This is a genomic window from Caulobacter sp. 602-2 (assembly GCF_011043625.1).
In the GTDB taxonomy this organism is placed as follows: Bacteria; Pseudomonadota; Alphaproteobacteria; order Caulobacterales; family Caulobacteraceae; genus Caulobacter.
In genome coordinates this window covers 1-54281 of sequence record NZ_JAAKGT010000018.1, presented here as the reverse complement: position 1 = coordinate 54281, position 54281 = coordinate 1, and the positions used below count along the sequence as shown (strand labels likewise).

At 67.8% G+C, this 54281-nt stretch carries 60 protein-coding genes and 2 pseudogenes (1 of these 62 running past the window's edge); 13 read left to right on the top strand and 49 right to left on the bottom strand.

The annotated features are described in order from the left end of the window. On the top strand, window positions 1-821 hold the 3' portion of the coding sequence (locus tag G5B46_RS23170; RefSeq protein ID WP_165262886.1) for a hypothetical protein. It extends 412 nt beyond the left edge of the window; only the last 821 of its 1233 coding nucleotides appear in the window; its start codon lies off the left edge, out of view; the stop codon is at window positions 819-821. 27 nt (window positions 822-848) lie between these two features. Here G5B46_RS23170 and G5B46_RS23165 read toward each other — a convergent pair whose 3' ends face one another. From G5B46_RS23165 to G5B46_RS23145, 5 genes are all read right to left on the bottom strand, one after another. Next, a complete protein-coding gene (locus tag G5B46_RS23165; protein WP_165262884.1) occupies window positions 849-1346 on the bottom strand; it encodes a hypothetical protein in 498 nt (165 codons plus the stop codon). Window positions 1347-1384: 38 nt separating this feature from the next. Further along, window positions 1385-2170: an RluA family pseudouridine synthase gene (locus G5B46_RS23160; RefSeq protein ID WP_165262882.1), complete on the bottom strand. Its 786-nt coding sequence runs from the start codon at window positions 2168-2170 to the stop codon at window positions 1385-1387. A gap of 5 nt (window positions 2171-2175) precedes the next feature. Then, window positions 2176-3477 (bottom strand): replication-associated recombination protein A, encoded by a 1302-nt coding sequence (locus G5B46_RS23155; RefSeq protein ID WP_165262880.1) that lies wholly within the window; start codon window positions 3475-3477, stop codon window positions 2176-2178. 68 nt (window positions 3478-3545) lie between these two features. Next, a complete protein-coding gene (locus tag G5B46_RS23150; RefSeq protein ID WP_165262878.1) occupies window positions 3546-4982 on the bottom strand; it encodes a Do family serine endopeptidase in 1437 nt (478 codons plus the stop codon). A 102-nt stretch (window positions 4983-5084) separates the two neighbouring features. Continuing rightward, the gene (locus G5B46_RS23145) at window positions 5085-6350 is read right to left on the bottom strand and encodes a TCR/Tet family MFS transporter (protein WP_165262876.1); all 1266 of its coding nucleotides are present in this window, start codon (window positions 6348-6350) and stop codon (window positions 5085-5087) included. A gap of 41 nt (window positions 6351-6391) precedes the next feature. Between G5B46_RS23145 and G5B46_RS24625 the strand changes: the two are divergent. Continuing rightward, window positions 6392-6518 (top strand): annotated as a pseudogene (locus G5B46_RS24625) (hypothetical protein); the annotation flags it as partial. Here the strand turns inward: G5B46_RS24625 and G5B46_RS23135 are convergent. The 5 genes from G5B46_RS23135 to G5B46_RS23115 all read right to left on the bottom strand — a co-directional run bounded on the left by G5B46_RS23135 (window position 6517) and on the right by G5B46_RS23115 (window position 9459). Further along, entirely contained in the window at window positions 6517-6987 is a 471-nt protein-coding gene (locus G5B46_RS23135) for an SRPBCC domain-containing protein (RefSeq protein ID WP_165262874.1), read from the bottom strand. The pseudogene G5B46_RS24625 and the gene G5B46_RS23135 sit on opposite strands and share 2 nt — an antisense overlap. After that, the gene (locus G5B46_RS23130) at window positions 6984-7307 is read right to left on the bottom strand and encodes a metalloregulator ArsR/SmtB family transcription factor (protein ID WP_165262872.1); all 324 of its coding nucleotides are present in this window, start codon (window positions 7305-7307) and stop codon (window positions 6984-6986) included. The genes G5B46_RS23135 and G5B46_RS23130 overlap by 4 nt, the downstream gene beginning before the upstream one ends. Beyond that, window positions 7304-7645, bottom strand: coding sequence for an MmcQ/YjbR family DNA-binding protein (locus G5B46_RS23125; RefSeq protein ID WP_165262870.1), 342 nt, complete (start codon window positions 7643-7645; stop codon window positions 7304-7306). The genes G5B46_RS23130 and G5B46_RS23125 overlap by 4 nt, the downstream gene beginning before the upstream one ends. After that, window positions 7642-8085, bottom strand: coding sequence for a VOC family protein (locus tag G5B46_RS23120; protein ID WP_165262868.1), 444 nt, complete (start codon window positions 8083-8085; stop codon window positions 7642-7644). The genes G5B46_RS23125 and G5B46_RS23120 overlap by 4 nt, the downstream gene beginning before the upstream one ends. Before the next feature lie 99 nt (window positions 8086-8184). Beyond that, window positions 8185-9459: an ectonucleotide pyrophosphatase/phosphodiesterase gene (locus G5B46_RS23115; RefSeq protein WP_165262866.1), complete on the bottom strand. Its 1275-nt coding sequence runs from the start codon at window positions 9457-9459 to the stop codon at window positions 8185-8187. Between the two features lie 160 nt (window positions 9460-9619). Here G5B46_RS23115 and G5B46_RS23110 point away from each other — a divergent pair, with 160 nt between their 5' ends. Genes G5B46_RS23110 through G5B46_RS23100 form a run of 3 tightly spaced genes read left to right on the top strand, consistent with a single transcriptional unit; the run spans window position 9620 to window position 11986 of the window. Continuing rightward, entirely contained in the window at window positions 9620-10522 is a 903-nt protein-coding gene (locus G5B46_RS23110; protein WP_165262864.1) for an ABC transporter ATP-binding protein, read from the top strand. After that, entirely contained in the window at window positions 10512-11321 is an 810-nt protein-coding gene (locus G5B46_RS23105; RefSeq protein WP_165262862.1) for an ABC transporter permease subunit, read from the top strand. The genes G5B46_RS23110 and G5B46_RS23105 overlap by 11 nt, the downstream gene beginning before the upstream one ends. Further along, window positions 11318-11986, top strand: a complete 669-nt coding sequence (locus G5B46_RS23100; RefSeq protein WP_165262860.1) for a hypothetical protein — start codon at window positions 11318-11320, stop codon at window positions 11984-11986. The genes G5B46_RS23105 and G5B46_RS23100 overlap by 4 nt, the downstream gene beginning before the upstream one ends. Before the next feature lie 26 nt (window positions 11987-12012). Here G5B46_RS23100 and G5B46_RS24620 read toward each other — a convergent pair. The 28 genes and pseudogenes from G5B46_RS24620 to rpsJ all read right to left on the bottom strand — a co-directional run. Next, window positions 12013-12097 (bottom strand): annotated as a pseudogene (locus tag G5B46_RS24620) (hypothetical protein); the annotation flags it as partial. 84 nt (window positions 12098-12181) lie between these two features. Beyond that, window positions 12182-12595, bottom strand: a complete 414-nt coding sequence (rplQ, locus tag G5B46_RS23095; protein ID WP_101715823.1) for a 50S ribosomal protein L17 — start codon at window positions 12593-12595, stop codon at window positions 12182-12184. 195 nt (window positions 12596-12790) lie between these two features. After that, window positions 12791-13807: a DNA-directed RNA polymerase subunit alpha gene (locus G5B46_RS23090; protein ID WP_058348454.1), complete on the bottom strand. Its 1017-nt coding sequence runs from the start codon at window positions 13805-13807 to the stop codon at window positions 12791-12793. Between the two features lie 73 nt (window positions 13808-13880). Then, window positions 13881-14270: a 30S ribosomal protein S11 gene (gene rpsK, locus G5B46_RS23085; RefSeq protein WP_058348453.1), complete on the bottom strand. Its 390-nt coding sequence runs from the start codon at window positions 14268-14270 to the stop codon at window positions 13881-13883. A gap of 13 nt (window positions 14271-14283) precedes the next feature. Next, window positions 14284-14652, bottom strand: coding sequence for a 30S ribosomal protein S13 (rpsM, locus tag G5B46_RS23080; protein ID WP_165262858.1), 369 nt, complete (start codon window positions 14650-14652; stop codon window positions 14284-14286). Window positions 14653-14824: 172 nt separating this feature from the next. Beyond that, window positions 14825-15394, bottom strand: a complete 570-nt coding sequence (locus tag G5B46_RS23075; RefSeq protein WP_058348451.1) for an adenylate kinase — start codon at window positions 15392-15394, stop codon at window positions 14825-14827. Window positions 15395-15517: 123 nt separating this feature from the next. Further along, window positions 15518-16876 carry a preprotein translocase subunit SecY gene (secY, locus tag G5B46_RS23070; protein WP_165262856.1) on the bottom strand — a complete coding sequence of 453 codons (1359 nt, stop codon included), beginning with the start codon at window positions 16874-16876 and terminating at the stop codon, window positions 15518-15520. A gap of 297 nt (window positions 16877-17173) precedes the next feature. Continuing rightward, complete coding sequence (gene rplO / locus G5B46_RS23065; RefSeq protein ID WP_165262854.1) at window positions 17174-17659, bottom strand: 50S ribosomal protein L15; 486 nt, start codon at window positions 17657-17659, stop codon at window positions 17174-17176. A 152-nt stretch (window positions 17660-17811) separates the two neighbouring features. Next, on the bottom strand, window positions 17812-17997 hold the full coding sequence (gene rpmD / locus G5B46_RS23060) for a 50S ribosomal protein L30 (protein WP_165262852.1): 186 nt from the start codon (window positions 17995-17997) through the stop codon (window positions 17812-17814). Window positions 17998-18000: 3 nt separating this feature from the next. After that, on the bottom strand, window positions 18001-18606 hold the full coding sequence (gene rpsE / locus G5B46_RS23055) for a 30S ribosomal protein S5 (RefSeq protein ID WP_058348447.1): 606 nt from the start codon (window positions 18604-18606) through the stop codon (window positions 18001-18003). A gap of 10 nt (window positions 18607-18616) precedes the next feature. Continuing rightward, a complete protein-coding gene (rplR, locus tag G5B46_RS23050) occupies window positions 18617-18967 on the bottom strand; it encodes a 50S ribosomal protein L18 (RefSeq protein WP_101715818.1) in 351 nt (116 codons plus the stop codon). Window positions 18968-18970: 3 nt separating this feature from the next. After that, complete coding sequence (gene rplF, locus G5B46_RS23045) at window positions 18971-19504, bottom strand: 50S ribosomal protein L6 (protein ID WP_165262850.1); 534 nt, start codon at window positions 19502-19504, stop codon at window positions 18971-18973. An 18-nt stretch (window positions 19505-19522) separates the two neighbouring features. After that, the gene (rpsH, locus tag G5B46_RS23040; protein ID WP_058348444.1) at window positions 19523-19921 is read right to left on the bottom strand and encodes a 30S ribosomal protein S8; all 399 of its coding nucleotides are present in this window, start codon (window positions 19919-19921) and stop codon (window positions 19523-19525) included. A 10-nt stretch (window positions 19922-19931) separates the two neighbouring features. Then, window positions 19932-20237 (bottom strand): 30S ribosomal protein S14, encoded by a 306-nt coding sequence (rpsN, locus tag G5B46_RS23035; RefSeq protein WP_058348443.1) that lies wholly within the window; start codon window positions 20235-20237, stop codon window positions 19932-19934. A 23-nt stretch (window positions 20238-20260) separates the two neighbouring features. Then, window positions 20261-20818 (bottom strand): 50S ribosomal protein L5, encoded by a 558-nt coding sequence (gene rplE / locus G5B46_RS23030; RefSeq protein ID WP_109455089.1) that lies wholly within the window; start codon window positions 20816-20818, stop codon window positions 20261-20263. Next, window positions 20811-21125 carry a 50S ribosomal protein L24 gene (gene rplX, locus G5B46_RS23025; protein WP_101719241.1) on the bottom strand — a complete coding sequence of 105 codons (315 nt, stop codon included), beginning with the start codon at window positions 21123-21125 and terminating at the stop codon, window positions 20811-20813. The genes rplE and rplX overlap by 8 nt, the downstream gene beginning before the upstream one ends. Next, window positions 21125-21493, bottom strand: coding sequence for a 50S ribosomal protein L14 (gene rplN, locus G5B46_RS23020; protein WP_058348440.1), 369 nt, complete (start codon window positions 21491-21493; stop codon window positions 21125-21127). The genes rplX and rplN overlap by 1 nt, the downstream gene beginning before the upstream one ends. An 18-nt stretch (window positions 21494-21511) precedes the next feature. Continuing rightward, complete coding sequence (gene rpsQ / locus G5B46_RS23015) at window positions 21512-21751, bottom strand: 30S ribosomal protein S17 (protein ID WP_101715813.1); 240 nt, start codon at window positions 21749-21751, stop codon at window positions 21512-21514. A 10-nt stretch (window positions 21752-21761) separates the two neighbouring features. Further along, window positions 21762-21953, bottom strand: a complete 192-nt coding sequence (gene rpmC / locus G5B46_RS23010) for a 50S ribosomal protein L29 (protein ID WP_165262848.1) — start codon at window positions 21951-21953, stop codon at window positions 21762-21764. Between the two features lie 5 nt (window positions 21954-21958). Then, on the bottom strand, window positions 21959-22390 hold the full coding sequence (gene rplP, locus G5B46_RS23005; RefSeq protein WP_058348437.1) for a 50S ribosomal protein L16: 432 nt from the start codon (window positions 22388-22390) through the stop codon (window positions 21959-21961). A gap of 12 nt (window positions 22391-22402) precedes the next feature. Continuing rightward, a complete protein-coding gene (rpsC, locus tag G5B46_RS23000; protein ID WP_058348436.1) occupies window positions 22403-23152 on the bottom strand; it encodes a 30S ribosomal protein S3 in 750 nt (249 codons plus the stop codon). Continuing rightward, window positions 23152-23532, bottom strand: coding sequence for a 50S ribosomal protein L22 (gene rplV, locus G5B46_RS22995; RefSeq protein WP_116489696.1), 381 nt, complete (start codon window positions 23530-23532; stop codon window positions 23152-23154). The genes rpsC and rplV overlap by 1 nt, the downstream gene beginning before the upstream one ends. A 2-nt stretch (window positions 23533-23534) precedes the next feature. Beyond that, entirely contained in the window at window positions 23535-23813 is a 279-nt protein-coding gene (rpsS, locus tag G5B46_RS22990; RefSeq protein WP_029912294.1) for a 30S ribosomal protein S19, read from the bottom strand. Between the two features lie 3 nt (window positions 23814-23816). Beyond that, window positions 23817-24653, bottom strand: coding sequence for a 50S ribosomal protein L2 (gene rplB / locus G5B46_RS22985; RefSeq protein ID WP_058348434.1), 837 nt, complete (start codon window positions 24651-24653; stop codon window positions 23817-23819). A gap of 3 nt (window positions 24654-24656) precedes the next feature. Then, the gene (locus G5B46_RS22980; RefSeq protein ID WP_058348433.1) at window positions 24657-24953 is read right to left on the bottom strand and encodes a 50S ribosomal protein L23; all 297 of its coding nucleotides are present in this window, start codon (window positions 24951-24953) and stop codon (window positions 24657-24659) included. Then, entirely contained in the window at window positions 24953-25591 is a 639-nt protein-coding gene (rplD, locus tag G5B46_RS22975; RefSeq protein WP_165262846.1) for a 50S ribosomal protein L4, read from the bottom strand. Before rplD ends, G5B46_RS22980 begins: the two co-directional genes overlap by 1 nt. Next, window positions 25591-26355: a 50S ribosomal protein L3 gene (rplC, locus tag G5B46_RS22970; RefSeq protein ID WP_165262844.1), complete on the bottom strand. Its 765-nt coding sequence runs from the start codon at window positions 26353-26355 to the stop codon at window positions 25591-25593. Before rplC ends, rplD begins: the two co-directional genes overlap by 1 nt. Before the next feature lie 14 nt (window positions 26356-26369). Beyond that, entirely contained in the window at window positions 26370-26678 is a 309-nt protein-coding gene (gene rpsJ / locus G5B46_RS22965; RefSeq protein WP_004616952.1) for a 30S ribosomal protein S10, read from the bottom strand. Window positions 26679-27303: 625 nt separating this feature from the next. Between rpsJ and G5B46_RS22960 the strand changes: the two genes are divergently transcribed. Then, complete coding sequence (locus G5B46_RS22960) at window positions 27304-28059, top strand: hypothetical protein (protein ID WP_165262842.1); 756 nt, start codon at window positions 27304-27306, stop codon at window positions 28057-28059. Window positions 28060-28227: 168 nt separating this feature from the next. Here the strand turns inward: G5B46_RS22960 and G5B46_RS22955 are convergent, their stop codons facing one another. From G5B46_RS22955 to fdhD, 5 genes are all read right to left on the bottom strand, one after another. Then, entirely contained in the window at window positions 28228-29070 is an 843-nt protein-coding gene (locus G5B46_RS22955; protein ID WP_165262840.1) for a DUF2807 domain-containing protein, read from the bottom strand. A 103-nt stretch (window positions 29071-29173) separates the two neighbouring features. After that, a complete protein-coding gene (locus tag G5B46_RS22950) occupies window positions 29174-30079 on the bottom strand; it encodes a transcriptional regulator (RefSeq protein WP_205691836.1) in 906 nt (301 codons plus the stop codon). 16 nt (window positions 30080-30095) lie between these two features. After that, window positions 30096-31259 carry a GNAT family N-acetyltransferase gene (locus G5B46_RS22945; protein WP_165262838.1) on the bottom strand — a complete coding sequence of 388 codons (1164 nt, stop codon included), beginning with the start codon at window positions 31257-31259 and terminating at the stop codon, window positions 30096-30098. A 51-nt stretch (window positions 31260-31310) separates the two neighbouring features. Next, on the bottom strand, window positions 31311-33620 hold the full coding sequence (locus tag G5B46_RS22940; protein WP_165262836.1) for an FdhF/YdeP family oxidoreductase: 2310 nt from the start codon (window positions 33618-33620) through the stop codon (window positions 31311-31313). Further along, the gene (fdhD, locus tag G5B46_RS22935) at window positions 33620-34435 is read right to left on the bottom strand and encodes a formate dehydrogenase accessory sulfurtransferase FdhD (protein ID WP_165262834.1); all 816 of its coding nucleotides are present in this window, start codon (window positions 34433-34435) and stop codon (window positions 33620-33622) included. The genes G5B46_RS22940 and fdhD overlap by 1 nt, the downstream gene beginning before the upstream one ends. A gap of 346 nt (window positions 34436-34781) precedes the next feature. On the opposite strand from fdhD, the gene G5B46_RS22930 reads away from it, so the two are divergent. Continuing rightward, window positions 34782-37640 (top strand): TonB-dependent receptor, encoded by a 2859-nt coding sequence (locus G5B46_RS22930; protein WP_165262832.1) that lies wholly within the window; start codon window positions 34782-34784, stop codon window positions 37638-37640. Between the two features lie 168 nt (window positions 37641-37808). Here G5B46_RS22930 and G5B46_RS22925 read toward each other — a convergent pair whose 3' ends face one another. From G5B46_RS22925 to G5B46_RS22905, 5 genes are all read right to left on the bottom strand, one after another. Further along, a complete protein-coding gene (locus G5B46_RS22925) occupies window positions 37809-39884 on the bottom strand; it encodes a S9 family peptidase (RefSeq protein WP_165262830.1) in 2076 nt (691 codons plus the stop codon). A 241-nt stretch (window positions 39885-40125) separates the two neighbouring features. Further along, window positions 40126-42639 carry a beta-galactosidase GalA gene (gene galA / locus G5B46_RS22920; RefSeq protein ID WP_165262828.1) on the bottom strand — a complete coding sequence of 838 codons (2514 nt, stop codon included), beginning with the start codon at window positions 42637-42639 and terminating at the stop codon, window positions 40126-40128. 133 nt (window positions 42640-42772) lie between these two features. Further along, complete coding sequence (locus tag G5B46_RS22915) at window positions 42773-45481, bottom strand: TonB-dependent receptor (RefSeq protein WP_165262826.1); 2709 nt, start codon at window positions 45479-45481, stop codon at window positions 42773-42775. 207 nt (window positions 45482-45688) lie between these two features. Beyond that, window positions 45689-47062, bottom strand: a complete 1374-nt coding sequence (locus tag G5B46_RS22910; RefSeq protein ID WP_240903623.1) for an arabinogalactan endo-1,4-beta-galactosidase — start codon at window positions 47060-47062, stop codon at window positions 45689-45691. A gap of 88 nt (window positions 47063-47150) precedes the next feature. Continuing rightward, the gene (locus G5B46_RS22905) at window positions 47151-48035 is read right to left on the bottom strand and encodes a LysR family transcriptional regulator (RefSeq protein WP_165262824.1); all 885 of its coding nucleotides are present in this window, start codon (window positions 48033-48035) and stop codon (window positions 47151-47153) included. A 75-nt stretch (window positions 48036-48110) separates the two neighbouring features. On the opposite strand from G5B46_RS22905, the gene G5B46_RS22900 reads away from it, so the two are divergent. From G5B46_RS22900 to G5B46_RS22880, 5 genes are all read left to right on the top strand, one after another. Next, a complete protein-coding gene (locus tag G5B46_RS22900; RefSeq protein WP_165262822.1) occupies window positions 48111-49319 on the top strand; it encodes an MFS transporter in 1209 nt (402 codons plus the stop codon). Then, entirely contained in the window at window positions 49316-50017 is a 702-nt protein-coding gene (locus G5B46_RS22895) for an alpha/beta fold hydrolase (RefSeq protein WP_165262820.1), read from the top strand. Before G5B46_RS22900 ends, G5B46_RS22895 begins: the two co-directional genes overlap by 4 nt. 1 nt (window position 50018) lies before the next feature. After that, window positions 50019-50345, top strand: a complete 327-nt coding sequence (locus tag G5B46_RS22890) for a gamma-glutamylcyclotransferase (protein ID WP_165262818.1) — start codon at window positions 50019-50021, stop codon at window positions 50343-50345. Between the two features lie 180 nt (window positions 50346-50525). Continuing rightward, on the top strand, window positions 50526-52196 hold the full coding sequence (locus tag G5B46_RS22885; RefSeq protein WP_165262816.1) for an MFS transporter: 1671 nt from the start codon (window positions 50526-50528) through the stop codon (window positions 52194-52196). Window positions 52197-52236: 40 nt separating this feature from the next. After that, window positions 52237-52446 carry a hypothetical protein gene (locus G5B46_RS22880; RefSeq protein ID WP_165262814.1) on the top strand — a complete coding sequence of 70 codons (210 nt, stop codon included), beginning with the start codon at window positions 52237-52239 and terminating at the stop codon, window positions 52444-52446. A gap of 6 nt (window positions 52447-52452) precedes the next feature. Here G5B46_RS22880 and G5B46_RS22875 read toward each other — a convergent pair whose 3' ends face one another. Beyond that, window positions 52453-53853, bottom strand: a complete 1401-nt coding sequence (locus tag G5B46_RS22875) for a short-chain fatty acyl-CoA regulator family protein (protein WP_165262812.1) — start codon at window positions 53851-53853, stop codon at window positions 52453-52455. A gap of 131 nt (window positions 53854-53984) precedes the next feature. Between G5B46_RS22875 and G5B46_RS22870 the strand changes: the two genes are divergently transcribed. Beyond that, on the top strand, window positions 53985-54281 hold a 297-nt coding region (locus tag G5B46_RS22870; protein ID WP_276611627.1), incomplete at its 3' end, for a carboxyl transferase domain-containing protein.

Below are 54281 nucleotides of genomic sequence, written 5' to 3'. Positions count from 1 at the left end.
CGATCGATCCGTCCGTGGTGCTGGCCGCCCGAGCCCGCCGCGACTCTGAACGCTCGCCGTTCCGCGCCGACATCGACGTCAGCGACGAGATGCGCCGCACCCCGGTGGCCTTCACCACCAGCGGCGGCGCGGCCCTGCGCGTCGACTTCGCGCTGGAGCACGTCATCGGCCTGCGCCGCAACGTCACCACGGCCATCCGCGTCGAGCCGATCGTCACCCACCTGGGCACCGGCCGCTCGATCAGCGGCCGCGCGATCACCAAGCTGGCCGACAAGGACATCGCCTTCATCGACGAGGCGACGCTGCGCTACGGCGCGGCCTTCGCCAAGGCCGCCCAGGGCAACGAGCGCCCCGACCTGGTGCTGCCGGCCTCGTTCCGCACGCTGGGCACCCAGCGCGGCCGCGACCTGCTCACCGGCACCTCGGGCCTGTCGCTGGCCCTGCTGCGCGGCGGGGTGATGATCGAGCTGGTGGACGTCACCCGCGGCACGCCCGCCGGCCGCCTGCTGGAAGTGGTGGGCCTGCTGAAGGCCCTTACCCGCGGCGTCATCGCCCGCGTGCCGCCCGACAAGGAAGCCTTCAAGCACCTGCGCGACGCCCGCCTGGCCGGCCTGACGCTGGACGCCTGCGACCTTGGCGGCCCGGCCGAGAAGATCGCCATGGACATCATGGCCTTCGGCCGCGAGGCCCGCGGCCTGGCGCCGATGGTCAGCCTGCAGGGCCTGCCGGCCGAGGGCTATTTCGCCGCCGCCGAGACCGCCGGCCTCAGCCACGCTTCGCTGCGGGCGGCCCACCCCTACGCGGCGCGCAACGCGGCTTAACAGACGCGCTGAGACCGACCAGCGGTCTCAGACCCGGCCCATGCCCTTGCCGATGGTGTTGACGACGCTCTGGGCGTCGTAGGCCTCGCCCGGCGGGCGGGGACCCTTGCCGAACACGACCTCCAGCGTGGTGCTGAGCGCCGGCCCAGGGCCAAGGTTGAAGCTCGTGCCCACGCCCAGGCCCACCGACGAGCGGCGACCGTAGCTGCCCGAGCCGCCGCCGACCGAGAAGGTGGGACCGCCCCCTCCCCCGGTCGACTGGGTGACGCGGTCGGCGACGCGGAACCAGGGATAGCCGTCGGCCAGGGCCAGTTCGGCCGCGCGCAGCAGCGCGTAGTCGGTCACCTGGCCCACCGGCGCGCCGGGGCCGCCTCGGAAGGTCACGCGATAGCGGCCGTCCTCCATCTTGTACTGGGCGAAACCGACGTCGGTGGCGCTGGCCTGCGGCCGATAGACGGTGGGCTGGGCGGTGGCGCAGGCGCCGAGGATGAGGGCGCTGGCGACGAGAGCGAGCGGGGTCTTCATGGCGTTTCTCCCTTGCCTCTCAAACGGCTCGGCCAAGTTCAGCGTTCCGGCAGCGCCAAGTCCAGTCTTTCCAGCACGGCCTTGAAGTCGTCCGGCAGCGGGGCCTCGATGCGCCGCTCGCCGCCCTCGGGATGGGGGAACACCAGCCGGGCGGCGTGCAGCATCAGCCGCGGCACCGGCGCGCCGGCCAGCATCAGCGTCCCGCCATAGCGACTGTCGCCGGCGATCGGCCGGCCGATCGAGGCCATGTGGACGCGCAGCTGGTGCATGCGGCCGGTGTCGGGCGACAGCTCGACCAGCGCCGCCTGGGCGTTGGCGGCCAGGGTGCGATAGCGGCTGCGGGCGGTCTCGGCGTCGGGATGATCGGGCTCGCAGACCCGCATGTAGGCCTCGCGGCCGATCGACTCGCGGCGCAGGGGGCTGTCGATCTGGCCGCCGCGCGGCTCGGGCGCGCCGGGCGCGACGATGGCCAGGTAGGTCTTGCGGAAGCGCTTGCCCATCAGGGCCTTGCCCAGGAAGGTCGCCGCCGGCTTGGTGCGCGCGGTGAGGATCACGCCCGAGGTGTCGCGATCCAGGCGATGGATCAGGCGAGGCCGCGGCCGGTCGCGCCGGGCCAGGGCCCAGAGCAGGTCGTCCAGCGTATGGGCCTTGATCCGGCCGCCCTGGCTGGACAGGCCCGCGGGCTTGTTCAGCACGAAGACGCTGTCGTCCTCGTGGATCACCAGCGAGCGCGTGAAGGCGACCTCGTCGGGCGTCAGCTCGATCGGGGTGTCGGAGGCTTTCGGCTTGGGCTGGGCGGGGGGGCGGCGGGGCGGCTTGGACATCGCGGTCACTTACCGCCTCGGCGCAGCTGGCTCCAGTGGTCCAGGCGCTCCTTGACCTTGGCCTCGGCGCCGATCGGCTTGGGCTCGTAGAACTTCGGACGGGCCATGCCGTCGGGGAAGTAGTTCTGGCCCGAAACACCACCTTCGACGTCGTGGTCGTAGGCATAGCCGTCGCCATAGCCGAGGGTCTTCATCAGCTTGGTCGGGGCGTTGAGGATATGGGCCGGCGGCGTCAGGCTGCCGGTCTCCTTCGCCGCGCGGCGGGCGGCCTTGTAGGCGGTGTAGACGGCGTTGGACTTGGGCGCGCTGGCCATGTGCACGACGGCCTGGGCCAGGGCCAACTCGCCTTCCGGGCTGCCCAGGAAGTCGTAGGCGTCCTTGGCCGCCGTGGTCAGCAGCAGGCTCAGCGGATCGGCCGCGCCGATGTCCTCGCTGGCCATGCGCACCAGGCGGCGGGCGATGAACAGCGGGTCCTCGCCGCCCTCCAGCATCCGCGCCAGCCAATAGAGGGCCGCGTCGGGATCGGAGCCCCGCACCGACTTATGCAGGGCCGAGATGAGGTTGTAGTGCTCTTCGCGATCCTTGTCGTAGGCGGGGCGGCGCTTCTGCAGCAGCTGGCCCAGCTGGGTCGGGTTCAGCGGCGTGTCCGTGCCGATCGACAGCAGGGTCTCGGTCAGGGTCAGCAGGTAACGGCCGTCGCCGTCGGCCATGGCGACCAGCACCTGGCGGGCCTCGGCGTCGACCGGCAGCTTGCGGTTCTCGGCCGCCTCGGCCTTGGCCAGCAGGGCCTCCAGCGACGCCTCGTCCAGGCGCTTGAGCACGAACACTTGGCAGCGCGACAGCAAGGCGCCGTTGAGCTCGAACGAGGGGTTCTCGGTGGTGGCGCCGACGAGGGTGACGATCCCCTCCTCCACGAACGGCAGGAAGCCGTCCTGCTGGGCGCGGTTGAAGCGATGGATCTCGTCGACGAACAGCAGCGTCGACTGCCCCGACTGGCGGCGCATGCGGGCCTGCTCGAAGGCCTTCTTCAGGTCGGCGACGCCCGAGAACACGGCCGAGATCTGCATGAACTCGTAGCCGCCGGCCTTGGCCAGCAGGCGGGCGATGGTGGTCTTGCCGGTGCCGGGCGGCCCCCAAAGGATCATCGAGGCCAGGCGATGGGCGGCCGCCATCCGGCCGATGGGACCGTCGGGGCCCAGCAGGTGCTCCTGACCCACGACCTCGTCGAGGCTTTGCGGACGCAGGCGGTCGGCCAGCGGCGCGGGCGCATGGGGCGCGATGCCGGCGGCTTGGAAGAGATCGGACATGGAAAGCAGATTTAGGGGGTTCCGCGGTCAGCGGAAACCCTCTCCCCGAAGGGAGAGGGTTCAAGGCCTCAGGTGCGGAAGCGGGCCGCGATGCGCTGGCCGTTGCGCTCGATGACGATGTTCCAGGTCGCCGCGTCGCCGCGGGTGGCGGCGGCCAGATCGGCCGTGGTGTTGATCGCCCGGCCGTTGACCTCGCGCACGAAGTCGCCCGGGCGCAGGCCAGCGTTCAAGGCGAAGCCCTGGCCGACCTTGGTGACGAGAACGCCCTTGCCGGCGAAGGCGTCGGCGCCGATGTCCTGGGCGGCGGCGGGCGACAGGTTCATCACCGTCGCGCCGTCGAAGGGATTGCGGCCGCTGATCGTGCGCTCGTCCTTGGCCGGAACTTCCGGCGCGGCCTCGGCGCGGATGGTCAGGGTCTGCTCGCGGTCGCCACGACGGATCAGCACCGGCACGCGATCGCCGACCTTGTGGGTGCCGATGGCGAAGGCGCCGCCGCCCTCGTCGTTCACCGCCTGGCCGTCGATCGACAGGATGACGTCGCCTTCCTTGATGCCGCCCTTGTCGGCCGAGGCGCCGGCATAGACGTCGGAAACCAGCACGCCGCGCGGGGTGGTCATGCCTAGGCTCTTAGCCAGGTCGCCGGTCACCGGCTGGCCGCGCACGCCAAGCCACGGCCGCACGACGCTATGAGCGCCGCCCAGGGCCGTCTGCACCACCTGGCGCACCACGGCCGCCGGAATGGCGAAGCCGACGCCGCTGGACGAGCCCGAGCGCGAGATGATGAAGGTGTTCACCCCGATCAGATCACCGTCCATGTCGACCAGCGGACCGCCGGAATTGCCCGGGTTGATGGCCGCGTCGGTCTGGATGTAGCTGCCGAACTCAGCCGCGCCGACGTCGGTGCGGGCCAGGGCCGAGACGATGCCGTTGGTGACGGTCTGGCCGACGCCGAACGGGTTGCCCATGGCCAGCACCAGGTCGCCGACCTCGAGCTGTTCCTGGTCGTCGATGGCGATGGTGGGCAGGCGCTCGCCCTTGGTGTCGATCTTCAGCACCGCCAGGTCCGAGCGCGGGTCGTCGAGCAGCACCGTGGCCGGGAACTCGCGGCGGTCGGCGAGCTGCACGGTGATGTCGCTCATGTTCTCGATGTTGTGGTGATTGGTGATGATCACCCCGTCGGCGCGGACGATGGCGCCCGAACCGAGCGAGCCTTGCACCTGGGCGCGCGGCGTGCCGCCCGCCCCGCCCATGAAGAAGTCCCAGAACGGGTCGCGCGACTGCTGGCGCTGCACGACGCGACGGCTGGCGACGTTGACGATGGCGGGGGCGGTCTTCTTCACCACCGGGGCGAAGGACGCCTTCATCGAGCCGGGATCAGTGGGCGCCTTGCGGGTGGGCTGGGCGAGTTCCGGGATGGACTGGGCCTGGCTGCGCGAGGCCGGATCCGAGCAGGCGGCCAGGAGGGCCAGGGTCGGAAGCAGGACGCGAAGGGCGGGCTTGGACAAGTCGATGGCTCCGTCAGATCTTGCGGCGCGCCCGGTCTCCGAGAGCCCAGACGCGCGCTCTCGCCCCTTAAACAGCGAAGTTTTCAGGCGCAATCAAGGCGTTCAGCGCGCGGGATCAAGGCCCGGTTCCGCGACCGCCAGCGGACGGGCCCTGCGGGTGCCCAGGATGACCAGTAGGCCGCCCAGGGCCAGGAGGCCGGCGATGAGCAGCGGCAGGCCGGGCAGGTGCAGGGTCTGCTCGTGGCGCACGGCGAAGGCCAGCGACAGGCCGTAGAGCGCCGGGCCGATGATCGCCGTCAGGCCCATGATCGCCGAGTTGGCGCCCTGCAGCTGGCCCTGCTCGCTGGGGCCGACGCGCTTGGTCATCATGCCCATCAGGCCGGGCTGGATCAGGGCGGCGAAGGCGCTGACGAACAGGCCCGAGGCGAAGATCCAGCCGTTGGGCGCGAAGGCGAAGACCGCGAACGACACGAAGAAGCAGACAAGACCCAAGATCACCGCGCCGCGCTCCTTCAGGCGATCGACGATCGGCCCGATCAGCAGGGCCTGGACGATCACCCCCAGCACGCCCGACAGCATCATCAGAAGGCCGATCTGGGCGGTGTCCCAGCCATAGCGATAGCCGGTGTAGAGCACGAAGACGCTGGGATAGGCGTTATGGGCCAGCTGCATCAGGAAGCTGACGACGCCTAGGCGCGGCAGGTCCGGGTGCGAGCCCAGGAGCTTCAGCGAACCGACGGGATTGGCCTTCGTCCAGTCGAAGCGCCTGATGCGCTTTTCCGGCGGCAGGGATTCGGGCAGCACCAGCAGGCCGTACAGCCAGTTCAGCAGGGCCATGGCCGCGGCCACCCAGAACGGCAGGTGCAGGTCGATCTTGCCCAGCAGGCCGCCCAGGGCGGGACCGGCGATGAAGCCCACGCTCCAGGCCGCGCCGATCAGGCCGAAGGCCTTGGCCCGGCCCTTCTCGGGCGTGACGTCGGCGATGTAGGCGCCCGCCGCCGAGAAGCTGGCCGCCGTGGCCCCGTGGATGATCCGCCCGACGAACAGCCACCACAGGGTCGGGGCCAGGGCCATGAAGATGTAGTCCACGCCCAGGCCGAAGATCGAGATCAGGATCACCGGCCGCCGCCCGAAGCGGTCGGACATCATGCCCAGGATCGGCGAGCAGAAGAACTGCATCGCGCCCCACACCATGCCGAAGGCGGCCGTCCACTGGGCGGCGGCGTCGGTGTGGCCGCCGGCCATCTCCTTCACCAGGCTGGGCAGCACGGGGATCATCAGGCCGAGCGACAGCACGTCCATCAGGGCGGTGACGAAGATGAAGCCCAGCGCCGCCTTGCGGGCCGGATGGACGATGGGTTCGGACATGCAACCTCCCGGGGGCGGGATGTTTGACCGCCTGTCGGATAATCGGCAAGGGCGTTGCGTCCTTCGAGGCTCGCCTTCAGCTCGCACCTCAGGATGAGGAGTTCAGTGCAAGGACGACCTCATCCTGAGGCGCCCGCGCAGCGGGCCTCGAAGGACGCAGGATCCGTCAGCGGACATACGCGGCCAGCCCCTCCAGCAGTCCCGTCCACCACTGGCCGTGGCGCAGCAGGAACAGCTGGTCGGGAAAGCCGTGGCGGGCCACGTGGTCGGCCGGCACGGTCTCCCAGCCGCGATGCTGCACGGTCACGCGCGTCTCCTCGCCGACGGCCTCGAAGGTCACCTCGACCTCGGTGTCCATGCCGGGCGCGAAGGCCGCCTGCCGCCAGCCGAACACCAGCCGCTCGCCGCGCGCCCAGGTCCGCACGTGACCGATCTCGAACACCTTGCCCGAGGCCAGGCGCTCGACGAGGCGCGCGCCCTCCCCCTCGCCTTCGAAAGCCAGCACGCCCGGCGAGCGCGGGGTGAACGAGAACAGCGGATTGGGCCGCCACCAGGCGCCGATCTCGCCGACGAAGGCGTCGAACACCCGCGCCGGCGACGCCTTGATCCGCAGGGCCGCCAGGATGCGGGCGCTCATGCCTGCTCAGCCTCGATGTGGGCCTTCAGCGCCAGAAGCTGGTCGCTCCACAACGCTTCGGCCGCGGCGGCCCAGGCCTTCAGCTCGGTCATCGGCTCGGGCCGCAGGGCGTAGACCCGCACCCGGGCGTCGAACGGCGGATGGCTTTCCTCGACCAGCCGCGCCTCGCGCAGCGCCCGCAGGTGGCGGCTCATGGCCGGCGCCGAAAGGCCCAGCGCCTGCGCCAGTTCGCCCGCCCGGCGCGGACCATCGGCCAGCAGCTCGACCGTGCGCCGGCGATGCGGCTCGGCCAGGGCCGCCAGGGTGCGGTCGACGCTCACGCCCGGGCATCCAGTTCGGCGAGCAGCCGCTTGCCGGCCTTCAGCCGCCAGGCCTGTTCCAGGGCGCTTTTCAAGGTCGGCTCGTCGACGGCGTCGAGGACGACGTTGGTCGCGCCCTTCAAGCCCCAGCCGCCCTTGACCGGAACAAAGGCGGCCGGCTCGGCGGCGACCAGCATCTCCTGCAAGTCGCGGGTCAGCTGCACCATGCCGAAGCGGGCGTCGGGATAGCCCAGGGTGGCGAAGATCCGCCCGACGCGGAAGTCGGCCGTGCCCATGTGCGCGCCCTCGACGACGCCCGGCAGGGCCAGCGCCAGCCGGCGGAAGTCGTCCGGGCTCACGCCCAGCCCTGGATCTTCAGGCCGGTGGCGGCTTCGGCCTCTTCGCGGGTGACGACCTTGACCGTCTGGCCGACCGTCCAGATGTGGCCCTCCAGGTCGCGACAGCGATAGCTGCGGTCGCCGTAGAACTGGGTGGTCGGCTCCTGCAGGATCTCGGCCCCGGCTGCGCGGGCGCGCTGGCAATGGGCGTCGACGTCGTCCTCGATATGGATGTGCACGGTCTGGGTGTTCTTGCCGCCCAGCGAGGCGGGACTGGCGTGATCGGCGCTCCATTCGTTGCCGACCATCACGTGGGCCTCGCCCAGCGCCATCTGCGAGTGGGCCAGATTGCCCTCTCCGTCCTCGATCAGCAGCACCAGTTCGAAGCCGAAAGCCGCTTCCAGCCACTTCAGGGCGGCCTTGGGGTCCTTGTAGCAAAGCGCGGAAGTCAGGCGAGCCATGCGCCTCTCTCCTATTGCGTTGGAACGCAATATTTAACGCATAACGCAATTATCTGGGCAAGCAAAAAGGGCGAGCCTTGCGACCCGCCCTTTCCTGGTTCAGCGCAGAGCGGCCTTCACCGGCGCCAGTTCGCCATCGACCTTTTCCGGCTTCACGCCGATCACCTTGGCCAGCAGCGGATAGACGTCGACATTGTCGAACACCGGCAGGGTCTTGCCCGACTTGAAGGCCGGACCGTGGGCCACGAACACCGCCTGCATCAGCGGATCTGCGTTGTCGAAACCATGGGCGCCGCCGTCGCGCATCTCCCCGCCCTCGCCTTCACGCTTCTTCTGCGAGGCGGCGGTGGTGATGTACCAGCCGGTCTGGGCCGAGCAGACGATCGGACCGATGCGGCGGTTGGTTCCGTAGTGCAGGCGAGCCGGGATCTTGGCCTTCTCCCAGCAGGTCATGTGCGGGTGCGGACGGACCAGGGCGGCGGTCACGGCCTTCTCCTCGCCGGGCTTGGGATAGAGGCTGGCGATGGCGCCCAGACCCACATAGCGCAGCTTGGAAAGGTCGACGCTGTCGTCGAGCACCACGCGCTGGCTGGCCGGCAGCGGGGCCATGCCGTGGTCGGCGACGATGATCAGGTTGGTGCGGTCATAGAGGCCGCGAGCCTTCAGCCCCTCGACCAGACGGGCGATCGCCACGTCGACGTCGGCCGAGGCCTTGCGCACCTCGGGCGAGTCCGGTCCGTACTTGTGGCCGGCGCTGTCGACGATGTCGAAATAGAGGGTGGCCAGGCCAAGCGGCGCGTCCCTGGTCTCGTCCAGCCACGACAGCAGGGTGTCGACGCGGTCGTTGGACGGCTTCTTCTGGTCGAACACCGCCCATTTGGTGGGCCGCACGCCGGCGATCTCGGCTTCCGAGCCCGGCCAGAACATGGTGCCGGCGCGCACGCCCTGCTTCTCGGCCGTGGACCAGATCGGCGTGGCCATGCTCCACCAGCGGGTGTCGGTGACGGCGTCGCGGTTGGAGAGGGTGAAGGTCACGCCCGGGATCTGCGGGTCCTCCATCGTGTTGCTGACGATGCCGTTGTGGTCGGGGCGCATGCCGGTGACCAGGGCGTAGTGATTGGGGAAGGTCAGCGACGGGAACGACGGGCGCATGGCCGCGCGCACGCCGTCGTCGGCCAGGGCCTTCATGGCCGGGGTGTCGCCGCGGTCGAGGTAGTCGGCGCGGAAACCGTCGATCGAGATCAGGATGGTCAGCGGCGCCTTGACCTTGGCGGCTTGTACGGGCGGTCCCTCGGCGACGGGACGCGGCGCCGTGGCGCAGCCGGAAAGGACGGCGATCGCCAGGAATGCGGCGAAGCGGGAAAGAACGGTCATGGCCGGGCCCTGAAGCAAAGAGTTCCGCCCCTATAGGACAGCTCGGCGACAATTCGTATTGCAGCCGCCAAACAACTTGGCCGACCTGCGTTCCATCGCCCATAGTCGCGACAAGTTCATAAGGGAGTCGTCCGATGTCGCCGAGCCGGGCCCGCGCCGCATGAGTTACGCGCTCGAGGCCGAAGGGCTGACCAAGACCTATGGTGCCGTGCGGGCGCTGGACGACCTGACCCTGAGGATCCCCGCCGGCGGGGTGTTCGGCGTGCTGGGCCCCAACGGCGCGGGCAAGAGCACCCTGTTCCGCATCGCCATGGGCCTGGTGCGGCCCTCGTCCGGCGTCGCGCGACTGTCGGGATCGCCCGCAGGCCACGCCTCGTCGCTGCGCCGGGTGGGCGCGATGATCGAGACGCCGCGCTATCCGCCCTACCTGACCGCCCGCGACGCGCTGAAGATGCTGGCCCTGCAGAGCGGCGCCCATGACGTCGACATCGACGGCTGGCTGGACCGGGTGGGCCTGACGGGCGCGGCCGACCGCAAGACCTCGACCTATTCGGTGGGCATGAAGCAGCGGCTGGGACTGGCGGCGGTGTTCTTCACCCGCCCGACCCTGGCCATCCTGGACGAGCCGACCAGCGGCATGGACCCGGCCGGCATCCAGGAGATTCGCGAACTGATCCGCCGCCTGGCCGCCGAGGAAGGCGCGACCATCATCCTGGCCAGCCATCAGCTGGACGAAGTGCGGCGCGTCTGCGACCGCGTGGCGATCCTGGCCAAGGGCAAGCTGGTGGCCGAAGGGCCGGTCGAGACCCTGGCCGGTCGCAAGCCCGCCCTGCGCATCGTCGCCAGCCCCCTCCCCCAGGTTCTGCAGATCCTCGGCGAGCAGGGCGCGGCTGACGGCCCCGACGCGGCGCTGGCGCAGATCGAGCGCCACGAGGCCCCCGCCCTGATCCGCGCCCTGGTGGGCGCCGGCGTCGACATCCACGAGGCCCGCTGGCGCGAGGCCGACCTGGAGAGCGCCTATCTCGACATCCTGCAAGCCAAGGAGCCGGCCGATGCTCGCTGACGCCATCTCCGCCGAACGCTTTCGTCTGCTCAAGGACCGCGGGACGCTGTTCTGGGGCGTGCTTTTCGCCCCGATCGCGGGCCTCGTCCTCAACATCGGCGGCGAGCTTTTCGCGCGCAGCCTGATGAAGGGCGCCCCGCCGATCCCCGTCGACATCGTCGGGCGCATGGTCAAGGCCCTGGCCGGCGGCGCTTCGCCGGTCGTGGGGCTGTTCGTGCTGATCCTGTCGACCGCGGTGCTGGCCGGCGACTATCGCTGGGAGACCTGGCGGCTGCTGACCCCGCGCAACGGCCGCGTGAACCTGCTGCTGGCCAAGCTGGCGACGGTGGCGGCCGCGGTGGCGATCAGCCTCGTGCTCTACACCCTGGCCGCGGCCGTGGGCGGCCTGTTCAGCGCCGCCACCAGCGGCGGACCGCTCGTCGGCTACCCGGGCGGCTCGCCCCTCGTCGACCTGGCCGGGACCTTCGCGATCAGCTGGCTGCAGTTGATGGTGCTGGTCGCCCTGTCGGCCCTGGTGGGCGTCGTCACGCGCTCGACCATGGGCGCGCTGATCGTCGGGCTGGCGTTCGCCGCCGTCCAGTCGATCGTCGCCAGCCAGATGCACGAGCCCAGCCTCAAGGCCCTGGCCATCCCGGCCTTCTCCGGCGACTTGCTCAAGACCGTCCTGCTCATGCCGCGCAGCGTCACCGACGAGCCCGCGCCCTGGGCCCTGGCGCTCGGCTTCCTGCTGGCCTGGCTGGCCGGCCTGTCGGCCGCGGCTCTGGCGCTCTTCCAGCGGCAGGACCTGACGCGCGAATGACGAGGTTGTTTCCGCTGCGCGCCGCCTGCTTTTCCGGGGCGGCCGCCTTGCTGGCCGCCGCCGGCGGCGCCTGCGCCGCCCAGCCGGACTTCACGCTGTCGCCGGAGCTGCAGGCCAGCATCGAGAAGGCGGCCATCGCGCGCGAGGCGGCGCTGGCCGAGGCGCGCAGGCTGCCGGCCCCGACGCCGCCGCCCTCGCCCACCCAGCGCAAGCCCGCGACCTGCCGCATGACCTCGATCCCCGACGTCGCGCTGTGTCACGAGACGGTGCGCCTGCAGGGCAAGTGGACCGAACGCGACGTCCGCTACGTGCGCGGCGCCGGCGGCGCGGGCTGGCTCGACTTCCAGGGAACCTACGAGGTCGTCGCCGGCCGCTACCGCCTGGCCTCCGACGCCCAGGGCGAGGCCCTGCGCCTGTGCTGGGAGCGCGACGCCCTGACCTGCGAGACGGTGCTCGGACCGCGCATCGACCAGTACGGCGGCGACGAGCGCCATGTCGTCATCGCCCGCCGCGACGCGCCCGACGACACCGTCCGCTACTACTACGTCCAGGCGGCCAAGGACGGCCCTGGGACGGTGCACGGCCCCCTGACGGCCGGCGCCTTCGCGCGCGAAAAGCTGAAACTGGCCCTGCCCGAGTTCGACGGCATCATCGTCAGCCGCTGAACCGCCGTCATGGGCGACTTAGATCGTGCGTCCTTCGAGGCCCGCTGCGCGGGCGCCTCAGGATGAGGAATGCAGTGCAAAGACGTCCTCATCCTGAGGTGCGAGCCACAGGCGAGCCTCGAAGGACGCACAGCCAAAACAGCAAAAAGGCCCCGGATCGCTCCGGGGCCTTCTCGTTTCAGCCTGGGCTGAAGATTAGTCTTCGGCTTCGTTGGCGTAGACCGGACCCGAGTCCTTGCCCTTTTCCGAGACGTCGCGGTCGACGAACTCGATCACGGCCATCGGGGCGTTGTCGCCGTAGCGGAAGCCGGCCTTCAGGACGCGGATGTAGCCGCCCTGACGGTCCTTGTAGCGCGGGCCGAGCACGGCGAAGAGCTTGCCGACTTGCTCGACGTCGCGGACCGAGCTGATGGCCTGACGACGAGCGTGCAGGTCGCCGCGCTTGGCCAGGGTGACCAGCTTTTCGACGATCGGGCGCAGTTCCTTGGCCTTCGGCAGGGTGGTGACGATCTGCTCGTGCTTGATCAGCGAAGCCGACATGTTGGCGAACATGGCGGTGCGGTGAGCCGAGGTGCGGCCGAGTTTGCGGTGGGCGTAGCCGTGACGCATTTCTTTATCTCCTGGGCTCTAAGCCCGAGCGGCGCGAATGAGGCGCCTGTTGGTCACCAATCCCAGCCTCGTCCCGGCCGAGTTCAGAGCGATGCGCCGGGGCCCTCCACCGCATGGCGGCTTCAAAAGGCCCAGGCCGCCTTACGGTCCCGAGGGATCGAAAGGCGGCCCGGATTCAGCGCGAAAGTCTCGATCTTAGATCTGGTCGTCGAACTTCTTGGCCAGGTCTTCGATGTTTTCCGGCGGCCAGTTCGGCACGTCCATGCCGAGGTGCAGACCCATGCCGGCGAGCACTTCCTTGATTTCGTTCAGCGACTTGCGACCGAAGTTCGGGGTGCGGAGCATCTCGGCTTCGGTCTTCTGGATCAGGTCGCCGATGTAGACGATGTTGTCGTTCTTCAGGCAGTTGGCCGAACGGACCGACAGTTCCAGCTCGTCGACCTTCTTGAGCAGAGCCGGGTTGAACGGCAGCTCGGGCTTCGTTTCGTCCGCGGCCTTGGCCTTGGGCTCTTCGAAGGTGATGAAGATCTGCAGCTGGTCTTGCAGGATGCGAGCGGCGTAAGCCACGGCGTCCACCGGGGTGACGGCGCCGTTGGTCTCGACTTCCAGGGTCAGCTTGTCACGGTCCAGGCGCTGGCCTTCGCGGGTCGGCTCGACCTTGTAGGCCACGCGCTTCACCGGCGAGTACAGGGCGTCGACGGCGATCAGGCCGATCGGCGCGTCTTCCGGACGGTTCTGGTCGGCCGGGACGTAGCCCTTGCCGGTGTTGACCGTGAATTCCATGCGCACCGAACCGCCCTCGTCCAGCGTGCAGAGCACGTGGTCGGGGTTGAGGATCTCGATGTCGGCCGGGGTTTCGATCTGGCCAGCGGTGACCGGACCGGCGCCCGAGGCGCGCAGGGTCATGCGCTTGGGGCCCTCGGCGTGCATGCGCACGGCGAGTTGCTTGATATTCAGAACGATGTCGACGACGTCTTCACGAACGCCCTCGAGCGAGGAGAACTCGTGCACCACGCCATCGATCTGGATGGCGGTGACGGCGGCGCCTTGCAGCGACGAGAGGAGAACGCGACGCAGGGCGTTGCCGAGCGTCACACCGAAACCACGCTCGAGCGGCTCAGCAACGATGCGAGCCTTGCGGCTGGCGTCGGCGCCGGTTTCGATCTGCGGCTTCTCAGGACGGATCAGCTCGTTCCAGTTTCTTTCGATCACGTGGTGTCCCTTGAACGCGACTCGCCGGCCGCGTTTGACGCAGCCGGCGAAGGAGAATTGGATCTAAAAAATACTAGACGCGACGGCGCTTGGGCGGACGGCAGCCGTTGTGCGGGATCGGCGTGACGTCGCGGATCGTCGTGATGGTCATGCCGACGGCCTGCAGAGCGCGCAGAGCCGATTCACGACCCGAGCCCGGACCCGAAACGTTGACTTCCAGGGTCTTCACGCCGTGTTCCGCAGCCTTCTTGCCCGCGTCTTCGGCGGCCATCTGAGCGGCGTACGGGGTCGACTTGCGCGAGCCCTTGAAGCCCATCATGCCGGCGCTCGACCAGGAGATGGTGTTCCCCTGAGCGTCCGTGATGGTGATCATGGTGTTGTTGAACGAGGCGTTCACGTGCGCCACGCCCGAGGTGATGTTCTTGCGTTCGCGCTTTTTAACGCGACCCGGTTCCTTGGCCATCGGTCAGGCTACCTTACTTCTTCTTGCCGGCGATCGGCTTGGCCGGACCCTTGCGGGTACGAGCGTTCGTGTGGGTGCGCTGGCCGCGGACCGGCAGGCCCTTGCGGTGACGCAGGCCGCGGTAGCAGGCCAGGTCCATCAGACGCTTGATGTTCATCGAGTTTTCGCGACGCAGGTCGCCTTCCACGGTGAAATCACGGTCGATCGTTTCACGGATCTGAAGGACTTCCGCGTCGGTCAGTTGATTGACGCGACGGGCGTCCTCGATGCCCACCTTCGTGACGATGTCACGAGCGGACTTCGGGCCGATGCCGTGAATGTACTGAAGCGCGATGACAACGCGCTTGTTCGTCGGGATGTTGACGCCTGCGATACGGGCCACGTCTAATGTTCTCCTAGTCACGCACCAAAGACGCGAACGGCGCGCTCGGCCCGATCCGAAGACCCAGACCGACGCGCACAGATCGCGCCCTTTCGCGGAAGCGCCCCGTTATAGGGATCGTTGCGCATCCGTCAATGGCGGAATCCGTTCTGGGAACGGATTCCATTAAAACTTACGCCACGACCGTGAGGGTCGCGTCGATCGAAGCGGCGACGGCTTCCACCGCCCCCATGCCGTCCACTTCCACCAGCTTGCCCTGCTCGCGGTAGTACGGGAGCAGCGGCGCGGTGTCGGCGTTGTAGCGGGCCAGACGGTTCACGAAGGTCTCGGGGTTGTCGTCCGACCGCCCCTGCTCCGCGTATCGCTTGGTGATCCGCTCGATCAAGGCGGGCTCGTCTACTTCGAGTCGCACGACGGAGTCGATCTTCTGGCCGCGCTTGGCCAGCATGACGTCCAGCGCCTGCGCCTGCGCCACGGTGCGCGGGAAGCCGTCGAAGATCGCGCCGCCGGCCGCTTCGGCCTCGGGCAGGCGTTCCTCGATGAGAGCGATGACGATTTCGTCGGTGACCAGGTCGCCGCGATCCAGCACGCCCTTGACCTTCTGCCCGAGCTCCGAGCCCGAGGCGATCGCGGCGCGCAGCATGTCGCCGGTCGACAGCTGGACCATGCCGCGCTGCTCGACCAGTCGCTTGGCCTGGGTGCCCTTGCCCGCCCCGGGAGGGCCAAACAGGATCAAGTTCATAAAAGCCCCTTCACGCGTTTCCCAGGGTCTGACGCCCCTCACCGAGGGCAGACCTAGAATGCGTTCAAAGAAAACGGAAGCCGGATTGTGACAATCCGGCTTCCGGGTGGTTTCACGCTTGCGTCAGCGGCCGCCGCGGCCGCCGCGCAACTTCGACTTCTTGATCAGGCCCTCGTACTGGTGCGCCAGCAGGTGGGACTGGATCTGCGCCACGGTGTCCATGGTCACCGTCACCACGATCAGGATCGAGGTGCCGCCCAGAGCGAAGTTCTTGTTGCCAAGAGCGCCCATCAGCAGTTCGGGGAACAGGCAGACGGCGGTGATGTAGGCCGCGCCGATCACGGTCAGGCGGGTCAGCACGTAGTCGAGGTACTCGGCGGTGCGCTTGCCCGGACGGATGCCCGGCAGGAAGCCGCCGTACTTGCGCAGGTTCTCGGCCGTCTCGTCCGGATTGAACACCACCGAGGTGTAGAAGAACGAGAAGAAGATGATCAGGCCCGCGTAGCTGAGCATGAACAGCGGCTGGCCGTGCTGCATGGCGCCAACCACGGTCGGCAGCCACTGGCCCCAGCTCGGCAGGTTGGCCGGGTTGAGGAACTGCATGGCGGTCGTCGGCAGAAGCAGCAGCGACGAGGCGAAGATCGGCGGGATGACGCCCGCGGTGTTGATCTTCAGCGGCAGGAACGAGCTGTCGCCGCCGACCATGCGGTTGCCTTGCTGGCGCTTGGGATAGTGCACCAGCAGGCGGCGCTGCGAGCGCTCCATGAACACGATGGCGAAGATCACCGCCACGGCGAGCACGAAGATCACCATCAGCGGGAAGTAGTTGCCGGTGTTCTGGGCGGTGACGAACAGCTGGCCAAGACCGCGCGGCAGGGCCGCGACGATGCCGGCGAAGATGATCAGGGACACGCCGTTGCCCACGCCGCGGCTGGTGATCTGCTCGCCCAGCCACATCAGGAACAGGGTGCCGCCGGTCAGCGAGACCACGGTCGACAGGACGAAGAACCAGCCCGGCAGTTCCGAATAGACCAGGTTCGGCTGGCTCTGCAGGCCGACGGCGATCGAGAACGACTGCACCAGGGCCAGGATGACGGCCAGGTAGCGGGTGTACTGGTTGAGGGTCTTGCGGCCGGCTTCGCCGCCTTCCTTCTTCAGCTTTTCCCACGGCGGATACACCGAGCCCATCAGCTGCACGATGATCGAGGCGCTGATGTAGGGCATCACGTTCAGCGAGAAGATCGCCATGCGCTCGACGGCGCCGCCCGAGAACATGTTGAACATGCCCAGGATGCCCTTCGACTGGCCGGCGAAGGCGCTGGCGAAGGCTTCCGGGTTGATGCCCGGGATCGGCACGTAGGTGCCCAGGCGGAACACCACCAGGGCGATGAGCGTAAACCAGATGCGCTTGTGAAGTTCGGTGGCCTTCTGGAAGGACCCGAAGTTCATGTTGGCTGCGAGCTGTTCGGCGGCCGAGGCCATTCAATTCCCCACGACGAGAGCGCGGCCGGATCGTCGAAGGCGACGACGCGGAGCGCGCTCCAAGTATTGTACGGGGCCTGGCCGGAGATCGGCGGAATCGCCGACGCTCTTGGCTTAGGCCCCAGTGCGGAGCCACACATAGGTGAGGCTCGCCGTGATGTCACGGCGAGCCTCGTAAGATCGTCATCCCGATGGGGCTTTATGGCGGGCTGGTGCGCAAAGGCCCCTACCCCGCCCGGCTCCCGCGCCGCCCGGATCCCCTAGGAACGCTGGGCGGCTCGGGATGACACTGTGGTCTTAGGCTTCGGCTTGCGCCTTGGCCTTCTTGGTCACGGTGACCGAACCACCAGCGGCCTCGACGGCCTTGATGGCGGCTTCGGTGGCCGAGTAGACGGTCAGCTTCAGGGCCGACTTGATTTCGCCCTTGCCCAGCAGCTTCACACCGTCGAGTTCACGACGGATGACGCCGGCGGCGACCAGGTCGGCGACGCTGACTTCAGCGCCGGCCTTCAGCTTGCCGGCTTCGACGGCTTGCTCCAGGCGCCACAGGTTCACTTCAGCGAACTCCAGGCGGAAGGGGTTGTTGAAGCCGCGCTTCGGCATGCGCATGTGCAGCGGCATTTGACCGCCTTCGAAGCCGTTGATGGCGACGCCCGAGCGCGCCTTCTGGCCCTTCACACCGCGACCGCCGGTCTTGCCCTTGCCCGAACCCGGGCCGCGGCCGACGCGCATGCGGCCCTTGGTGGAGCCGGGAGCCGGAGCCAGTTCGTTCAGCTTGGTCATATGTGCCTCTCCTTGGAGATCTGCGCCCGGCCGCATGGCCGGACTCGGCGTTGAAAACTTTGAGGTGAAGCGTCACCAAAAAGGTGAAACTTCAAACGAAAGCCACCCCGGCTTTCACCGGGGTGGCGATCTTGGGTCGTCGTGTAACAGACTTACTCGACGATTTCCAGCAGGTGCTGGACCTTGCGGATCATGCCGCGGACCGACGGGGTGTCTTCCAGCGTGGACGTGCGGCCCAGCTTGTTGAGACCCAGACCGGCGAGCGTGGCGCGCTGGTCCTTTTCACGACGGATCGGCGAACCGGTCTGGCGCAGGGTGACGGTTTTAGCTTCAGCCATGACTTAGCCCTCGATGGCTTCCGGCGACGAAGCGCCGTCGGCGCGACGGCCGAGGATGTCGCCAACCTTCTTGCCGCGCTTGGCGGCGATCTGGCGGGGCGACGACTGCACCTTGAGGGCTTCGAACGTGGCGCGCACCATGTTGTACGGGTTCGAGGAACCCGTCGACTTGGCCACGACGTCCTGGACGCCCAGGGTTTCGAGAACCGCGCGCATCGGACCACCGGCGATGACGCCCGTGCCCGGAGGGGCAGCGCGCATCATGACCTTACCAGCGCCCCAACGGCCAGCGCCGTCGTGGTGCAGGGTGCGCGACTCGCGGAGCGGGACGCGGATCATGGTCTTCTTGGCTTCTTCGGTCGCCTTGCGGATGGCTTCCGGCACTTCACGCGCCTTGCCATGACCGAAGCCGACGCGGCCCTTTTGGTCGCCAACGACCATCAGAGCGGCGAAGCTGAAGCGACGGCCGCCCTTCACGGTGGCGGCGACGCGGTTGATGTGGACGAGCTTTTCGACGATGTCGCTGTCGACCCGCTCTTCGGGGGCGTTGCGGTCGCGACGGTCACGGCGTTGACCGCCTTCACCGCGCTGTTGGTCACCACGAGCCATTGTGTTTCCCTTAGAAGTTCAGGCCGGCTTCGCGCGCGGCGTCGGCCAGGGCTTTCACCCGTCCGTGGAAGATGTAGCCGCCACGATCGAAGACGACGTCCTTGACGCCCTTTTCGATCGCGCGCTCGGCGACGAGCTTGCCGACGGCGGCCGCAGCGTCCTTATCCGCGCCCTTGCCTTCGGCTTCCAGGGTGGAAGCCGACGCCAGGGTCACGCCGCGTTCATCATCGATGATCTGGGCGTAGATGTTCTTGGACGAGCGGAAGACCGACAGACGCGGACGGCCGTTGGCCAGCGACTTGAGGCGGGTCCGGTTGCGCTGAGCGCGCTTGGCCGCCGATTCACGAGGAGAGAGCGCCATGGCTTACTTCTTCTTGCCTTCCTTGCGGCGAACCTTCTCGCCAGCATAGCGCACGCCCTTGCCCTTGTACGGCTCAGGCGGACGAATGCGGCGGATCTTCGCGGCAATCTCGCCGACCGCCTGCTTGTCGATGCCGGCGATCTTGATTTCGGTTTGCTTCGGCACAGCGAAGGTGACGCCGGCCGGAGCCTCAACGTCCACGTCGTGGCTGAAACCGAGTTGGAGGCTCAGGGCGGTGCCCTTCATGGCGGCGCGGTAACCGACGCCGACCAGCTCGAGGTTTTCCTCGAAGCCGGCGGTGACGCCGTGCACCATGTTGGCCACCAGAGTGCGGGACAGACCCCACATGCCCTTGGCGCGCTTGGTGTCGACGCGCGGAGCCAGCAGGAGCTCGGAGCCCTCTTGCTTGACTTCGACTTCGTCGGCGATCGTCCACGACAGCTGACCCTTCGGGCCCTTCACCGTGACCGTCTGACCCGCGAGCGTGACTTGCACGCCCGAGGGGATTGCGACGGCTTTCTTACCGATACGTGACATGCTCTTTCCCTCCCGCGCCTAGTAGACGCGGCAGAGGACTTCGCCGCCGACGTTAGCGTCGCGCGCGGCGGTGTCCGACATGACGCCCTTCGGCGTCGACAGGATCGAGATGCCCAGGCCGTTCTTGATCGGCTTGAGGTCCTTGATCGACGAATAGACGCGACGGCCAGGCTTGGACACGCGGCTGATCTCGGCGATCACGGGCTCACCGTCGAAGTACTTGAGCTCGATCTCGAATTCGGGGAACGCGCCGGGCTTTTCGACGAGCGAGTAGCCGCGGATGTAGCCCTCGTCGGCCAGCACGTCGAGGACGCGGGCGCGCAGCTTGGAAGCCGGCGTCGAGACCTTGTTGCGCTTGCGCAGGGCGGCGTTCTTGATGCGAGCGATCATGTCGCTCAGGGGGTCGTTCATCGACATCTGATCGTCCTCACCAGCTCGACTTGACGAGGCCGGGGATCAGGCCTTGCGAACCGAGTTCGCGAAGGGCCACACGGCTCATCTTAAGCTTGCGGTAGTAGGCGCGCGGACGGCCCGTGACTTCGCAGCGGTTGCGAATGCGGATCGGCGAGCTGCTGCGGGGCAGCTTCGCCAGCTTGAGGCGAGCCTCGAAGCGTTCCTCGAGCGGCAGGGTCTCGTCGTTGGCGATCGCCTTAAGCGCGGCGCGCTTTTCGGCGTACTGCTTCACGAGAGCCTTGACGGCTTCGTTGCGGTTGACGGCGCTTTTCTTGGCCATGGTTTCTTTCCCTTCCCGCTCTCTTAGTTGACGAACGGGAACTGGAATTCCTTCAGGAGAGCCTTGGCTTCCTGGTCGGACTTCGCAGTGGTGCAGACGATGATGTCCATGCCCCAGATCTGCTCGATCTGGTCATAGTTGATTTCCGGGAACACCAGGTGCTCCTTCAGGCCCATGGCGTAGTTGCCACGGCCGTCGAAGCTCTTGCCGTTCAGACCACGGAAGTCCTTCACGCGCGGCAGCGCGATCGTGACCAGGCGGTCGAGGAATTCAAACATCCGGTCCTTGCGCAGGGTGACCTTGGCGCCGACCACCATGCCTTCGCGCAGCTTGAAGCCGGCGATCGACTTGCGGGCGCGGGTCGCGACGGGCTTTTGGCCGGCGATCGCTTCCAGTTCCTTCAGAGCCAGCTGGGCCTTCTTCGAGTCGGCCACGGCTTCGCCGATACCCATGTTCAGGACGATCTTGTCCAGCTTGGGGATCTGCATCTCGTTGGTGTAGCCGAACTGCTCCTTCATCGCGGCGCGGATGCGCTCGCGATAGACGGTCTTCAGCCGGGGCTCGTAAGCTTGATCAGCCATTGATCACCTCGCCGGTCGTCTTGGCGACGCGCACCTTCTTGTCGCCTTCGATCTTGAAGCCGACGCGGGTGGGCTTGCCGTTGGAGTCCACGACGGCGACGTTCGAGACGTGCAGCGCGGCTTCCTTGTGCTTGATGCCGCCCTGGGGGTCGGCTTGGGTCGGCTTGGTGTGGCGGGCGACCATGTTCACGCCCTCCACGACAACCCGGTTTTCCTTCGGCAGGACTTGGGTCACAGCGCCTTGCTTGCCCTTGTCCTTGCCGGCGAGAACGACGACGCGGTCGCCCTTCTTGATCTTAGCAGCCATTACAGCACCTCCGGCGCGAGGGAGATGATCTTCATGTGGTTCTTGGCGCGCAGTTCACGGGGAACCGGGCCGAAGATCCGCGTGCCGACCGGCTCGCTCTGCTTGTTGACGATGACGGCCGCGTTCTTGTCGAAGCGGATCATCGAACCGTCTTTGCGCTTCAGGCCTTGGTTCACGCGAACCACGACGGCGCGCAGAACGTCACCCTTCTTCACGCGACCGCGCGGGATGGCTTCCTTCACGGAGACGACGATGACGTCGCCAACGCTGGCGTAGCGACGGCCAGCGCCGCCCAACACCTTGATGCACATGACCCGGCGAGCGCCAGAGTTGTCGGCGACGTCCAGGTTAGTTTGCATCTGGATCATGGTTTAGACCTTCCAGACTTAGGCCGAAGCCTTGGGAAGCACTTCCCAGGTCTTCAGCTTGGACTTCGGAGCGCACTCGACGATGCGAATGGTTTCGCCCGTCTTGTACACATTGGCTTCGTCGTGCGCGTGGTACTTCTTAGAGCGGCGCACGATCTTCTTCAGAAGGGGGTGAACGATGGTGCGTTCCACCTTCACCACAACGGTCTTGTCACCCTTATCGGAGACGACGACCCCTTCGAGGATACGCTTGGGCATATCGTTCTCCTTACGCCGCGGCCTTGGCGCGCAGCACGGTCTTGATCCGCGCGATATCCTTGCGGATCTCGTTGACGCGGTGGGTCTTCTCGACCTGGCCCGTGGCGGCCTGGAAGCGCAGGTTGAACTGCTCCTTCTTCAGGCTGATCAGGGTTTCGGCGAGTTGATCGGGGGTCAGGCCCCGGATGTCGGCGATCTTCATGAGCCTCAAGCCTCCACGGCCACGCCCGCGTCGAGGCGGGTGACCACACGGGTGCGGATCGGCAGCTTCGCCGCGCCGAGGCGCAGCGCTTCACGCGCGATATCGTCCGGCACGCCGTCGATTTCGAACATGATGCGGCCGGGGGCCACGCGAGCGGCCCAGTAATCGACGGCGCCCTTGCCCTTACCCATCCGGACTTCGGCCGGCTTGCCGGTGACCGGCACGTCCGGGAAGATACGAATCCAGACGCGGCCTTGACGCTTCATCTGGCGGGTGATGGCGCGACGAGCAGCTTCGATCTGGCGAGCCGTGATGCGCTCCGGCTCAACGGCCTTGAGGCCGTAGGAGCCGAAGTTCAGCAGGGTGCCGCCCTTCGAGGCGCCGTGGATACGGCCCTTGAACTGCTTGCGGAACTTGGTTTTCTTCGGTGACAGCATAGCGCTCTATCCTTAGTCCCGATTGCGGCGGCCGCGGTCGCCGCGGTCCGGGCGATCGCCGCGCTCACGTCCACCGCCTTCACCGGCCGGGCCGGATTCGGAAGCGAGACGCTTGTCCAGCGCCATCGGGTCATGCTCCAGCACTTCGCCTTTGAAGATCCAGGTCTTCACGCCGATGATGCCGTAGGTGGTCTTGGCTTCAGCGAAACCGTAGTCGATGTCCGCGCGCAGGGTGTGCAGCGGAACGCGACCTTCGCGGTACCATTCCATGCGGGCGATTTCGGCGCCGCCGAGGCGGCCCGAGACGTTGATCCGGACGCCCTTGGCGCCGAGACGCACGGCCGACTGGATCGAACGCTTCATCGCACGACGGAAGGCGATCCGGCGCTCGAGTTGCTGAGCGATGGACTCGGCGACCAGCTGAGCGTCGGTTTCCGGCTTGCGGATCTCGACGATGTTCAGGTGGACTTCGCCTTCGGTCATCACCGAGAGGTCCTTGCGGAGCTTCTCGATGTCAGCGCCCTTCTTGCCGATGATGACGCCCGGACGGGCGGCATAGATCGTGATGCGGCACTTCTTGTGCGGACGCTCGATGATGATGCGCGAGACGCCAGCTTGGTACAGGCGCTTCTTCAGGGCGGCGCGGATCGCGAGGTCCTGGTGCAGCATCTTGCCGTACTGGTCGCCGTCGGAGAACCAACGGCTGTCCCAGGTGCGGTTCACGCCGAGCCGCAGCCCGACCGGATTGACTTTCTGACCCATTAGGCGGCCTCACCCAGTTCGCGGACCACGATCGTGATCTCGGAGAACGGCTTTTCCACGCGCGTCGCACGACCGCGGGCGCGGGGCGAGAAGCGCTTCATCACCAGGTTCTTGCCCACATAGGCCTCGGCGACGACCAGGGAGTCGATGTCGAGGTTGTGGTTGTTCTCGGCGTTCGAGATCGCCGAGTACAGCGCCTTGCGGACGTCCTGGGCGATACGCTTGTGGCTGAATTCGAGCTCGTTCAGAGCGCGCTGGACGTTCAGGCCACGGATGGACTGAGCGACCAGGTTCAGCTTGCGCGGGCTGGTGCGCAGGGTGCGCACCTTGGCCATCGCCTCAACGCCTTCCAGGCGGCGAGCTTGCTTTTGCTTGGCCATGATTACTTCCTCTTGGCCTTCTTGTCGGCGGCGTGGCCCGGGAAGTTACGCGTGGGAGCGAACTCGCCGAACTTCATGCCGACCATGTCTTCCGACACGGAGACCGGGACGTGCTTCTGGCCGTTGTGGACGCCGAAGGTCAGGCCGACGAATTGCGGCATGATCGTCGAGCGACGCGACCAGGTCTTGATGACGTCCTTGCGGCCCGACGACAGAGCGGCGTCGGCCTTCTTCAGGAGGTACCCGTCGACAAACGGGCCTTTCCAGACGGAGCGGGTCATGGCTTAGCGGCCCTTCTTCGCTTTGTGGCGCGAACGGATGATGAACTTATCCGTGGCCTTGTTGACGCGGGTCTTGGCGCCCTTGGTCGGCTTACCAGCCGGGGTCACCGGGTGGCGACCGCCCGAGGTGCGGCCTTCACCACCACCGTGGGGGTGGTCGACCGGGTTCATGGCGACGCCGCGGACGTGCGGGCGACGACCCATGTGACGAACACGACCGGCCTTGCCGAGGTTTTCGTTCATGTGGTCGGGGTTCGAAACCGCGCCGACGGTGGCCATGCAGGTGTCGAGGACCATGCGCAGCTCGCCCGAGTTCAGGCGGATCTGGGCGTAGCCGGCGTCACGACCGACCAGCTGGGCGTAGGCGCCGGCCGAACGGGCGATCTGACCGCCCTTGGCGGGCTTCAGCTCGACGTTGTGGATGATCGTACCGATCGGCAGGGTGCGCAGCGGCGAGGCGTTGCCCGGCTTCACGTCGACCTTCTCGGCGGTGACGACTTCGTCGCCGGCCTTGAGGCGTTGCGGGGCCAGGATGTAGGCCAGCTCGCCGTCCTGATACTTGATCAGGGCGATGAACGCGGTGCGGTTCGGATCGTACTCGAGACGAACGACCGTGGCCGTGCCTTGCTTACGACGCTTGAAGTCCACCAGGCGGTACAGGCGCTTGGCGCCGCCGCCGCGGAAGCGAACGGCGATACGGCCGTTGCCGCCACGACCGCCCGACTTCGAGAGGCCCTCAACGAGCTTCTTTTCCGGACGGCCCTTGTGGAGCTCGCTGCGATCGATCAGCACCAGGCCGCGCTGGCCGGGGCTGGTCGGGTTAAAGTGCTTCAAGGCCATGTCTTAGAGCCCCGTCGTGATGTCGATCGACTGGCCTTCGGCCAGGGTCACGATCGCTTTCTTGACGTCGGTGCGGCGACCGACGATGCCACGGAAGCGCTTGGTCTTGCCCTTGGCGACCAGGGTGTTGACCTTGGTGACCTTGACCTTGAACAGCTCTTCGACTGCGGCGGCGATTTCGTCCTTCGACGCATCGGCGGCCACCTTGAAGACAACCTTGTTCTGCTCGCTGAGCAGGGTCGTCTTTTCGGTGATCACCGGCGACAGGATCGTGTCGTAGTGGCGGGCGGTAGCGGCCATTACGCGGCTTCCTTCTCAGCGAAACGAGCCGAGATCGCTTCGACCGCGTCCTTGGTCAGGACCAGGGTCTTGCGACGCAGCACGTCGTAGACGTTCAGGCCGGCGTTCGGCAGCACGTCCACGTTCGGAATGTTGCGGGCGGCGAGCTTGAAGTTCGCGTCCACTTCCGGACCGGCGATGACCAGGGCGTTCTTCAGACCGATCTTGTCGAAGTTGGCGCGCAGGGCGGCCGTCTTCGCTTCGGTCAGAACGGCGCTGTCGAGAACGACGAGCGAACCGGCCTTGGCCTTCGACGACAGGGCGTGACGCAGAGCCAGAGCCCGGATCTTCTTGGGAAGATCGAAGGCGTGGCTGCGGACGACCGGGCCGTGGGCCTTGGCGCCGCCGACGAACTGAGCCGCACGGCGCGAACCGTGACGAGCGCCGCCGGTGCCCTTCTGCTTGTACATCTTCTTGCTCGTACGAGAGACCTCGTTACGAACCTGAATCTTGTGGTTGCCCGAGCGGCGCTTGGCCAGCTGCCAGGTAACGACGCGCTGCAGGATGTCGCCGCGGATGTCTTCGATGCCGAAGATGGCGTCGTCGAGATCCACGGAGCCGGCCTTGCCGCCGTCAAGTTTGATGACGTCGAGTTTCATTAGCCTTCGCCCTCTTCGGTCGTCGCCGCGGGGGCCTCTTCAGCGGGGGTTTCAGCAGCCGGAGCAGCTTCGCCAGCCTTACGGAAGGCGCCCGGACGCGGCAGGTCGGCCGGAGCGGCCTTCTTCACGGCGTCGCGGATCTTCACGTAGCTGCCTTCGTGGCCCGGGACGGCGCCCTTGACCAGGATCAGGCCGCGCTCGACGTCGACCTTCCAGACGGTGACGTTGAGGGTGGTGACGGTTTCTTGACCGAGGTGACCAGCCATCTTCTTGCCCGGGAACGTACGACCCGGATCCTGGCGGTTACCGGTCGAACCGTGCGAGCGGTGCGAGACCGAGACACCGTGGGTGGCGCGGAGACCGCCGAAGTTCCAGCGCTTCATGGCGCCGGCAAAACCCTTACCGACGGTGACGCCTTGGATGTCGACCTTCTGGCCGGCGACGTAGTGGTCGGCGGTGAATTCCGCACCCACTTCGATCAGGGCCGATTCCTCGACGCGGAATTCGGCGACGACCCGCTTGGGCTCGACCGAGTTCTTGCCGAAGTGGCCGCGCTCGGCCTTCGAGGTGTTCTTGGGCTTCTTGGCGCCGGCGCCGAGTTGCAGGGCGGTGTAACCGTCCTTCTCGACAGTGCGCTGAGCCACGACCTGGCAACCGTCGAGCGACAGGACGGTGACCGGCACGTGCTGGCCAGCTTCGTCGAAGAAGCGGGTCATGCCGAGCTTCTTGGCGATCAGGCCGGTGCGGTTAGCGGGGAGAGTCATCAGTTCGGCCCTCCTTACAGCTTGATTTCGACGTCAACGCCGGCCGACAGGTCGAGCTTCATCAGCGCGTCCACGGTCTGCGGAGTCGGGTCAACGATGTCGAGGACGCGCTTGTGCGTACGGATCTCGAACTGCTCGCGCGACTTCTTGTCGACGTGCGGCGAACGGTTGACGGTGAATTTTTCGATAAGCGTGGGCAGGGGGATGGGGCCCCGCACCGTCGCACCCGTGCGCTTGGCCGTGTTCACGATCTCGCGCGTGGAATGATCCAACACGCGGTGATCGAAGGCCTTGAGCCGGATGCGGATGTTCTGACGATCCATATCGCTCGGTTTCCTAGTGGGCTGCGCCCGCGTCTCGAACCATTTCAAAGACCAACCCGGACTCCTCTTTCGAGAACTCCGAACGCAGCGTCCGCAAAACAAATTGGCCCGCGCAATCGCTTGCGAGGGCCGGTGATCCGCAACCACGCCGTCCTCCGAGGAGAACCCTCCTCTGGATGAGAAGGACGCCTGGTTACGGGTCGCTTGCGAACCGCGTTTGAGCCCTAGAGCTCACAGCCGGTCCAACAGAGGGGCGCTTTTACGTGCCTGAATCGGTTTCGTCAAGCGGTCCCGCAGGGCTTTCGCGGCGGCTTGTTTAACAAGGCGTAAAGCCCCGCCCCGGACGCCGGCGGCTTAACACTTATGGCCAAAACGCGGCTGACCAAAAAGCAATGTTCACCGACTTATCGGCGATACACACAATCTTTGTGCGCGACCCGCGCGTATAGAAACCGAATTCGTTCCTGCAAGTGTAGTATTTGCGCACCATAACGCCTCTAACGGTCTGACAGAGCCTTGCGGCCGTCATCGAACCTTCATAGATCCGCCCCGCTCGACGGAAGGGAGGCCCTCCCCAAAACGACCGCCCGCCGTCGAGACCACATGAGTAAGGGGATTACCCACTATGAAGACCCAACTGTTCGCCGCCGCCGCCGTGCTGGCCGTCGCCGTCTCGGCTCCCGCTTTCGCCCAGAACATCGGTTCGGTCGGCGCCGCCGTCGACTACACCAACGTCGACACCAGCGTCGGCGACGCTGACGGCACCTCGGTCGTCATCGACGGCTCGGTCGCCATCCCGACCGGTTCGTGGACGATCACCGCCAGCGGCGACGTCTCGATCGCCGACAGCGACGTCTCGCAGCGCACCGTCGCTTCGGGCGCTGCTCACGCCACGACCGTGATCGGCAACGGCCTGCGCATCGGCGGCTTCACCGCCCTGTCGCGTCCGTCGAACGACACCCTGTGGGCCGTCGGCGGCGAAGCCCAGAAGTACCTCGGCAACGTGACCCTGACGGGTCTGGCCGCCTACGGTCAGTCGAACGACCTCGACGCCGACCTGTGGACCGTCCGCGCCGGCGCCAACTACTTCGTCTCGGACGACTTCCGTCTGGACGCCGGCCTCGGCTGGTCGAACGTCGACGGTCTCGTCGACGCCGACATCTGGGACATCAACGTTGGTGGTGAATACAAGTTCGCCAACACCGGCTGGTCGACCTTCGCCAAGTACACCCACAGCGAAGCCGACGACCTGGCCGACCTGAAGTCGGACGCCGTGAAGGTTGGCCTGCGCTACACCTTCGGCGGCAGCCTGAAGGCCCGCAACGCCGCCGGCGCCGACCTGGCCACCGGCAGCGACCTGTTCGGCTTCCTGGCCCGCTAAGCCGGAAGCTTCGTGATCTTCCGGCCCCGGCCGGAGGATCACGGGCAGCGTTTCCAGGACCCCCTCCCCTCCTGCAGGGGCGGGCCCTGGCGAAAGCAAGACGCCCCCGGAGCGCAAGCTCCGGGGGCGTTCTCTTTATATATATGTGCGTGCGCCGATCGGCGCGGCTTACGGGCCGATATGGATCGTGCCCGAGCCCATCGCCGACTTCTTGACCGCGCCATTGACCTTGGCCACGCGGATGTCGCCCGACCCGGCCACCGACAGCGAAACACGATCGGCCTCGCCGCCGAAGGTCACGCCGCCAGACCCCATGATGCTGACGTCGAGATCGCGGGCTCGGCCCGTTGCGACCTTGACGCCGCCCGAGCCAGCGATGCTGACGTCGATGTCGCCGCCGCGCACCGCCGCGGCCTTCACATCGCCCGAACCGGCGATCGAGACCTCTAGGTCGGAGACGTCCTGCAGGCTGATGTCGCCGGCGCCAGCCAGGTTGATCTCGGCCTTGGCGGCGCTGCCGGCCTTGGTGTCGCCCGATCCCGCCAGGCTGATCTCGAGCTTGCCTCTGGTGTTGGCCACCGTCCAATCGCCACAGCCGGCGTTGGCCAGCTCGACGCTGTCGCTGCGGCCGATGCTGCCGTAGACGGCGCCGGAAGCGCCGACCGAGACGTTCAGCGGCACGCGGACGGCCACCTGCGGCATGTCCTGCCAGCGCACCTCGCCCAGGTCGCGCACCTTCACCGTGACATTGTCGCCCCGGCCGTTGCAGCTCTGGATGCGCTTGAGGCGCAGGTCGCCGTCGATGATCGTCTGGCCGCCGACCTTGCGCACTTCCAGCGGCAGGCGGCCGTTGGTGGTCAGGAACTCGACCTTCACGTCGCTGCGGGCTTCGGGAATGATGGTGACGCGGGCGACCGCGTCCTTGATCTTCACCGACGGTTCGGCGGCCGCCGCCGCGCCGGCCAGGCCCAGAACGGCCGCGCCGGCGGCCAGGCTGATGATTGCGCGCATCTTTTTAGTCCCCTCGGATGGCTTTGCGTTGAGGGAACGCTAGTCGGGCGGGCCGCGCCGCACGACTTAATTCGAGGTCATGACGCTGTTGTCACGACCCCCGTCAGGCGGCCTTCTGCGCGTCGCCGATCTCGAAGCTGCGCTCGAAGGCCTTGATCTTGTCCTCGACCAGACCCATCCGCTTGAGGCCGAGCGAGGCGGCCCACAGGCCCGCGCGCGCCGCCATCGGGGTCTTGTCCATCGCCGCCACAGGCAGGCCCCAGCGGCGCAGCACGCCGTTGGCGAAATGGGCGCCGTTGGTCAGGCGCGAGCCCCAGGTCTGGTAATCCACCGACAGCGAGACGTTGAAGGCGCCCTGGTTCTCGATCCGGTGCGGCGCATGCAGCGGCCAGCTGGCGGCCATGCCCGGCTCTAGGTCGAACACCGCCGCGACCGCGTCCATGTCGCGCCGGTACGGCAGGTCCTCGGTCTGCTGCTTGAGCATGATGTTCTCCATGCCCTGCTGGGGCATGTGCGCCTCGTCGGCCGGATAGATCCAGATCCGCTTGCGGCCGCGCAGGTGGAACAGGATGACGCCCGGCGCATCGGCGTGGAACGGCACCTTGGCGCCGGGGGCCGACAGGATCAGCTGGCCGTTCAGCTGGACGGGCGAGAACCCCTTGGCCTCGCCCGCGATCTCGGCGAAGGCCTGCTTCATCAGCGGCGTCAGGGCCGGATACCAGGCCTCGGCCCGGCGCAGTTGCACCCAGATGCGCCCCTGCTTGACGCCTTCCAGCACCTCGCGCCCCGGCAGGCGGCCGCGAGCGCCCGTGCGCATGGTCGCCTGGCCTTCGGCGTCGAAGTCGAACAGGTTGATGTCGTAGAGCTCGGCCGGATAGGCGTCGAGCAGGCGCGCCAGGGCTTCGTCGTCGAACAGGCCTGTTTCGGCGAGGTTGTGGCGGAAGGTGATCGGGGCCTTGAGGAAGCCCTTGACCTGGTCGTCCGACCAGGGCGCGACGAGACGGGTCATAAGCCTTACTCCTCCCTCAGTCGGCCAGCAGGCCGAGGCTCAAGCCAAGGCCGATGCCGACGCCGATTCCGGCCCCGACGGCCGGATGACGCCGGCCAAGGCCGGTGACGAAACTGGCGCCGCCCTTGACCTGGCCGATGAGACCCGGCTCGCAGGCGGCGATGCGATCGAGGCGGCGCGCCAGGCGGCGGCCGACCTCGTCGATGCGATCCGCGCCCGGGGCCCCGCGCAGGTGGGTCATCAGCGACGGCCGCATGGCCACCGCCCCCTCCAGTACCGGCTCCATCGGCACGGCGAAGTCTTCCTTGTAGGCTTCCTCGCTGGGCCCGAAGTCGACACGGGCGACCCCGCGCTCGGCGGCCGCTCGCAAGGTCTCCAGCGTCATCAGCGCGCCGGGCGAATAGCGCGAGAAGGCCGGGTCGTAGATCGGGAACCACAGGTGATGGCGATCGCCGGCGGTCAGGCCAAGCTCGGCCGCCACGATGGTTCCGCCGGCGCGCAGCACGGCCAGGCGCAGGCCGAAGTCCGGCGCGTCGGACTCGGCCAGACGGTTCAGCAGATCGATGGTCCAGCCGCAGGCGAAGATGTCGTGCTGGTGCGTGCGGCGGATCTGGGCGCGCTTCTGGGCGACCAGCCAGGCCAGCAGGTCCAGGGCAGGCCGCTCGAAGGTGAAGACCATCTGGCCGTGATCGCGCTCCAGGGCGCGGGCCCGGCGGCGCTTGTCCTTCAGGAAGGCGGCGCTGCGGGTGGCCTGATAGGCCTCGAAGCCGCCCGACAGGTCGGCGGCCATGGCGTAGCGAACCGAAAGCTCGGGCAGAGGCTCGGGCGAGACCAGGCCGCTGACCCGCATGCGCTCGGCGCCCAGCAGGGCCAGCACGGCGGGCAGCGAGACGCCCGGTTCGGCGACCAGGCCGTGGAAGTCGCTCATCGGCGCGCCCAGCGGCTGGATCGACGAGCCGCGCCGCTGAAACGGCAGGAATCCGACGACGCGGCCGCCCTGCTCAAGCACGGCGACGCGCGAGCCCGGCGCGCAGGCCGCGGCCGCCTCGGCGTAGCGGAGATCGAAATAAGGTCCGGCCAGCATCGGCTCGGCGGCGCGCAAGGCGGCCCACCGCGCACGCTCGGCGGCGTTGAGGTCGGCGACCTCGATGACCCGCGCCTGCAATCCCGTATCCAGCACCCTGCTCCCCGTCCTCGCGGACTACGCCGGGCGTGGATCAGCGGCCCTCCGTCAGGCGCCGTGTAGGGTTAACCGCACCGGCGCCGACTTGTAGGCCGGCGTACCACTACGCCGGTCGTGATCCTCTAGTGCTACTAGAGCATTGGTTTCCGGATAGTATGCGGCCACGCACCCGCGCGGAATTTTTCGCGCGACAGCCGTGAAGCCGCGCACGACTCGTGCTCCGGTTTCATCAAAGGCCGCAGCCAGGTCGATGCGCTGTCCCTCTTTCACGCCCAGCGCCGCCAGGTCGTCGGGATTGACGAACACCACGTCGCGCCGGCCGAACACGCCGCGATAGCGGTCGTTCTCGCCATAGATGGTGGTGTTGTACTGGTCGTGGCTGCGCAGGGTGGTCAGCAGCATCACCGAGGCGTCGCCCCGGCGCGGATCGTCCAGCCCGGTGTGGGGCAGGAAGTTGGCCTTGCCCGAGGCGGTGTTCCACTTGCGCTCGGACGGCGGCACCGGCAGGCGGAAGCCGCCCGGCTGGCGAACGCGCGTGTTGTAGTCGGTGAACTGGGTCGGAAAGACCTGTTCGATCAGGTCGCGGATCTTGTCGTAGTCGGCGGTCAGCCCTTCCCAGTCGACGGGATCGTCGGCGCCCAGGGCCGCGCGGGCGACGCCCGCGACAATGGCCGGCTCGGACATCAGGTGCTCGGAGGCCGGCGCGTTGAGGCCGCGCGAGGCGTGCACCATCGACATCGAGTCCTCGACCGTCACCGACTGGCGCACGCCGCCCTGCAGGTCCATCTCGGTGCGACCCAGGCACGGCAGCAGCAGCGCCTCGCGCCCGACCAGCAGGTGGGTGCGGTTGGGCTTGGTGGCGATGTGGGCGGCGAAGTCGACCTTGCGCATGGCCGCGTGGGTGCGCACGGGATCCGGCGCCGCCACCGCGAAGTTACCGCCCAGGCCGACGAACACCTTGGTCCGCCCCTCCCCCATCGCCTCGATGGCCTCGACCACGGTGTGGCCATGGTCGCGCGGCGGCGTAAAACCGAACACCTTGCCCAGCGAGTCCAGAAGCGCCGCCGACGGCTTTTCCCAGATGCCGACCGTGCGGTCGCCCTGGACGTTGGAGTGGCCCCGCAGCGGGCAGATCCCCGCCCCCGCCCGGCCGATGTTGCCGCGCAGCAGCAGCAGGTTCACCAGCTGCTGGACGGTGCTGGACGAATTGCGGTGCTGGGTCAGGCCCATGCCATAGCAGAGGATCACAGCGCTGGACCGGGCGTAGATGGCCGCGGCCTCCTCGATCTCGGCGCGCGACAGGCCGCCGACGGCGACGATCTCGTCCCAGGACAGCGCGTCGAGATGGGCGGCCAGGGCTTCGAAGCCCGCCGTGTGCTCGGCGATGAAGTCGTCGTCGAGCACCGCCGGCTCGTTCGCCGCGCGGGCGGCCCGGTCGAAGGCCAGGACGGCCTTCATCAGGCCCTGCACCGCGGCCGCGTCGCCGCCGACCGACACCTGATAGTAGCGCGAGGCGATCGGGGTCGACGACAGGGTCGCCATCTCGACCGGGTCCTGCGGCGAGGCGAAGCGCTCCAGCGCCCGCTCGACCAGCGGGTTGAAGGCCATGATCGTCGCGCCCCTGCGCGAGGCCTCGCGCAGGGTGGCCATCATCCGCGGGTGATTGGTGCCGGGGTTGTGGCCAAAGCACAGGATGAGGTCGGCGTGGTCGAAGTCCTCCAGGCTGACCGAACCCTTGCCCATGCCGATCGAGTCCGGCAGGCCGACGCTGGTCGGCTCGTGGCACATGTTCGAGCAGTCGGGGAAATTGTTGGTGCCGACCTTGCGCCCGAGCAGCTGGAACAGGAACGCCGCCTCGTTGCTGGCCCGGCCCGAGGCGTAGAATTCGGCCTCGTGGGGGCTTTCCAGCGCCTGGATCGCCGCGCCGGTGCGGGCGAAGGCCTCGCTCCACGCGATCGGCAGGTAACGGTCGCTGGCGGCGTCATAGGCCATGGGGTGGGTCAGGCGGCCCAGGTCCTCGATGGCGTGGTCGCTCCAGGTCAGCATCTCGCTGACGGTGTGGGCCGCAAAGACCTCGGGGCTAGCGCGCTTGGCGGTGGCCTCCCAGGCCACGGCCTTGGCGCCGTTCTCGCAGAACTCGAACGACGAGGTGTGCTTGGGATCGGGCCAGGCGCAGCCGGGGCAGTCGAAGCCCTCGGGCTGATTGGCCCGCATCAGGGTCTTGCCGCCTTCGACGATGGTCTCCTGGTCGGCCAGGGCCCCGGCCACGGCCTTCAGCGCGCCCCAGCCGCCGGCCGGCGCGTCATAGGGCTTCACGCCCGGGATCTTGCCCGAGGCGGGATTGGAATCGTCGGCCATCACGCAACCTCCAGCGCTGCCTCGACCAGGCGGTCGGGGCGGGAAAACACCATGTGGCCGTCGGCCCGGGCCAGGGCGACCAGGGTCAGGCCGGACTCCTCGGCCCGACGCACGGCCAGGTCGGTGGGAGCCGAAACGGCGACGATCATGCCCGCCCCCATGCGCACGGCCTTCTCGACCATCTCGAACGAGCAGCGGCTGGTGACCAGCACGAAGCCGGCGCCGGCGTCGCGGCCCTGGCGCGCCATCGCCCCGGCCAGCTTGTCCAGCGCGTTGTGACGACCGACGTCCTCGGTCAGCAGCAGCACCTGCCCGTCCGCATCGCAGAACGCCGCCGCATGGGTGGCGCGGGTGCTGCGGCCCAGGGCCTGCGCGGCTTCGAGATTGGCCAGGGCCGCGGGCACCGCCTCATGCGAGACGCGCACGCCCTCGACGGCCTGCGGCAGCGGCCGCACCGCGTCGGCCAGGCGCTGCACGCCGCACAGGCCGCAGCTGGAACGGCCTTCCAGGTTGCGAGGCCGGGCTTTCCGGCGAACCACGCCCTCGGACAGGCGCACGTCGACGAGAATGCCAAGATCCTCGGTCCGCGCCTCCACCGAGACGATCTCGTCGGCGCGGGCGATCCCTTCGGTGATCGTGAAGCCCCGCGCCAGGTCTTCGACGTCGGCGGGCGTGGCCATCAGCACGGTGTGTGGGCGAGCGTCGAACGACAGGCCCACGGCGACCTCCTGGGGGGTCCAGCGCTGGGTCGTCGCGGCGCGTCCCGGGGCGCGCCATTCCAGGGCGGATCGGAGGCGGGCGGAAGCATCGGACATGACGCGAAGACTACAGTTTGGGCGCCGCCGCCGCCATGGCGAAAGACGAACACGGGGGTGTGGCCGCCGGGCCACGCGCCCCTTTTGCGACAAGACGAACACAAAACGGCGTTCTGCTTCAAAGGAAGCGCGACAGATTTCCCGCTGATATCCCGATCCGCCGATAGACGTCGGTATACGATTGTAGCCAAATCATATTCCGCCGTTCCTGTAATTCATCGGAACGTTACAGAACTTTCACCTCACAATCACGAAACAAAGCCCGCCCATCCCTGCCCCACGGCGAAATTTTATTCCGCCTCCATGGCCTTGGCCGCGACGCCTTGGCGATTACTGGGGACTTTGAATGGCTAGAAATACCTATCTGCTGGGCGCTTCCGCGCTCGTCATCGCCATGACGACCGCGCCGATGCTGGCGCAGGCCCAGACGACCGACGACGCCTCCGCCGTCGAAGAAGTGGTGGTCACCGGCTCGCGCATCGCGCGCCGCGACTACGTCTCCAACAGCCCGATCGTCACGATGGGCCAGGAAGCGATCGAGAAGACCGGTTCGGTCACCGTCGACACCCTGCTCAACCAGATGCCCCAGTTCGTGCCGGCCGTGTCGTCGACCTCGAACAACCCGTCGAACGGCGGTCAGGCCAACATCGATCTGCGCGGTCTGGGGACCCAGCGCACGATGGTGCTGATCGACGGCCACCGCGTGGTTCCGTCCAACTCGGACGGCACCGTCGATGTCAACATCATCCCCTCGGCCCTGATCCAGAACATCGAGGTGATCTCGGGCGGCGCCTCGGCGACCTACGGCTCGGACGCCCTGTCGGGCGTGGTCAACTTCAAGCTCAACAAGAACTTCACCGGCCTGCAGATGGACGCCCAGTACGGCGTCACCGAGCAGGGCGACGGCAAGGAAAGCTCGCTGAGCCTGACCGCCGGCGGCAAGTACGCCGAGGACAAGGGCCACGCCGTGTTCTCGGTCAGCTACTCGCAGCGCGGCGAGGTCTATAACGCCGCCCGCGACTTCGCGAAGATCTCCGGCGCCTCGTCGACCACGCCGTACGGCCGTTATGACGCCACTGGCACCAACCTGCCGACCCAGGCCGCCATCGACGCCGTGTTCGCCAAGTACGGCTACGCCGCCGGCACCGTGAAGGCCTCGTCGAACCTGGGCTTCAACAACGACGGCACGCTGTTCTACAACGGCGTCAACTACACCGGCTCGGACGCGATCGACTACTCGACGATCCCGGTCAACGGCACCTACAACACCGGCGCCCTGAACCTGCTGCAACTGCCGCTGACCCGCTACTCGGCCTATGCGGCCACCGAGTACGAGGTCAACGAGCACGCCGAGGTCTACGGCTCGTTCAACTTCACCCACTACGACTCGCGCACCATCCTGGCGCCGTCGCCGGCCGCCACCACGACGGGCTTCACCGTGCCGGTGACCAACCCGTTCATCCCCGACGACCTGTCGACCATTCTGGCCAGCCGCGCCGACCCGACGGCCGACTTCCTGCTGCGCAAGCGTTTCACCGACGTCGGCGCCCGGATCTCGGAAACCACCTTCAACGTCTTCCAGCTGGCCGGCGGCGTGCGCGGCACGACCGGCTTCAAGGACTGGACCTACGACCTCTACGCCTCGTTCGGCCGCTCGGAGCAGAACGAGACCCAGTCGGGCAATGTCAGCCACTCGGCGGTCCAGACCCTGCTGGACGCGGCCGACGGCGGCGCCAGCATCTGCACCGGCGGCTACGATCCCTTCGGCAACAACGCCCTGTCGGATTCGTGCCGTTCGTACATCTCGCGCACGACCAAGAACTGGACCGCCGCCGAACAGCGCATGGTCGAGCTGAACTTCCAGGGCGGCCTGTTCAACCTGCCGGCCGGTGAAGTGCGCGGCGCCTGGGGCGCGGACTACAAGTTCGACAGCTTCCAGTACGTGCCCGACAGCCTGCTCTCGACCGGCGACGTCGTCGGCTTCAACGCCGCCGACGCGATCAACGCCTCGAGCGACGTCTACGAGCTGTACGGCGAAATCCTCGTGCCGGTCCTGAAGGACCTGCCGTTCATCAAGTCGCTGAACCTCGACGCCGGCTACCGCATGTCGGACTACGAGACCATCGGCACCGTCGGCGCCTACAAGGTCGACGGCGACTGGGAGGTCGTCGACGGCTTCCGCATCCGCGGCGGCTACCAGCGCGCCGTCCGCGCCCCGTCGATCGGCGAACTCTACTCGCCGCAGAACCAGGGCTATCCGTCGATCAGCGAAGACCCCTGCGCCTATGACAGCAGCTACCGGACCGGCTCCAACGCCGCCGCCGTCCGCACGCTCTGCCTGTCGCAAGGCGTGCCGTCGGCGATCATCGACAGCTACACCTACCCCAACAGCCAGGTGAACGCCCTGACCGGCGGCAACCCGGACCTGAAGGAAGAGACCGCCGACACCTACAACGTCGGCTTCGTCTGGAGCCCGCGCTTCGAGAACCCGCTGTTCGAGCGCCTGTCGCTGTCGGTCGACTACTACTCGATCGACATCAAGGACGCGATCGGCACCATCGACGCGGCCACCGTGCTGGACAAGTGCTACAACGGCGACGCCAACAGCGCCTACTATTGCAGCCTGTTCTCGCGCAACAGCTCGACGGGCGAGATCGACACCCTCACCCTGACCAACCTGAACCTGGCCCGCTACAAGACCACGGGCGTCGACTTCCAGGCGGACTGGGCCTTCGGCCTGGGCGCGGTCGGCCTCGACGACAAGTACGGTTCGCTGAAGTTCAACGTGGTGGGCAACTACCTCGACAGCTTCAAGGTCCAGAGCCTGGCCGGCGAAGCGTTCCAGGAGCTGAAGGGCACGATCGGCAACACCTCGATCAGCTCGGTCGCCGTCTCCCACCCCGAGTGGAAGTTCGCGGCCTCGGCCAGCTGGGTTCTGGGTCCGGTGGACCTGGGCGTGCGCTGGCGCCACATCGGCGACATGGTCGACGCCGCCGACGCTTCGGAGAAGATCGACGCCGTCGACTACCTCGACCTGAACGGCAGCTGGCAGATCAACGACACCTACGCGATCCGCGGCGGCGTCACGAACCTGACCGACAAGCAGCCGCCCTACTTCACCTCGTACGTGCAGGCCAACACCGATCCGTCGACCTACGACGTGCTCGGCCGCCGCTTCTACGTGGCGATCAAGGCCAAGTTCTAAGCCTTCGGGTCTAGGACGAGATCAGGCGGCGGGGTCGAAAGGCCCCGCCGCTTTTTCTTTGGGCGATCCCCCTCAGTCGCTCCGCGACAACTCCCCCAGAGGGGGAGCATCGTGGCGCTTAAGATCCTCCCCCTCTGGGGGAGGTGGCCCGAAGGACCGGAGGGGGCGTCACTTCGGCGGCGACTGGAACTTCTCGAACCAGGCCAGGATCGCCGAGGCCTTGGCGGCCGACTGCGAGGGGCGGACGGCCAGGCCGCCGTGGCTGGCGCCGGGCACCTTGACCAGCGCCGTCGGCACGCCGCGCAGCTGCAGGGCCTGGTAGTACTGCTCGGACTCGGCCACCGGCGTGCGCAGGTCCTGGTCGCCGACCACGACCAGGGTCGGCGTCTTGACGTTGCCCACCAGCGACAGCGGCGAGCGCGCCCAGTAGCCCTGCGGATCCTCCCACGGCATCTTGCCGAACCAGTACGAGGCCATGAAGCTGTAGGCGTCGGTGGTCAGCACCTGGCTGGACCAGTTGATCACCGGCTTCTGGGTGGCGGCCGCGGCGAAGCGATTGGTCTTGCCGACGATCCAGGCCGTCAGGGCGCCGCCGCCAGAACCGCCGGTCACGTAGAGCCGGTCGGTGTCGACGAAGCCCTTGGCGATGGCCGCGTCCACCGCACTCATCAGGTCGTCGTAGTCGTGGCTGGGATAGTTGCGGTCGATCTCGTTGGCGAAGGCCTCGCCGTACGACGTCGAGCCGCGCGGGTTGGCGTAGACCACCACGTAGCCGGCCGCCGCGTAGAGCTGGTTGTCGGTCGAGAAGCTGGGGCCATAGGCCGAGAACGGCCCGCCGTGGATCTCGAGGATCAGCGGATACTTCTTGGCCGGATCGAAGTTGGGCGGGGTGACGATCCAGGCGCCGATGTCCTTGCCGTCGAAGGACGACTTCACCGGCAGGGCCTCGACCTTGCCCAGGGTCTTGGCGCCCAGGAGGTCGGCGTTCAGGGCGGTCAGGCGCTTGGCCTCGCCGCCCTTCCTGGCGATGGCGATATCGGAGGGACGGATGGTCGAGCCCTGGGTGAAGGCCACCGCGCCGTCGCGCGCCACGCTGAACGCGCCGCCGCTGTAGGGGCGGTCGAGGCCGGCGCCGGTCAGGCCCGTAACCACCGTTTCCACCTTGCCCGACAGGTCTGCGCGGGCGACGCGGACCGAGCCGTTCTCGTCGTAGGAAACGTAGAGACCGCGGCCATCGGCCGACCACACCGGGTTGTCGATCGAGCGATCGAGATCGCCGGTCAGCACCCTGCTGTTTCCGCCGTCGATGTCCATCACGTAGAGGCGGGTGTTCTCGTAGCCCCGGCGGCGGGCGTCGTCATAGCCGACATAGGCCACCTGACGGCCGTCGGGCGACACCACCGGGTTGGCGTCCGGACCGACGCGGCTGGTCAGGACCTTCAGCGCGCCGTCGGCCAGGGTCAGGCGCCAGATCTCGGCCTCGGCCGGATTGCGCTCCCAGCCCTCGGCGCGGTTGGCCGAGAACAGCAGGTAGCGGCCGTCCTTGGTGAAGGACAGCGGACCCCGGTCGTCGAACTTGCCGAAGGTCAGCTGGCGCGGCGCGCCGCCTTCGGCCGAGATCGTGTAGATCTTCGAGAAGCCGGCTTTCAGCGTCCCCTCGCCGTCGCCACGGAAGGTGACGCGGGTCTCGACGGTCAGCGGCGGCGCCCACTTGGCGTTCTCGGGCTTGCCCTCGGGGGCCGAGCCCAGCTTGGCGCCGTCGTCGGCGGTCAGCATCGTGAAGGCGATGGTCTTGCCGTCGGGCGACCAGGTCAGGTCGCTGGGGGCCTCGACCAGCGTGGCCAGGCGCGCGGTGCGGCCGGTGGCGACCCACTGCACATAGAGCTGCGCGCCCGCGTCGGGCGTCACCAGCACATAGGCCAGGCGCTGGCCGTCCGGCGACCAGCGCGGCGACATGGCCGAGCCCTGCCCCGCCACCAGCGGCGTCTGGGCGCCGGTCTTCGTGTCGACCAGCCAAATCGAGCGCACCGCGCGGTCGACCATGATGTCGTTGGAGGCCCGGACATAGGCGATCAGGTCGCCGTCGGCACGGATCTGCGGATCGGAGGCGACTTCCAGGCCGAACAGGTCGCGGCCGGTGAACAGGGCCTGGGGCGCCTCGCGAACGGCGGCGACGCCGGCCATCGGGCTCGCCGCCGCCAGGGCCAGCAGCGAAACGAGCAGCAGTTTGGTGGGGCGGCGCATGGACGATCCTGGCGAAGCTTTCGAAAGAAGGGGTGGATACTGCCGCGCTCGCGGCCAGCGTCCACCCCTAATTCCGGTCCCCTTGGAAGGATCTTGCGCGGGAGCGCGCCATCCGTTTGTCATCCCGGCCGAAGGCGCAAGGCGCCGTAGAGCCGGGATCTCCCACGTTCAGGATATGGCCCCCGTGGGAGGTCCCGGCGCTCCGCTTCGCTACGGCCGGGATGACAATGGAGATAGAAGCCTACCCCGCCTTCAGCGCCAGCGAAGCCGGCTTCAGGCCGGGGGCCGAGGCCAGGACCCGCACTTCGCCGGCCTGGCCGCGTTTGGTGCGGACGATCGCCTGGGCCAGGCCGTTGAAGACCTTGCGCGAGCTTGCGACATCGCTCTCGTGGCTGGTCGGGTTGCCGTTGCCGACCCCGATAACCTCGCCCGGGCCGGTCACCGCGAAGGTGACCAGGTCCTCGGCCTTGGGCACGACGCGGCCCTTGGCGTCGACGACTTCGACCTTGAGGATGCCGACGTCCTGGCCGTCGGCCGCCAGGGCCGAGCGGTCGGTCGTCAGGCGCACGGCGGCGGCGGGACCGGCGGTCTCGCGACGTTGGCGCAGGATCACCTTGCCGTCCTTGTAGCCGTGAGCCTCGATCACGCCCGGCGCGTACGGCACCGACCATTCGACGTGGTGGTTGGCCTTCACCTCGCGCACGCCCTGGCTCTTGCCGTTCAAGAAGAGCTCGACCTTGTCGCAGTTGCTGTGAACCCAGACGGCGACCGGCTTTCCTTCCTGGCCTTCCCAGTTCCAGTGCGGGAACAGGTGCAGCAGCGGCTCCTTCCGCCACCAGGCGCGGTAGTAATAGTAGTTGTCCTTCGGGAAGCCGCAGGTGTCGAGCGCGCCGAAGTGCGAGCTGATGCTGGGCCAACGGTTGAAGGGGGTCGGCTCGCCGCGATAGTCGAAGCCGGTCCAGATGAAGCCGCCGGCCATCCACGGACGGTCAGCCGCGTGGCTCCACCACTTCTCGGCCGTGGTCGCCCACCAGGGGTGGTCGGTGTCGTAGGCCGGGACGTAGCTCTTGGCGTCGCTGCGCAGGTACTCGCCGCGCGTGGTGACCGTGCTGCCGCTCTCGCTGCCGATGATCGGCAGGTTCGGGAAGCGGGCGTGGAAGTCGTCCATCTTCTCGTGGCGGTAGTTGAAGCCGATGACGTCGAGCTCGGCGGTGATGCCGTCGCCAAAGCCCGAGTCCATGGCGGCGGTGACGCCGCGGGTCGGGTCGAGGCGGTTGACCAGGCGCTTCATGGTCTTGGCCACCTTGCGGCCGCGCGCCGTGCCCTGCTGCGGCTCTTCGTTGCCGATCGACCACAGGATGATGCAGGGGTGGTTGCGATCGCGGCGGATCAGCCGCTCCATCTCGTCCAGCGAAGTCGGGTCGCTGGACATCCGGCGGGTCTCGGCGATGAACAGCATGCCCAGGCGGTCGCAGGCGTCCATCAGCTCGGGCGTGGCCGGGTTGTGCGAGGCGCGATAGGCGTTGCAGCCCATCGACTGCAGTTGCTCGATCCGCCACGTCTGCAGGGTGTCGGGGATGCCCGCGCCGACGCCGGCGTGGTCCTGGTGGTTGCAGGTCCCCTGCAGCTTGACGTGCTTGTCGTTGAGGAACAGGCCCTCCTTCGGATCGAAGCGCACCGAGCGCACGCCGAACGGCGTGGCGTAGCGGTCGACCACCGCGCCGCCGACCTTCACCTCGGTGACCAGGGTATAGAGGTGCGGGTTCTCCAGCGACCACAGCACCGGATTGGCCAGGGTCACGGTCTGCGACAGCGACTGGCGCTGCCAGCCCGGCAGGCGGCCGGCGGCCGGGGCGACGGCCAGGGCCGGCTTGCCCGCGCCGTCGAGCACGGTGTGGACCAGCTCGAACGCAACGGCCTCGTCGCCTTCGTTGGCCAGATCCGTCTCGATCTCCAGCGTGCCGTCGACCTTGGACTTCACGAACACGCCCCACTGGGGCACGTGCACCGGCGCGGTCTTGACCAGCCAGACGTGGCGATAGATGCCCGCGCCCTCGTAGAACCAGCCTTCGCCCAGGCTGGCGTCGACGCGCACGGTGATCAGGTTGTCGCCGCCGACATTGGCGATGTCGGTGATGTCGACGCGGAAGCTGGCGTAGCCGCTTTCCTCGTGCTCGAGAACGTAGCCGTTCACCATCACCACGGCGTCGCGCATCACGCCGTCGAACTCGATCGACAGGCGCGTGCCCGGCTCAACGGCCGGGAGGGCGAAGGTCTTGCGGTACCAGCCGATGCTGTTCTGCGGGAACTCGCGGCCGATGGCCTTGTAGCCGTGGGCGGCGCGCAGGTCCTCGTCGTCGGGCTTGCCGCTGGGCTTGTAGTCGGGGTTGTTTTCGAACGGCAGGGTGACGGCCCAGTCGTGCGGCACGGTCACCGGCGTCCAGGCGCTGTCGTCGAAGGTCTTCTGGGCGGCGGCGGCCACCCACCAGTTGGGCGCGTCGGCGCCGGCCTTGGCGTAGGTGCGCTGGTTGGCGCCATAGCCGAAATCACGGGCGGGATCCTGGGCGTGGCCCAGGTGGAACTTCCAGTCGAAGTCCAGGCTGGTGCGCTCGCGCGGGCCCAGGTCAACGACGACGGGCGCGGCCTTCCTGGCGGGAGCTGCGGCGGGCTTTGCGGCGCGGGCGGAAGACGCGGCGGCGAAGGCGGCGACGCCAGCGGTGGCGGCCAGGGCTTGCCGGCGGCTGAACTCGACCATCGGGGACCTCTCGTAAGCAAAAGAAAGGGGGAGGAAACCGGCGAGGTTTCCTCCCCCAGCAAAGGATCGTCGGGGAGGAGTGACGTCCTAGGAAAAGCCCCCCTCGCCGAAGCGAGGGGGAGGATAGACGGATTTAGAACTTCACCGTGACGTCCATCAGGAAGCGACGACCATAGATGTCGTAGCGGCCCAGGCGGTTCTCGTCGCCGTCGCGGTAGGTGCGCATGGCGCGGTTGGTCAGATTGTTGGCCTGGAAGCGCACGCCGACCATGTCGTTGATCTGGTACGAGGTGCTGAAGTCCAGGGTCTTTTCAGTGCCCAGGGTCTGCAGTTCCGAGCCGTTCCAGCCGTAAATCACGGTCATCGGGCTGTGGTACTTGTAGCCCAGGCGCGCTTCGATCGGACCGTTGGAGTACCACAGGTCGACCGTCGCGGTGTGCTTGGCCAGGCCCGTCAGCGACAGCGGCTTGGTCGACGGCGTCATCTCGTTCAGGTCGGAGTCGACGAAGGCGTAGTTCGAGTAGATCCCGAACTTGTCGAAGCCCGACGGCAGGAAGAAGAACGGCGTCTGGAAGGTCGCCTCGACGCCCTGGATGTAGCCGCCGCCGCCGTTGACCGGCGTGGCCACGGCGTAGGTGGTGCCGTTGTAGGTTTCGGGCGTCTGGGTCCAGCCGATGTAGGTGTCGACGTCCTTGTAGTAGTAGGCCAGGGCCACCAGGGCTTCCGGACGGAAGTACCACTCGCCCGACAGGTCGAACTGGACGGCCTTGAACGGCTTCAGGTTCGGGTTGCCGCCCGAGCCGGTGTACGGCGCCCAGGTGCTGAGGGTCTTGCTGGCGCGCAGTTCGTCCAGCGGCGGACGGGCCACGACCTGGGCCAGGCCCACGCGCACGACCTTGCCGTCGCCGAAGTCGAACTTGGCGTTCGCCGAGGGCAGGACGTCGGTGTAGTCGTTGTCGACCGTCACGGCCGAGAAGGTGTTGGCGCCGGCGTTCTGGCGATAGCCGTCGCTGCTGGTCTTGGTGGTGACCACGCGCACGCCGACGTTACCCGTCAGCCACGAACCGGCGAAGCTGTCGGCGGCGAAGTTCAGCTTGGCGTAGGCCTCGCCGACCTTCTCGTTGACCTTCCAGCGCTGGGCCAGGTTGTCGCGGGCGTTGGCGTAGTTGAACGCGTTGTCGCCGTAGATCGCGCGTGCCACGGCGTCCAGGTCGCCGGTGATGATCCCCGGAACGTTGAAGCCGCCGATGTTGTACGAGGTGAGCAGGTTGGCCGGCACGGTGGTCGACTGCAGGCAGTTGCCCCACTCGTCCTGCAGGCTGGCGTCGTAGATGTTGCTCAGGTTGCCCGGGTTGGCGCAGACGAACCACTGGCCCTGGCTGTGGTCCTTGGTGCGGTCCGAAACGCGGAAGCCGAACTGCAGGCTCTTGAACGTGCCGCTCAGGTCGCGGGTGAAGTCCAGGGCGCCGGCGACGAGTTCGTCGTTCAGCTGCTCCAGGCCGTCGTTCTGGCCGCCGTTGTTGCCGGCCGAGCCGCTCTGCACCGTCTGGGCCAGCGAGATCGGATCCTGCGAGGCGGTCACGAACGGCTTGGCGCCGGCGCGGACGTCGTAGCTCAGCGACGAGGGCCAGCTGTCCATACGGACGGCGCGCCAGTTGTTCTCGCGCTCGGCCTTCGAGTACGAGATGTCGCCGGCGATGGTCCACAGGTCCTTGTTCCACTTGCCGTTCAGGCCGGTGGCGAACAGGGTCTTGTCTTCGGTGTAGCGAGCCAGGATCGAGGTGATCGAGCCGTACGGCAGGGTCGCGGCGACGACGGTGTTGTTTTCCAGCACGTAGGACGCGCCGGCGCCGTTGTAGTCGCCCCAGTTGCCGTTGTCCCAGTTGCCGCGGTTGCGGGCGTAGACGGCCTGGTCCTGGTCTTCGCGGATCTTGATGTTCGAGTAGAGGGCGTCGAACTTCAGTTCGAAGTTGTCGGTCGGCTTCCACTGCAGGCCGGTCGAGACGCCGTCACGCTTCTGCTCGAGCTTCTTGACTTCCAGCTGCAGGCCCCACGGGGTGGCGTCGGTCTTGCCGTCGCCGTTCAGGTCGCCGCTGAAGTCGCTGGCGCCGACGGGGGTGCGGATGTTGGAGTCGTTCCAGCCCCAGCCTTGGAACGATACATAGCCGTTCTTCTGCTTCTGCGAGGTCAGGCCCAGCACCATGGCCAGGTCGTCGTTGAACTTGTGCACGAACGAACCGCTGGCGCGGTAGCCGGTCTGGCCGTAGTCCGGGATGTCCTTGCCGCCGTCGTAGTAGACGGGGCCGGCGCGCAGCACGACCGACGGACCGCGGTAGTCCAGCGGGTCGATCGTCTGGATGTTGATGGTGGCCGCGACGCCGCCGGCGATCAGGTCGGCCGACTGCGACTTGTAGACCTGCACGCCCTGGACGACTTCCGAGGGATAGACTTCCCAGCGGACGTTGCGGTCGGGCTCGGACGAGGCGACTTCACGGTTGTTGATGGTGCCCAGCACGAGGCGGGCGCCGAGGCCGCGGACCACCGCCTGGCTGTCGTTGCCGCGGTCGCGGGTGGCGTTCACGCCAGGCAGGCGGGCGATCGACTCGGCGATCGTCACGTCGGGCAGCTGGCCGATGTCCTTGGCCGAGATCGCCTCGACCACCTTGTCGGAACCTTGCTTCACGCCCAGGGCGTCGCGCAGGCTCTTGCGCACGCCGGTGACGACGACTTCTTCGACCTGGGTGTCGGCAGCGGGAGCGGCGTCCTGCGCCCAGGCGGCGGACGAAACGGCGAGCAGGCTCAGACCGCTGGCGGCGGCGAGCAGCATGGATTGTCGGGTCATCTAGTTCCCCCAATTAGGACGCGACGCCTTCTGCGGGCGTGGCTGTCTTCTGGTTTTGTGGAGAGGACCGGCGTCAAACGGCCGGATCAGTGAGGCGCGACGGTCCGCGCCGAAAGGAGAGCCGCGCCTCTGACGGGCGCTGGCGCGCCGGCTCTGCGGACCGACACGCCAGTGCTATTTATCATATCAATCACATCTGACAAGTCGTCAGGGCTGGGCGGGCAACCGCACGGCGCTGGGCTTGGCCGAGATGGTCGCGCTGACGGCCGAAGCCTCGCCCACCGCTTCCGCCGTCGGGGCGGTCGCGACGGTCACCGCGGCGCCCGGCATCAGGCGCGTGCGGTAGACGAAGTCGGCGCCTTCGCGAACCATCGGACGCGGCCCGGCCCCGCCCAGGAAGTCGCCGTCGATGAACGCTGCGGGCTTGTCGCCGGCCGCCACCTTGAAGGTCGTCTCGACCGGCATGACGTAGGTGGTCGACAGCCACTTGATCCCTTGGACGGGCTGGCCCTTGAAGTCGAACAGGGTCGAGTTCTCCCAGTTCGAGCCCGTGCCCCAGCGGGTCTTGCACTTGGTCGAGACCCAGGCCGGCTCCCAGTAGAAGACGCCCGTGCCGCCGTTGGCGAACACCAGCTGGGTCAGGTCGATCAGGTACTTCTTCTGGCCTTCCTGAGTGGCCGGATAGCCCGGGATCAGCGAGTCCTCGCCCAGCAGGTTGGGCGAGCTGTCGGCGCCTTCGGTGGTGAAGGGATAGGACGTCTCGACCACCACCACGTCGGCCGCATAGGTGTGGCGCAGGCGGTTGATGGACTCGCCCAGCTGCGCCATCGAGCGCTTGGACCACTTGCTGTAGTAGCTGATGCCGATCATGTCGTAGTCGGTGACGCCGGCCTTGGCCGCGGCCGCGAACCAGTCCTCGACAGTGTCGGGCTGGGCGATGTGCAGCATCACTCGCGGGTTCTTCGAGCCCTTGGCGCCGGCGTCGCGCACGGCCTTGATGCCGGCGTTGAACAGCAGCGCGTTGCGCTCCCAGTTGATCGGGTCCTTGGCCTTTTCCAGCGTCGAGACGATCTCGCCGTTGGTCTCGTTGCCCACCTGCACCAGGTCGGGCATCAGGCCCTGCGCGTCGAGCTTGGTCAGGGTGTCGTAGGTGAAGGCGTAGAGGGCCTTGGCCTGGTCGGGCGTCGACAGCTTCTCCCAGGCCTTGGGGGCCAGCTGCTTCTCACCGTCGGCCCAGTCGTCCGAATAGTGGAAGTCGAGCAGCACCTGCAGGCCGGCGGCCTTGGCGCGCTTGATGCTCTTGGTGACGTCGGCGATGTTGGAATAGTTCGTCCACTTGGGGTCGTTCCACAGGCGGATGCGGGCGATGTTTGAGCCCGCGTCCTTGAAGAACTGGTACTGCTCGACGGTCTTGCCGCCGGAACGGTAGACGGCGCCGCAGTCGTCCATCTCGTTGGCGTAGGAGATGTCGACGCCGAGATAGGTCTTCGGCCCCTTGGCGGGTTCGGCCGCGACGGCGGCGGTGGAGGCCATCAGGCCGGCGATAAGCCCCAGGCCCAGCTTCCGAAGTTGTCCCGACATGGCGAATGCTCCCGTTCTGTCTTCCCGGCTGCGATGAAGGCCCGGCCGGGGTTTTCGGGGCGGAATATCTTCGTATTGATATTACAAATCAACCCTCGGAGCCGAGCGCGATCCTGACAAAGTTTTGCAGGGCGGGTGACGGTGTTTTCCCAATAACCAGGCTGAGTTGCGCGATCGGCGTTCCGCCGGCGATGGGCCGGAAGACCACGCCGTCGAGCGCCAGACGGGCCATCGAGACCGGTACGATCGACACGCCCAGCTCTGCCGCGACCAGCGCCACCAGCGACAGCATCTGCGGCGCCGGCTGGCCCAGGGTAGGCTCGAAGCCGGCCCGCCGGCAGGCCTCGACCGCGGCGTCGAAGACCGTCGGGCCCAGGCCGCGCGGCGTCAGGATGAAGGCCTCGCTCCGCAGGTCGTGCAGGTCGACCTCCTCGCCCGAAGCCGCCGGGTGCGAGGCTGGAAGCACGGCCACCATCTCCTCGCCGTCCAGGTCGTGCACCCGCAGGCCCGCAAGATCGACGGCCCCGGGCCGCAGGAAGGCCGCATCCAGCGCCCCCTGCGCAACCTCGGCCGCAAGGTGGGTGCTGTTGGTCTCGGCCAGCGACAGCTCCACGTCCGGATAGCGCCGGCGATAGGCGCGCACCGAGGCCTGCACCGCGCGATTGAGCACCGCCGAGCCGGTGAAGCCCAGGCGCAGCGAGCCGCTCTCGCCCCGCGCCGCCTTCTGCGCCAGGAGAGCGGCGGACCTGGCCTGATCGGGCATGTTGCGTACGGCGGCGTGAAACGCCCTGCCCGCCTCGGTCAGCTCGGCCCCGGTCGGCAGGCGCTTGAACAGGGTCACGCCCAGCTCGACCTCCAGGTCCTTGATCTGCTGGCTCAGCGGCGGCTGGCCGATGCCGATCCTGGCCGCCGCTCGCGTGAAGTGCCCTTCCTCGGCGACGGCCAGGAAGTAGCGGATGTGACGCAGCTCCACATCATCTCCAAAAGCTATCGAAAATCCGATCACCATATATTGGACTGTCAAAAGGCGCGGTTCTAGATCACCGTCATGACCGCCTGCGCCACCATCGTCGCCCCTGCCGCCAAGGATGCGGGACGCCTGCGCCGGATGTCGCTGGCGCTGTTCCTCGGCGGCTTCTCGACCTTCAGCCTGCTCTATTGCGTGCAGCCCCTGCTGCCGACCTTCGCCCGTTCCTTCGGCCTGTCGCCCGCCCACAGCGCCATGGCCCTGTCGCTAAGCACCGCCACCCTGGCGATCGCCATCCTGATGGCCGGCGGCGTGGCCCAGCGGCTGAACCTCAAGACGCTGATGTTCGGCTCGATGGTGCTGGCCGCCGCCTGCAACCTCGCCGCCGCCTTGGCTCCGAGCTGGCCGCTGCTGCTGGTCGCCCGCGCCGCCGAGGGCCTGCTGCTGGGCGGCGTGCCGGCCGTGGCCATGACCTATCTCGCCGAGGAGACGGAAGCCTCCGACCTGGCCGCCGCCATGGGCCTCTACGTCGCCGGCACGGCGTTCGGCGGCATGGCCGGCCGTGTCGGCATGGGCCTGCTGCTGGCGACCTTCGACTGGCGCATGGCCATGGCGGCCATCGGCGCCATCGACCTTATCGCCGCCCTCGCCTTCTTCGCCCTGCTGCCCAAGCCCCGCCATGTGCGCGCCCCCGCGCCCGAACACCTGTCCGATCGCCTCAGGACGTGGGGCCAGGCCTGGCGACGCCCCGGCCTGCCGGCCCTGTTCGGCCTGGGCTTCTGCCTGACCGGCGTGTTCGTGGCCCTGTTCAACTATGTCGAGTTCCGGCTGGAGGCCGCGCCCTACCACCTCAGCCAGACCCAGGTGGGCCTGATCTTTCTGGTCTACGCCTTCGGAGTATGGTCCTCGTCGACCGCCGGACGGCTGGCCGAGCGCCATGGCCGTCGCCGCCTGCTGCTGGTCGGCCTCGCTCTCATCCTGGCCGGGATCGTCCTGACCCTGCCGGCCAGCCTGGTTTCCGTCATCGCCGGGATCGCGCTGGTCACCACCGGCTTCTTCATCGCCCACGCGGTGGCCAGCGGCTGGGTCGGGCGGCTGGCCGGACCGGCCAAGAGCCAGTCGGCGGCGCTGTACCTGCTGTTCTATTATGCCGGTTCGAGCCTGGCCGGCGCGATCGGCGGGTGGTTCTGGCGACACGGCGCCTGGCCCGCCGTCGCCGGCTTCACCGCCGCTCTCGTCCTGGCCGGCGTAGCCCTGGCCCTGCGCATTCCCCGGGAAGACCCGTCATGACCGACCGCCAAGCCCTCGTCTTCCTGCCCGGCCTGCTGTGCGACGCCCGCCTATGGCGCGACCAGGCGGCGGACCTTTCGGATATCGCCGACCCGATCATCGCCGACCTGACCCTGGACGACAGCGTCGCGGCCATGGCCCGGCGCGTGCTGGCCGCCGCCCCCGAGCGCTTCGCCCTGGCCGGCCTCTCCATGGGCGGCTACGTCGCCTTCGAGATCCTGCGCCAAGCGCCGGAACGGGTCGCACGCCTTGCCCTGCTGGCCACCAGCGCCGCGCCCGACACGCCCGCCCGCGCCGAGAACCGCCGCCGCGCCATGGCCGCACTGGAGGTCGGCCGGTTCCTGGGCGTCACCCAGCGCATGCTGCCGCAACTGCTGCACGCCTCGCGCCTGGACGAGCCCCTGGGCGCCGAGGTCAAGGAAATGGCCGCCCGCGTCGGCGGCCCGGCCTTCCTGCGCCAGCAGCGCGCCATCCTTGGCCGGCCCGACTCCTGCCCGCTGCTGCCGTCGATCGCCATGCCGACCCTGGTGGCCGTCGGCGATTCCGACCAACTGACCCCGCCCGCCGAGTCCAGCGCGATCCACGAGGCGATCCACGGCTCGCGCCTGCACGTCTTCGAAGACTGCGGCCACCTGCCGGCCATGGAACGCCCCGACGAGACGACCGCGCTGCTGCGCGCCTGGCTGACGGAGACCTGAGATGCCGACGCAACGCCTGGCGGTCTACGGCTCGCTCGCTCCGGGCCGCCCAAACCACCATCACCTGGCGCCGCTGGGCGGAACCTGGACCGCCGGCGTGGTGCGCGGCCGCCTGGTCGCCGAAGGCTGGGGCGCGGCCATCGGCTTTCCCGGCCTCGTTCAGGATCCCGGCGGCGAGGCGATCGCTGTGCAGGTGCTGGAGAGCCAGGCGCTGGAAGCGCATTGGCCCCGGCTCGACGCCTTCGAGGGCGCCGGCTACCGCAGGGTAAGCATCACGGTCGAAACCGACGCTGGCCCGGTCGAGGCCTGGATCTACGTCCTGGCCTGACCTCTGCGCGGGCTCGTCATGCCACCGGTGGCAGCATCGACCGGCTCAATCCCCGAAAATCGTCGTTCGCAACCCTGCGTTCCACGAAAGTTCCCCTTTACGTAAGTCGCGAGGCGCCTGCCATCATCCCCCGCAACGATCAGCCGCGCAAAGCGGCGACGCTTTGAGGAGGATACGAGTATGGCGGACGCCGTAGCGACGTCAGGCGCAAAGAACGGAGAGACCGTTCAGCGCAAGGACGCCTTGGTCATCGGCGCGGCGTCGGTGGGCACGGTCTTCGAGTGGTACGACTTCTACCTGTACGGCTCCCTGGCCACCTACATCACCCACCACTTCTTCTCGGGCGTGAACGAGACCACGGGCTACATCTTCGCCCTGCTGGCCTTCGCGGCCGGGTTCGCCGTGCGTCCGTTCGGGGCGCTGGTGTTCGGGCGCCTGGGCGACCTGTGGGGCCGCAAGAACACCTTCCTCGTCACCATGCTCTTGATGGGCCTGTCGACCTTCGTGGTCGGCCTGCTGCCCAGCTACGAGCAGATCGGCGTCGCCGCCCCCATCGCGCTGGTCTTGATGCGCCTGCTGCAGGGCCTGGCGCTGGGCGGCGAGTACGGCGGCGCGGCCACCTATGTCGCCGAGCACGCCCCGCACGGGCGGCGCGGCTTCTACACCAGCTTCATCCAGATCACCGCGACCTTCGGCCTGTTCCTGAGCCTGGTGGTGATCCTGGCCACGCGCTCGACCGTCGGCGAAGACGCCTTCCAGGCCTTCGGCTGGCGCATTCCGTTCCTGATCTCGATCGCCCTCCTGGGCGTGTCGCTCTGGATCCGCCTGCAGCTGTCGGAAAGCCCCTCGTTCCAGAAGATGGTCAGCGAGGGCAAGGGCACCAAGCAGCCGCTGAAGGACAGCTTCGCCCGCTGGGGCAACCTGAAGATCGTGATCCTGGCCCTCGTGGGCCTGACCGCCGGCCAGGCCGTGGTCTGGTACACCGGCCAGTTCTACGCGCTGTTCTTCCTGGAGAAGATGCTCAAGGTCGACGGCGCGGTGGCCAACACCCTGGTGGCCGTCGCCCTGCTGATCGGCACGCCGTTCTTCGTGGTCTGCGGCTGGCTGTCGGACAAGATCGGCCGCAAGCCGATCATCATGCTGGGCTGCGCGCTCGCCGCCCTCACCTACTTCCCGCTCTTCAAGACCCTGACCGCCGCGGCCAACCCGCAGCTGGCCGCCGCCACGGCCTCGGCGCCGGTGACGGTGATCGCCGATCCGGCCGACTGCTCGTTCCAGTTCGATCCCGTCGGCAAGACGGTGTTCAACACCTCCTGCGACCTGGCCAAGTCTTACCTGGCCAAGGCCGGCGTCAGCTATGAGAACCAGCCCGTCGCCGCCGGCGAGATCGCCGAGGTCCGCATCGGCGAGACCACCCTGCCCTCGTTCCGCGGCGAGACGCTGTCGAAAGAGCAGTTCGCCGTCGAGAAGAAGGCCTGGGAAGCCAAGCTGGCGCAGGCCCTGAAGACCGCCGGCTATCCCGAGAAGGCCGACCCGGCCAAGATCAACAAGCCGCTGGTGATCTTCGTCCTCACCCTGCTGGTGATCTACGTCACCATGGTCTACGGCCCGGTGGCGGCCATGCTGGTCGAGCTGTTCCCGACCAACATCCGCTACACCTCGATGAGCCTGCCCTACCACATCGGCAACGGCTGGTTCGGCGGCTTCCTGCCGACCACGGCCTTCGCCATGGTCGCGGCCACCGGCAACATCTACTACGGCCTCTGGTATCCGATCGTCGTGGCGGCCGTGACCGCGATCATCGGCATGCTGTTCCTGAAGGAAACCAAGGACGTCGACATCGAGGCGTAACAACCTTGCGGGCGCTGTCTCTCGGCGACATCCTCTCGGGATGACCAGCCAAGAACAGCGCCTGCTCTCCGCCCTTGCTTGGATGTGCGCCCAATATCTTGAAGACCGTGATGGCGAACTCGACCATCTCAGCATGTCCGCCGGCGAACGCGCCATCGGGCTCCTCGTCGACTACGGCCTGATCGCACCGTCCGGGCGCGGCGGAGCCTGGACGGAAGCGGGCCAGGCCCTGCTAAACCATATCGACTGAAGCTTCCTATCCTCGCAGCGAGAACGGCACCCAGCGGCGGTCGTCCTCGAACACCTCAAAGGCCCGGTCCACCGGCGGGAAGGCCCGCTGCGAGCAGTCGTCGCGCTCGCAGATGCGGCAGCTGACGCCGATCGGCGCCGACGGCCCGGCCAGGTCCAACCCATCCGCATAGACAAGCTGGTCGGCGTAGCGGGCCTCGCAGCCCAGTCCCAGGGCATAGCGCCGCTCGGCCTGGCGATAGGCGCCCGACGGTTTCACCACACCGCGCGCGATGCAGACATAGCGCACCGCGTCGGGCATCTGCGCCAGTTGCACCAGCCAGGCGTCGGGCCGGGCGAAGGCGTCGTGCACGTTCCACAACGGGCAGGCTCCGCCGAAGCGGGCGAACTGCAGTCGCGTGGCGCTATGGCGCTTGGTGATGTTGCCGGCCCGGTCCAGCCGCACGAAGTAGAACGGCACGCCCCGCGCCCCCGGCCGCTGCAGCGTCGACAGCCGATGGAACACCTGCTCCAGGCTGGTCTGGAAGGTCAGGGCCAGGCGCTCGATGTCGTGCCGCGCCGCCCGCGCCGCCTCGCGAAACCGCTCGTAGGGCAGGACGAGCGCGCCGGCGGCGTAGTTCAGAAGGCCCGTGCGGCAGACCTTGGCGGCGCTGTCGCTGCGAAAGCCCGCCGCGGCCAGCTCGCTCTCGACGATGTCGGGCAGGGTCAGGGCGGCGATCTGGTAGGCCAGCTGGAAGCTGCGGGTCGCCTCGGGATGGGCCGCCCCGATAGTTACGGTGCGCGATGCGGCATCCCAGTGACGCAGCAGGTCCGGCTCGTCGCCGCGCACCACCCGCACGCCCAGGCGGTCGGCGAGATACGCCTCCAGCGCCCGCTCGCCGCCCCCGCCGATCTCGACCGCCAGGGCCTCTGCGGCGACGTCCAGACTGTGGATGTAGTTGTTCTTGTAGTGGAAGAAGTCGCGGACCTCTTCGTAGGGCAACAGCGCGCTGGCCGCCCCGCGCTCGTCCAGCGACACGGCCTCCTCGGTCGCCTTCAGCCGTTCGTCCAGCCGGCGATAGGCGCGGTGCAGGTCGAGATACGCCTTGGCGAGGTTCGGCGTGTTGGCCACCGCCGCCTTGATCTCCGACAGGGCCGGCGCCTCGCCGCCCACCGGAGCATCCGCCGTGGCCTCGCGCAGGTCAGCGATCAGCCGCTGGTCGTCGGCGGCGTCCAGCGAGGCGGCGTCCACCTCGAACACCCGCATCACGTCGATCAGCACCCGGGCGGTGACCGGTCGCTGATTGGCCTCGATCTGCGACAGGTAGCTGGCCGACAGGCCAAGCTGCGCGGCGCAGGCCTCCAGCTTCCAGCCCTTGGCCTGGCGCAACAGCCGCAGGCGCGGCCCGATGAACAGCTTCTCTCCCATTTCGCAACTTTGCTATTTCACAAGATGCAAGTTCGCAAGCCCTCGCCACAGCCTCAATTTCCTTGAGACCGGCGCCCGAAGCCACGCAAAATCTCTTCTTTGCGACGTTCACAGCTCGGTCGGAGTAAGCCTTGCAACACATCCTGGAAGAGCTGGAGCGGCGTCGCGAGCAGGCGCGAGCGGGCGGCGGCGAGAAGCGGGTGGCGAGCCAGCATGCCAAGGGCAAGCTGACGGCGCGCGAGCGGATCGACCTGTTGCTGGACGAAGGCTCGTTCGAGGAGTTCGACATGTTCGTCGAGCACCGGGGAACCGAGTTCGGCATGGCCGACCAGAAGGTGCCCGGCGACGGGGTGGTCACCGGCTGGGGCACGATCAACGGCAAGGTCGTCTACGTCTTCTCCAAGGACTTCACGGTGTTCGGCGGCAGC

Coding starts and splice junctions, on each gene's coding strand:
- G5B46_RS23165 (WP_165262884.1), bottom strand. CDS start 1,346: ATGAAGACCCCGCTCGCTCTCGTCGCCAGCGCCCTCATCCTCGGCGCC.
- G5B46_RS23160 (WP_165262882.1), bottom strand. CDS start 2,170: ATGTCCAAGCCGCCCCGCCGCCCCCCCGCCCAGCCCAAGCCGAAAGCC.
- G5B46_RS23155 (WP_165262880.1), bottom strand. CDS start 3,477: ATGTCCGATCTCTTCCAAGCCGCCGGCATCGCGCCCCATGCGCCCGCG.
- G5B46_RS23145 (WP_165262876.1), bottom strand. CDS start 6,350: ATGTCCGAACCCATCGTCCATCCGGCCCGCAAGGCGGCGCTGGGCTTC.
- G5B46_RS23135 (WP_165262874.1), bottom strand. CDS start 6,987: ATGAGCGCCCGCATCCTGGCGGCCCTGCGGATCAAGGCGTCGCCGGCG.
- G5B46_RS23120 (WP_165262868.1), bottom strand. CDS start 8,085: ATGGCTCGCCTGACTTCCGCGCTTTGCTACAAGGACCCCAAGGCCGCC.
- G5B46_RS23115 (WP_165262866.1), bottom strand. CDS start 9,459: ATGACCGTTCTTTCCCGCTTCGCCGCATTCCTGGCGATCGCCGTCCTT.
- G5B46_RS23110 (WP_165262864.1), top strand. CDS start 9,620: ATGAGTTACGCGCTCGAGGCCGAAGGGCTGACCAAGACCTATGGTGCC.
- G5B46_RS23105 (WP_165262862.1), top strand. CDS start 10,512: ATGCTCGCTGACGCCATCTCCGCCGAACGCTTTCGTCTGCTCAAGGAC.
- G5B46_RS23100 (WP_165262860.1), top strand. CDS start 11,318: ATGACGAGGTTGTTTCCGCTGCGCGCCGCCTGCTTTTCCGGGGCGGCC.
- rplQ (WP_101715823.1), bottom strand. CDS start 12,595: ATGCGTCACGGCTACGCCCACCGCAAACTCGGCCGCACCTCGGCTCAC.
- rpsK (WP_058348453.1), bottom strand. CDS start 14,270: ATGGCCAAGGAACCGGGTCGCGTTAAAAAGCGCGAACGCAAGAACATC.
- G5B46_RS23075 (WP_058348451.1), bottom strand. CDS start 15,394: ATGAACTTGATCCTGTTTGGCCCTCCCGGGGCGGGCAAGGGCACCCAG.
- secY (WP_165262856.1), bottom strand. CDS start 16,876: ATGGCCTCGGCCGCCGAACAGCTCGCAGCCAACATGAACTTCGGGTCC.
- rplO (WP_165262854.1), bottom strand. CDS start 17,659: ATGACCAAGCTGAACGAACTGGCTCCGGCTCCCGGCTCCACCAAGGGC.
- rpmD (WP_165262852.1), bottom strand. CDS start 17,997: ATGGCTGAAGCTAAAACCGTCACCCTGCGCCAGACCGGTTCGCCGATC.
- rpsE (WP_058348447.1), bottom strand. CDS start 18,606: ATGGCTCGTGGTGACCAACAGCGCGGTGAAGGCGGTCAACGCCGTGAC.
- rplR (WP_101715818.1), bottom strand. CDS start 18,967: ATGGCGCTCTCTCCTCGTGAATCGGCGGCCAAGCGCGCTCAGCGCAAC.
- rplF (WP_165262850.1), bottom strand. CDS start 19,504: ATGTCACGTATCGGTAAGAAAGCCGTCGCAATCCCCTCGGGCGTGCAA.
- rpsH (WP_058348444.1), bottom strand. CDS start 19,921: ATGTCGATGAACGACCCCCTGAGCGACATGATCGCTCGCATCAAGAAC.
- rpsN (WP_058348443.1), bottom strand. CDS start 20,237: ATGGCCAAGAAAAGCGCCGTCAACCGCAACGAAGCCGTCAAGGCTCTC.
- rplE (WP_109455089.1), bottom strand. CDS start 20,818: ATGGCTGATCAAGCTTACGAGCCCCGGCTGAAGACCGTCTATCGCGAG.
- rplX (WP_101719241.1), bottom strand. CDS start 21,125: ATGGCTGCTAAGATCAAGAAGGGCGACCGCGTCGTCGTTCTCGCCGGC.
- rplN (WP_058348440.1), bottom strand. CDS start 21,493: ATGATCCAGATGCAAACTAACCTGGACGTCGCCGACAACTCTGGCGCT.
- rpsQ (WP_101715813.1), bottom strand. CDS start 21,751: ATGCCCAAGCGTATCCTCGAAGGGGTCGTCGTCTCCGATAAGGGTGAC.
- rpmC (WP_165262848.1), bottom strand. CDS start 21,953: ATGAAGATCGCCGACATCCGGGGCCTGACCCCCGATCAACTCGCCGAA.
- rplP (WP_058348437.1), bottom strand. CDS start 22,390: ATGCTGTCACCGAAGAAAACCAAGTTCCGCAAGCAGTTCAAGGGCCGT.
- rpsC (WP_058348436.1), bottom strand. CDS start 23,152: ATGGGTCAGAAAGTCAATCCGGTCGGGCTGCGGCTCGGCGTGAACCGC.
- rplV (WP_116489696.1), bottom strand. CDS start 23,532: ATGGCCAAGCAAAAGCAAGCTCGCCGCCTGGAAGGCGTTGAGGCGATG.
- rpsS (WP_029912294.1), bottom strand. CDS start 23,813: ATGACCCGCTCCGTCTGGAAAGGCCCGTTTGTCGACGGGTACCTCCTG.
- rplB (WP_058348434.1), bottom strand. CDS start 24,653: ATGGCCTTGAAGCACTTTAACCCGACCAGCCCCGGCCAGCGCGGCCTG.
- G5B46_RS22980 (WP_058348433.1), bottom strand. CDS start 24,953: ATGGCCGCTACCGCCCGCCACTACGACACGATCCTGTCGCCGGTGATC.
- rplD (WP_165262846.1), bottom strand. CDS start 25,591: ATGAAACTCGACGTCATCAAACTTGACGGCGGCAAGGCCGGCTCCGTG.
- rplC (WP_165262844.1), bottom strand. CDS start 26,355: ATGACTCTCCCCGCTAACCGCACCGGCCTGATCGCCAAGAAGCTCGGC.
- rpsJ (WP_004616952.1), bottom strand. CDS start 26,678: ATGGATCGTCAGAACATCCGCATCCGGCTCAAGGCCTTCGATCACCGC.
- G5B46_RS22960 (WP_165262842.1), top strand. CDS start 27,304: ATGAAGACCCAACTGTTCGCCGCCGCCGCCGTGCTGGCCGTCGCCGTC.
- G5B46_RS22955 (WP_165262840.1), bottom strand. CDS start 29,070: ATGCGCGCAATCATCAGCCTGGCCGCCGGCGCGGCCGTTCTGGGCCTG.
- G5B46_RS22950 (WP_205691836.1), bottom strand. CDS start 30,079: ATGACCCGTCTCGTCGCGCCCTGGTCGGACGACCAGGTCAAGGGCTTC.
- G5B46_RS22940 (WP_165262836.1), bottom strand. CDS start 33,620: ATGGCCGACGATTCCAATCCCGCCTCGGGCAAGATCCCGGGCGTGAAG.
- fdhD (WP_165262834.1), bottom strand. CDS start 34,435: ATGTCCGATGCTTCCGCCCGCCTCCGATCCGCCCTGGAATGGCGCGCC.
- G5B46_RS22930 (WP_165262832.1), top strand. CDS start 34,782: ATGGCTAGAAATACCTATCTGCTGGGCGCTTCCGCGCTCGTCATCGCC.
- G5B46_RS22925 (WP_165262830.1), bottom strand. CDS start 39,884: ATGCGCCGCCCCACCAAACTGCTGCTCGTTTCGCTGCTGGCCCTGGCG.
- galA (WP_165262828.1), bottom strand. CDS start 42,639: ATGGTCGAGTTCAGCCGCCGGCAAGCCCTGGCCGCCACCGCTGGCGTC.
- G5B46_RS22915 (WP_165262826.1), bottom strand. CDS start 45,481: ATGACCCGACAATCCATGCTGCTCGCCGCCGCCAGCGGTCTGAGCCTG.
- G5B46_RS22910 (WP_240903623.1), bottom strand. CDS start 47,062: ATGTCGGGACAACTTCGGAAGCTGGGCCTGGGGCTTATCGCCGGCCTG.
- G5B46_RS22900 (WP_165262822.1), top strand. CDS start 48,111: ATGACCGCCTGCGCCACCATCGTCGCCCCTGCCGCCAAGGATGCGGGA.
- G5B46_RS22895 (WP_165262820.1), top strand. CDS start 49,316: ATGACCGACCGCCAAGCCCTCGTCTTCCTGCCCGGCCTGCTGTGCGAC.
- G5B46_RS22890 (WP_165262818.1), top strand. CDS start 50,019: ATGCCGACGCAACGCCTGGCGGTCTACGGCTCGCTCGCTCCGGGCCGC.
- G5B46_RS22885 (WP_165262816.1), top strand. CDS start 50,526: ATGGCGGACGCCGTAGCGACGTCAGGCGCAAAGAACGGAGAGACCGTT.
- G5B46_RS22880 (WP_165262814.1), top strand. CDS start 52,237: ATGACCAGCCAAGAACAGCGCCTGCTCTCCGCCCTTGCTTGGATGTGC.
- G5B46_RS22875 (WP_165262812.1), bottom strand. CDS start 53,853: ATGGGAGAGAAGCTGTTCATCGGGCCGCGCCTGCGGCTGTTGCGCCAG.